Below are 57,671 nucleotides of genomic sequence, written 5' to 3' on the forward strand. Positions count from 1 at the left end.
ACCGTGCAGTACCGGTCGACCGTCGACCGCGACGGGATCCGGGTGCTGGAGATCTCCACCCGGTTCATCTGGGTCTACTCCTTCGACCTGCCCCGACCGCAGGCGTACCCGCCCGGCGCCGAACTCGTCACCCTTCGGGACGAGGTGGTCTGGCACGTACCGCATCCGGAGGACGTCCGGTCGACCTCGCGCGGGCTCTGGGTGGAGAGCGCCGACGTCACCGTGCTCAACGCCACCTGCCCGGCGCTCCGGAAAGGCCTGATCGACCTGGAGGTTGAGCCGGAACGACGCCTGCCGGCGGCGGCACCGACCGGGGACATCTACGGCCCGGGCTGGCGTCCCGGCGACGGCGAGGAATGCTGACCGGCGGGCCCGGCGACCCGGTCAGCGGACCGCGCCGACCACCGCCCAGCGGCCGTCGCGCATTCTGAGCAGCAGGGCGACCAGCCGGATCACCACGAACAGGGTGAGCCCGGCCCAGATGCCGCCCAGCCCGAGGTCGAGCCCGTACGCCAGCCAGATGGCCGGCAGGAAGCCGCCGAGCGCCGCCACGATGGTGAGGTTGCGCAGGTAACGCACGTCGCCGGCGCCGATCAGCACGCCGTCGAGCGCGAACACCACCCCGGCCAGCGGCTGCATGGCCACGAACCAGGGCCAGGCCACCATGGCCTGCTCGCGTACCCCCGGGTCGGAGCTGAACCACGACGGCACGACTCCTGCGCCGGCGGCGATGAGCAGCGCGAAGGCGACGCCGCAGACGCCGCCGAGCAGCGCGATCCGGCGGGCCAGCGCCCGGGCTCCCGCCTCGTCGCCGGCCCCAAGGGCGGCGCCCACCAGGGACTGCGCGGCGATGGCCAGCGCGTCGAGCACCAGCGCGGTGAAGAACCAGAGCTGCAGCGCGATCTGGTGGGCGCCGACGGCGGCGGCGCCGAAGCGGGCGGCGACGGCGGTGGCGGAGAGGAAGCTGGCCTGGAACGCCACGCCACGGATCAGCAGGTCCCGGCTGAGCACCAACTGCTGGCGGATCAGCCGGGGCTGGGGTCGCAGCGACACCCGCTCGGCGACCAGCGCCGCGGCGAAGAGCACCCCGGCGAGCGTCTGCGCGATCACGTTGGCCACCGCCGAACCCACCAGGCCGAGCCCACCGGGGTAGACCAGCAGCGGGCAGAGCAGAGCGGAGAGCAGGTTGGGGCCGAGCACGAAGACCAGCGGGCGGCGGGTGTCCTGGACTCCGCGCAGCCAGCCGTTGCCGGCGGCGGCGAGCAGCAGGCCGGGGGCGCCGAGCGCCGCGATCCGCAGCCACTGCGCGGCGGCGTCGGCCACCTCGCCGCCACCACCGGCGAGGGTACGGGCCAGCGCGCCCCCACCGAACTGCATGCCGATGGCGACCAGCAGCCCGACGCCGAACGCCAGCCAGGACGACTGGACACCCTCGGCCACCGCCGCCGCCCGGTCGCCAGCGCCGAAGCGGCGGGCCGATCGCCCGGTGGTGCCGTACGCGACCACGGTGCCGAGCCACGCGGTGAGTGTCATGACCGTGCCGCCGACGGCGAGCGCGGCGAGTGGCACCCGGCCGAGGTGACCGACCACGGCCGTGTCGACCAGCACGTAGAGCGGCTCGGCGGCCAGCACCACGAGGGCGGGCAGGGCGAGGCCGGCGATCCGGCGGGGGGACGCGGCAAGCGTGCTGGTGTCCATCGCCGGCGATCCTGTCACGAGCCAGGTAAGGATCGCAAGGTAGGCCAGCACTTACCGGCGAGGACCGGCGAGGCTACGCCGTCGTGCGTTGCGGGATCAGTGCGAGGCGTGGCCCGGGCGGACCGAGGTCAGACGGGCGGTGACGCCGTGGACGGAGGCCGTCGGCGGCGTCACCGCCGGACGGATCGGGTCACTGGCGGGTGTCCATCGACGTCTGCAACGCGCGGCGGGCCTGCTCGCGGGCGTCGTCGGTGGTCTCCGGCTTGGGCTTGTTCGGCATGGTGGCGCTCCTTCCAGGGTGCGAGCCACCGGCACGCGGCGGCCCTCACGGGCGGTCGTGCTGAGCGCCCCCACGGCGGTCCGGGGTTACCGGAGCAGCCGGCTGGGAAGCGTGAGCCCGGGTCGGTCCGACCCTGGAGGGAGGCAGCGCGAGGTGTGGCACCACCGCCCATGACCTGCACCGCAACGCGATGCCGACCGTCTCCCAAGCTATCGTTCAGGTCCACATACTGCTCACGGTTCCCGCCATCTGGACATCGCGGGGCCCGGCTCAGCGGGCCAGGAAGTGCCAGCCCAGCCACCACCAGAAGCCGAACAGACCGATCCGGCCCACCGGCACGGGGCCGACCTCGTAGCGCATCACGTACGCGCAGACCTCGCCCAGCGTGGGGATCCGGGAGCCCTCCCGGCGGGCCAACCACTCGACCACGGCGAAGAGCGCAAACGCGGTGATGAAACCGCCGATCGCGAGTGCCCGCATCATCGCCGCACCAACCCCCAGAACGCCCCCAGCCAGGCGAACCAGGCCGCCGAGCGGGTGAGATGGTCCTCCAGGAGGGGATCGGCCAGGCGGGAGAAGGTGGGGAAGTCGTCGCCCACCGCCATCACGAAGGTGACGCCCTCGAAGACCCCGAAGACCACCACCGGCAGCGCCCACCAGGCCGCGCCCACGCCCAGCCGGCGCGGCGCCGGGCGGCGGGGCACCCGGTTGCTCAGACCGAGCCAGATCAGCACGCCGCCGGTGCCGAGGGTGTACAGGTTGGCTTCGGTGGAGAACGAAGCGAACCGGCCACCGACGAGCGACAGGCAGAGGAGTACCGGTACGGAGACGGCGGGCCGGTCCCAGGTGCGGGGGGCCTCCAGGGTGAGGTCGTGCGGCTGCTCCATCCCGCAATTCTTCCCGGTCTCACGGAACGCGGAAAGACCAACACTCCCCGGAGTTGACCCTGATCTTCCTGCGGGGCGAACGCGCGGCGTCGAGGTCAGACGCCGGGACGGATCAACGCCGTGTCGAGCTGGCCCCGGATCGCCTCGACCACCTGATCGACCGTGCCCCGACCGGTGAACCCCGCCGCGAACCGATGGCCACCGCCGCCCAGGGCGATCGCCACCCGGCTGACGTCGACCGCACCCTTGCTGCGCATCGACACGGCCCACTCGCCGGGCGTGGTCTGCTTCAGCACGCAGCTCACGTCCGCCTCGGCGGTGCACCGCACCGAGTCGATCAACGCCTCCAGCACGTACGGCCGCTGGTCGTGCCGGGCCAGATCGTCCAGGGTGGCGAACGTCCACACCAACCCTCGACCGTCGGCCGCGGCCGGTTCCAGCCGAGCCCGGCCGAGCACCTCACCGAAGAGCCGGACCGCGCCGAAGGGCCGGGTGTCGAAGACCCGCCGGGAGATGTCACCGGGCGAGATGCCGGTGGCCAGCAGCCGGGCGGCCAACTGGTGCACCGCCGGGGTGGTCGCCTCGAACCGGAACGAGCCCGTGTCGGTGGTCAGCGCCACGTAGAGGCATTCGGCGATGGCCGGATCCAGCGCCACGCCGAGCCGGGCCAGCAACTGCTCCGCCACCACCGACGTCGCCGCAGCGGTCGGGTCGATCAGGTTGACCGTGCCGAAGCCGCCGTTGGAGGCGTGGTGGTCGAGCACCAGCGCCGAGCCGGCGGACGACAACCGCCCGGCCAACTCGCCGAGGCGCGACTCGCTCGCCGCGTCGAAGCAGATCACCAGGTCCGGGTCGGCGTCCGCGGCGCTCGCCGGGACCAGCAGATCCAGCCCGGGGAGCCCACGGAACGGCTCGGGCACCTCCGGCGGCCCGGGAAAGGTCGCCTGCAACCGGCGTACGCCGAACTGGCGCAGGCCCAGACCGAAGCCGAGCATGCTGCCCAGCGCGTCGCCGTCCGGGTTGACGTGGCAGATCAGCAGCACCCGGCCCGTCGGCGGGAGAGCACGTAGCAACGCCTCGGCCGCCGCCCAGTCCGCTTCGGTGGGGCCGGCGCCGACCGCCGTGGCGAATTGAGCGCCGGCGGTGCCGGTCACCGCGCTTCCCCACCCCGGGGGGTCTCGTCGACGTCGGTGGCCTGGTCGGCCTCGTCCGTCTCGTCGTCCTCCTCGTCGACCCGGTACGGCTGCGCCTCGCCCGCGTACTCCGCCTGGGCGGCGAGCCGCTGCACCTCGGCATCGGCGTTACGGGCCGCGGCGAGCAGGTCGTCGATGTGCTTGACCTGGTCCTGGACGTCGTCCAGGACGAAGGTGAGCGTCGGCGAGTGCCGCAACCCCAGCGCCTTGCCGACCGTGCTGCGCAGCATCCCCTTGGCGCTCTCCAGCGCCGCCGCCGTGTCCGACTGGGCCGCCACGTCACCGAGCACCGTGTAGAAAACCGTCGCGTCACGCAGGTCGGCGGTGATCCGGGCGTCGGTGATCGTGATCATGCCGAGCCGCGGGTCCTTGATCTGGCTCCGCACCACCGACGCAACCAGCTCACGCACCCGTTCCGCGTGCCGGCGTACCTTGGCCGGATCAGACATCTCGCCACCTCCACGGCGTCCTGCTCCCGGCCGACCCGGCGACCCGGGGGCCGCCGGCCGACCGGCCAACATCTCGAACATTACCTTCGCGGCCGGACCGGGTCGCCGGCACAGCCGGCACCCTGGTCAGTCGTCGTCCGCGCCGTACAGCCGGCGCCGGACCGACAGCAACTCGGCCTCGGGCCGAGCCGCCACCAGACGCTCGCAGGAGTCCAGCACCTCGCGGACGTGCGCCGCCTCGGCGGCCACCACGGCCACCGCTATCTGCGCTCGACCGTGCAGGTCGAGCGCTCCCACCTCGGCGACCGACACCTCGAAGCGGCGCAGCGCCGCCACGATCGGCCGTACATATGATCTCTTGGCTTTGAGCGACCGGGAGTCGCCCGGCAGCAGCAGGTCGAAGACCGCGGTTCCGGTAAACATCGCCCCGGACGATACCGGCAACCTGCCCTGCATGATCAAGGGGTTTACGCCGGTTCGGCGTAAACCCCTTGATCAGCGTGTCACTGCCGGATCAGGCGCGAACCTTCTCCCGCATCTCGAAGGTCTCGATGATGTCGCCGGCCTGGACGTTGTTGTAACCACCCAGGGTCAGACCACACTCGAAGCCCTCGCGGACCTCCGTGGCGTCGTCCTTGAACCGCTTCAGGGAGCTGATCGTGAGGTTGTCCGCCACGACCGTCCCGTCCCGCAGTAGGCGCGCCTTCGCGTTGCGCCGGATGACACCCGACCGGACGATACAACCGGAGATGTTGCCGATCTTGGACGAGCGGAAGACGTCGCGGATCTCCGCGCTGCCCAGCTCGACCTCCTCGTACTCCGGCTTGAGCAGGCCCTTGAGCGCAGCCTCGATCTCCTCGATGGCCTGGTAGATGACGGTGTAGTACCGGATCTCCACGCCCTCGCGGTCGGCCATCTCACGGACCTTGTTCGAGGCCCGCACGTTGAAGCCGATGATCGTGACCGGCTCGGACGAGGCGCTCGCGAGCATGACGTTGCTCTCGGTGATCGCGCCGACGCCCCGGTCGAGGACCTTGAGCTGGACCTCCTCGGGGATGTCGAGGTTGAACAGCGCGTCCTCGAGGGCCTCCACCGAACCGGAGCCATCGCCCTTGAGGATGAGGTTGAGCGACGTCTTCTCGCCCTCCTTGAGCTGCTCCATGAGCGTCTCGAGGGTGGCCCGACCACGGGAGTTGGCGAATGCCGCCGCCCGTCGCCGCGCCTGGCGCTGCTCGGCGATCTGCCGCACCGTACGGTCGTCCGCCGCGGCGAGGAACGTGTCACCCGCGCCGGGCGGCGCGGTCAGACCCAGGACCATGACCGGACGCGCCGGCCCGGCCTCGGCAACCTGGTTGCCGTTCTCGTCGAGCATGGCCCGAACCCGGCCGTGCGCCCCGCCGGCGACGATCGAGTCGCCCGCCCGCAGGGTGCCCTTCTGCACCAGCACCGTCGCCACCGCACCGCGACCCTTGTCCAGGTGCGCCTCGATGGCCACACCCTGCGCCGGCCCGTCGATCGGAGCGGTCAGCTCCAGCGACGCGTCGGCGGTCAGCAGGACAGCCTCGAGAAGCTCCTCGATGCCGATGCCCGGCTTGGCTGCCACGTTGACGAACATGGTCTCGCCGCCGTACTCCTCAGCGACCAGGCCGTACTCGGTCAGCTGCTGGCGGACCTTGTCCGGGTTGGCCTCCGGCTTGTCGACCTTGTTGACCGCGACCACGATCGGCACGTCGGCCGCCTTGGCGTGGTTCAACGCCTCGATGGTCTGCGGCATCACGCCGTCGTCGGCCGCGACCACCAGGATCACGATGTCCGTCACCTGCGCACCACGGGCACGCATGGCGGTGAACGCCTCGTGACCCGGCGTGTCGATGAAGGTCACCGCGCGGTCCACGCCATCGTGCGGGACGTGCACCTGGTAGGCACCGATGTGCTGGGTGATGCCACCCGCCTCGCCAGCCACGACGTTCGCCTTGCGGATCGCGTCGAGCAGCTTGGTCTTACCGTGGTCGACGTGACCCATGACGGTCACCACCGGCGCACGGCTGACCAGACGCTCCTCAGCCACCTCCGCGTCGAGGTCGATGTTGAACTGCGCGAGCAGCTCGCGATCCTCGTCCTCGGGGCTGACGATCTGGATGTCGAAGCCCAGGTGCTCACCCAGCAGCTGCAGGGTGTCGTCCGAGCAGGACTGGGTCGCCGTGACCATCTCGCCCAGGTTGAACATCTCCTGGACCAGCGAACCCGGGTTGGCGTTGATCTTGTCGGCGAAGTCCGACAGCGAGGCGCCACGGGAGAGCCGGACGACCTGACCCTGACCCCGGGGAGCACCCGAGCTCATGGTCGGAGCCGACAGGTTGTCGAACTCCTGTCTGCGCTGCTTCTTGGACTTGCGACCGCGCGTCGGCCGGCCACCCGGACGCCCGAAGGCACCCGCGGCGCCACCGCCACGGCCACGACCACCGGCACCCGGACGACCGCCGCCACCGGACGGAGCACCCGGACGGAAACCGCCACCGGGAGCACCGCCGCCGCCGCCGGGACCGCCACGGTAGCCACCGCCACCGCCGGCACCCGCGCCGCCACCGGGGCCACCGCGGTAACCACCGCCGCCACCGGCACCGCCGCCAGGACCACCGCGGAAGCCGCCGCCACCGCCACCGGGACGACCAGCGCCGCCACCGCCACCGGGGCGACCAGCGCCACCGGGACCGGGACGACCGGCAGCCGGACGCTGGCTCGGCATCGACGCCGGGCTGGGCCGCGGCGGCATGGAGTTCGGGCTCGGCCGCGGCGGCATACCCGCCGGGCCACTGGGCCGGGGACCACCCGCGCCAGCGGCCGGGGGCCGCTGCTGCTGGCCACCCTGGATACCGAACGGGTTGTTACCGGCGCCGCGCGCCGGCGGGCGACCGCCGGGCCGGGCACCCGGACCCGGAGCCGGCGTGCCCGGACGGGCGGCCGGTGAACCGGGACGGGGCGGCATCGCCGTGGGACCCGGCCGAGGGCCGGGGCCGGGACGGTTGCCGTCTGCCGGAGGCTCCCGGCGGACGTTGTCCCGCTGCTGCTGACGGGCGGCCTGCGCGGCCTTGACCGCGGCCTCCTGCTCAGCCTTCAGCGCGGCGGCACGCGCCTCCGCGGCCGCCACCTCGATGTCGTGGGCACTCGCCGGCTTGGCGACCGGAGCCGCCGGTTGCGGCGCACCGGGAACCGGGCCCTTGGGCTTCGGACCCGGGGCCGGGGCCGGGGCCGACGGCCGCCGGGGCGGCATCGGCTTGGCCGAGACCCGGGGCGCGCCCGGGGTCGGGGATGGCGTCGGGGTCGAAGCCGGCGCCGCAGTCGGCGCGGGCGCCGACGGGGCGGCCGGCGCCGAAGCACCGGCGGACGCGACGAATGCGTTACGCAGCCGCCGGGCGACTGGCGCCTCGACGGTGCTGGACGCGGACTTCACGAACTCGCCCATTTCCTTCAGCTTGGCGAGAACGGTCTTACTCTCGACCCCGAGCTCTTTTGCAAGCTCGTGTACGCGGGCCTTGCCTGCCACTGCACTCCTCACTCCGAGGTCGTGCGGGCAGCACCCGCAGCGACCTCACTCGTGCACTTGAAGCCTGGTCATTTCAGGGACTTCATCGTGTGCTCATGTCGGTCGTCCTACCTTGCTAGCGACCCTCGCCCGGTCGGGCTGACCGGACGTAGTGGTTGGCGCATCGACGTGCTCCGCCAGCGCACCGTGGTCGGGGACCCCGGTGATGCGCAGCGCACGCCCGAAGGCGCGGCGCCGCACTGCCAGCGCGAAGCAGGCCGGATCCGGGTGCATGTTCGCTCCCCGACCCGGCAGCCTGCGGAGCGGATCAGGCCGGAGGCTGTGACCAGCCTCGTCCCCGATCGCTACGACCCGCAGCAATTCGCTGGCCGGCGCACGTTGCCGGCAACCCACACAAGTGCGCTCCGGCTGCGCGCGTCGTACCACTGGAGGAAGTCTACCCCTAGCTGCCCGAGATCGCGCCGCCCGGCTCCCGGACGTGATCAGCCGCGCCCCGCGCGGCCGGGCTGGTCTGCTCCGCGTCGGAGCGGATGTCGATCCGCCAACCGGTCAACCGGGCCGCGAGGCGGGCATTCTGCCCCTCCCGCCCGATGGCAAGAGAGAGCTGGAAGTCCGGCACGGTCACCCGGGCGGTCCGGGTGGCCAGATCCACCACCTCGACCCGCAGGGCCTTGGCCGGCGACAACGCGTTGCCGACGAAGGTGGCCGGGTCGTCCGACCAGTCGATGATGTCGATCTTCTCACCGTGCAGCTCGCTCATCACGGCACGCACCCGCTGGCCCATCGGGCCGATACAGGCACCCTTGGCGTTCACGCCGGGGGTGGCGGAGCGTACGGCGATCTTGGTGCGGTGACCTGCCTCACGGGCGATCGCGCCGATCTCCACCGTGCCGTCGGCGATCTCCGGTACCTCCAGCGCGAACAGCTTCTTGACCAGCGCCGGGTGCGACCGGGACAGGGTGATCTGCGGACCACGCATGCCCTTGGCCACGTGGACCACCACGCAGCGGATCCGCTCGCCGTGCACGTACCGCTCGCCGGGCACCTGCTCGGACTGCGGCAGCACGCCCTCCAGCTTGCCCAGGTCGACGCTGACGATGCCCTTCTCGGACCGCGCCTCGTGCGCCTGCACCACGCCGGTGACCAGGTCACCGTCGCGACCCACGTACTCGCCGAAGTGCACCTCGTCGGTGGCCTCCCGCAGCCGCTGGAGGATCACCTGCTTGGCGGTCATGGCGGCGATCCGGCCGAAGTCGTGGGGAGTGTCGTCCCACTCCCGCACCAGACTGCCGTCCTCGTCCATCTCCTGCGCGTACACCAGGGCGGCGCCCGACTTGCGGTCGATCTCCACCCGGGCGTGCGGCTCGGCACCGTCGGTGTGCCGGTAGGCGGTCAGCAACGCGGTCTCGATCGCCGCGAGAATCGTGTCGAACGGGATCTCCCGCTCGCGCTCGAGTGCGCGCAGCGCCGCGAGGTCGATGTTCACCTCTCCTCGTCCTCCACATCATCTTCGTCGTCGATGTCGTCTGAATCGTCGATCTCGTCGGTATCGTCCGCGTCGTCCGCGTCGTCCGCGTCGTCGGTATCGTCCGTGTCGTCGAACTCGTCCGGCTCACCCAACTCGGCGAGCCTGGTGAACTCGACCTGCACCCGACCGGGGCCCAACTGGGCGTACGCCCAGGAGGCCCGGCCGTCGTCGGTCTCCAACTGCACGCCCTCGTCGTCGGCCCCGACCACCCGGCCGGTGACCTGGCGGTCCCCGGTGGGCTGCTCGCCGCGCTGATCGGGCAGCACGGCCGCGCCCCGGACGGTGACCTTGACCAGCCGACTGACGTTGCGCCGCCAGTGCCGGGGCAGGGTGAGCGGCCGGTCCACGCCCGGTGAGCTGACCTCCAACTGGTACTCCCCGGCGACGATGTCGCCGCCGGTCTCCTCGGCGGCGTCGAGCGCGGCCGAGACCGCGCGGGAGACGTCCGCGACGGCGTCCAGGTCGATCCCGCCGTCGGCGTCCACGATCACCCGCACCACGTGCCGGCGGCCGGCCCGGGAAACCGACAGGTCCTCCAGGTCGTAGCCCACGCCATTGACCACGGGCTCGATCACGGCCCGCAACCGGTTACGTCGCGCGGTGAGATCACCGCCGCGGGGACTCACACCACCACGGGGTCGATCCGTCGACCTGGTGGCACGGCCACGCTGCGTCATCTCCGCACCCTTTCCCTGGTCGACGGCGACGGTCGTCCCGCCATGCCGGCACGCCACCGGAGCGAACGCCCCGGTGGCTGCGCAGAGCGTAACGCGCCTGCCCGCTGGTGGACCGGGCGGCGCACCGACGCGGGTGGCCCCCGGACCGGGCCGGATGGTGTTGACTTGCCCGGTGGGGATCGGCAGAACGACACAGCGCGACCAAGCATCCGGACATTCCCGGCGAAAGCTCCTGCGCGCCGGAGCGCTGCTGGCGCTCGGCGGTGCCGCAGCACCGCTGACCGGCTGTGATCTTTTCGACCGCGATGGCCAGCCGGCGCCGCCGCCTGACCCGTTGCGGCCAATGGTGGACGAGTCGCTCGGGCTGGCCGCGGCACACCGGGCGAGCGCTGCGGCACACCCGGAGCTGGCCGACCGGCTCGGCCCGATCGCCGAGGCGCACACCGCGCACGCCACCGAACTGGCCCGGGTGATCGGCGTCGCGTTGCCGTCGACGCCCGCCGCCGCCCCGACCACCGCCCCGGCGGCCGAACCGGCCGGCGCGCTGGCCGCCCTGCGAGCGCTGGAGAAGACCGGCCAGCAGTCCGCGACCGCCGCCTGCGCTGCGGCACCGGCGGAACGGGCAGCGCTGCTCGGGTCGATCGCCGCCGCGCGGGCCACCCACCAGGAGGCACTGAAGTGAGGCAGCCATCCGCCGCGGAGGCGCTCGCCGCCGCCCTCTCCGCCGAGTACGCGGCCATCTACGCCTACGGGCGGATCGGCGTCCGGCTCACCGGGGCGGCGCGGGACGCCGCGCGCCAGGCGGAGGCCGCGCACCGCCGCCGGCGCGACGCGCTGGTGGTGCAGCTCAGCACCTCCGGTGGCGACGTGCCACCGGACCGGGCCGGGTACGCGCTGCCGTTCGCGGTCACCGATAAGGCGAGCGCGTTGCGGCTGGCGGTCGAGGTGGAGGAGCGCACCGCGGCGCACTGGCGGGCGGCGCTGGCGTCCACCACCGGCGCCGACCGGGACCAGGCGCTGGCCGCCCTCGTCGAGTACGCCGTGCGGGCCACCCGCTGGCGCAAGACCGCCGGGCTCACCCGGCAAACTGTCGCGTTTCCCGGCCGCCCCACCTGAACCGGTCCGCTCCGGTTGCGGAGCGCCATACCAGGTATGCATACTCCGTTCCCATGTCCATCCGTCACGGGTTGCTCGCCCTGCTCGAACGCGGCCAGATGTACGGCTACCAGCTGCGCGCCGCGTTCGAGGAGTCGACCGGCTCGACCTGGCCGCTGAACATCGGGCAGGTCTACACCACGCTCTCCCGGCTGGAGCGGGACGGTCTGGTGCGCCCGCTGCCGGAGAGCGAGGCCGGGCAACGCCCGTACGAGATCACCGACGCCGGCCGGGCGGATCTGGCGCTGTGGTTCGCCACCCCGATCAGCCGCACCGACCGCCCCCGCGACGAGCTGGCGATCAAGCTGGCGCTGGCGCTGACCACCCCCGGCGTGGACGTCCGCTCGGTGGTACAGGCCCAGCGCAGCGCGACGATGCGGGCGTTGCAGGAGTTGACCCGGTTGAAGTACGGCAGCAACCGGCCGGAGGACCTGCCCTGGCGGCTGGTGCTGGACTCGATGGTGTTCCAGGCCGAGGCGGAGGTGCGCTGGCTGGACCACTGCGAGACCAGCCTGGTCCGGCACCAGCCCGGCACCCCCGCGCCGCCCGTGCCGAGAGCCGGCGACGCCGACATGTCCGACGCGGCGCGGTGGGCCGACGAGGAGGCGCGACGGTGAGCGGAGCGGACGACGCGGTGCTGGAGCTTCGCGCCGTCCACCGCACCCACGGGGCCGGCCCGGCGGCGGTGCACGCGTTGCGCGGCGTCAGCCTGGTCGTCCGGCCGGGTGAGCTGGTCGCCGTGATGGGTCCGTCCGGCTCCGGCAAGTCGACACTGCTGGCCCTCGCCGGCGGCCTGGACCGCCCGACCCGCGGCGAGGTCCGGGTCGAGGGGCAGCCGTTGGGTGCGCTGGACCGCCGAGGGCTGGCCCAGCTGCGCCGCCGCCGGATCGGCTACATCTTCCAGCAGCTCAACCTGCTGGGCAGCCTGAGCGCGATGGAGAACGTCGCCCTCCCGCTGGAACTCGACGGCGCCGGCGGGCGCCGGGCCCGCGCGGCGGCCCTGGCCGCGCTGGCCGAGGTGGGCCTGCCGGCGCTGGGCGACCGCTTCCCCGACCAGCTCTCCGGCGGCCAGCAGCAGCGGGTCGCCATCGCCCGCGCGCTTGTCGGCGAGCGGCGGCTGGTGCTCGCCGACGAGCCGACCGGGGCGTTGGACTCGCAGACCGGCGAGGCGGTGCTGCACTTGCTGCGCCGCCGGGTCGACGCGGGCGCGGCCGGCGTACTGGTCACCCATGAGGCGCGACACGCCGGCTGGGCCGACCGGGTGGTGTTCCTGCGGGACGGCGTGCTGGTCGACACGACGGCACCGCTGGGCAGCGTCGAGCAACTGCTGTCCGGTAGCGACCGGTGACCGTCCGCCGGGCGCGGCGGGCCTCCGGCCGTGCCGACGTCCCGGCGGCACCGCCGGTCGCGCCGCCGGCACCCGCGAGCCGGCGTCGGTTGGCCGAGCTGACCGGCTCCTGGCGGGCGGCGCTGCGGATCGCCCGGCGGGAGTCGCGCCGGGCCCGCCGGCGAACCGCCCTGGTGCTCGCCATGATCGCCCTGCCGGTGCTGGTGCTGGCCTTCCTGGCCGTGAGCTACGACATGGCCGAGCTGACCCCGCATGAGCGCATCGACCGCCGACTCGGCGTCGCCGACGCGGAGCTGCGGTGGATCACCGACACCCCGATCGGGCAGGACGAGTGGGGCGAAGGCTGGTACACCCGGGAGGGCGACCACGGGACAAACGGTCGGGTGGCCACCGCCGCCGAGGTGTCCACGCTGCTCGGCCCCGGCAGCCGGGTCACCGAGGTGCGCGCTCTACTCCCGCTGACGGTGCGCGGCCCGGAGCGCGACGAGAACGTCGAAGGACGGGTACTGGACCTCAACGACCCGTTGGCCCGGGGGCTGGTGCGGTTCCGGGCCGGACGGGCGCCGCGGCAGCCCGGCGAGGTCGCCGTGAGCCCGGCGGCGCTACGCCGCCTGGACGTACGCCTCGGCGACGCCGTGGCCACCGCCGACGGCACCCGGGCGTACACCGTGGTCGGGGTGGTCGAGTTTCCCGACGATCTCGGCCCGGTGGTGGCGTTGCACCCGGGTGCCGTGCCACGAAGCGATCCGCTGCCGGACAGCAGCTGGCTGGTGGACGTGCCCGGCACCGTCGACGCCGCGCTGGTGTCCCGGCTCAACGACCATGGCGTGCTGGTCACCCCGCGCCACCCGACCATCCCGGCGGCGGGACAGTCGCGGCCGTGGCCGGGGTCCATCGGTCCGAGCAGCGCCACGGACCTGAGCACCGGCGTGCTGATCGCCGGCCTCGGGCTGCTGGAGGTGGTGCTGCTGGTCGGGCCGGCCTTCGCGGTCGGCGTCCGCCGCCGGCGGCGGGATCTGGCACTGGTCGCGGTTGCCGGTGGGGACGCCGCCCAACTGCGTCGGGTCGTGCTCGCCGACGGCGTGGTGCTGGGCGTGCTGGGCGCCGCCGCCGGCCTGATTCTCGGCGTCGGCGCGGCGTTCGCCGGTCGTCCGCTGGTGGAGCAGTACGTCTTCGGCGCCCGCTTCGGCGGGTACCGCTGCTGGCCGTCGGCGCTGATGCTGCTCGGGGGCGTCGCGGTGCTGGCCGGGGTGCTGGCCGCGCTGGCACCGGCCTGGACCGCCGCCCGGCAGGACGTCATCGCCGGGCTCGCCGGGCGACGCACCCCTCCGCCGAGCCGAGCCCGGTGGCTGACCATCGGGCTGGCACTGGTGGCCGGCGGGGCGGCGCTGGCGGCGTTCGGGGCCACCCGAACCTCACCGGCGGTGATCCTCACCGGCCTGATCCTCGGCGAACTGGGCCTGGTCTGCTGCACACCCACACTGATCGGCGCGCTCGCCCGCCTCGGCCGGGTGCTGCCCCTGGCACCCCGGATCGCGCTACGCGACGCCAGCCGCAACCGGGCCGTCGCGGCACCGGCGATCTGCGCCGTGATGGCGGCGGTGGCCGGCAGCGTCGCGCTCGGCGGGTACCTGGCCAGCGACGGGGCCCGCGACACGCGCGCCTACCAACCGATGCTGCCGACCGGGCACGTGCTGGTCAGTGCGACCGAGCCGACCCGGCTGCCCCGACCCACGCTGGCCGAGGTCACCACCGCGGCCCAGGCGCAGCTGGGCGCCGGCGCGGTGGCCGCGGTGCACACCGTGGCCTGCCCAGCGGGTGGCAACCCCGGCGACTACTGCTACGTCGCACCGAGGCTGCCTCCGGAGCGGGCCTGCCCCTGGCTGCCCGGGGACAACCTCTCCCCGGCGGAGCGCCGGCAGGCCCGGGCCGACCCGCGCTGCCAGCTCCGCGACGGGGACTACTACGGCGGCTACGTCGAGACGCTGGTGGACGACGGCAGCGCCCTGCCGATCCTCACCGGCGCGGACCCGGCGGCCACCGCTGCCGCCACCGCGGTGCTGCGCGCCGGGGGCGTCGTGGTGACCGACCCGCGCTACCTGCACGACGGCCTGGTGACCGTGCAGGTGAGCCGGGCGGAGGCCGGAACGGACGGGCCGAACGGTGCCAGCGATCTGCCCGGGTACGCGCTGCCCGCGGCGGTCGGGCAGCCCCGCCTGCTGCTGTCCCCGTCCGCGGTCCGACAGCTCGGCCTGAATTCGTCCGAGACCGGCTGGGTGATCGACACCCCGGCCCCGCCGGACGAGAACCGGCAGGAGCGGTTCACCGGTGCGCTGAGGTCCTTTGGGGCGTTCTCGCTGAGCGTGGAGCAGGGCGCCGCCCCCCGCGACGTGTCACCGCTGCTCCTGCTGCTCGCCGCGGCGGCCGGGCTGATCACGGTGGGCGCGGCCGGAATCGCCACTGCGCTCGCCGCCGCCGAGGGGCGCGCCGAGCTGTCCACACTCGCGGCCGTCGGCGCGGCCCCGGCGGTACGCCGGCTGCTGGCGATCTGCCAGGCCGGGGTCATCGCCGGCCTCGGCTCGGTACTCGGCATCGTGGCCGGGCTGGGCACCGCCGCGATCGTGCTGTTCTCCGTCAACCGGCAGTACGCCACCAGTTGGCCCGTGAGCGAGCCGTACCCGTTCCTGGTGCCGTGGCCGGCGCTCGGCGTCCTGGTGCTGGTGCCGATGGTGGCGATGCTCGGCGCCAGCCTGTTCACGCGTGCCCGCCTGCCCATCGAGCGGCGGTTGGACTGAGCGGGACGCTCCGGCGGGCTGCCGAAGCGGCGCAGGGGGCTGGCCACCGAGGCGCGGCAACCGGCAGACTGGGCGGCGTGTCAGTGCTGGGATCCCTCACCCGTCGAGTCGGCCACCACCGTTGGTTCGGCGCCGCCGCCCGCCTGCTGGTTCCCGCCGACCGGGTGGTCGGCCGGCTCACCCGGGGCCGGGTGGTCGCGCTCGGCCTGGTCTCGTCCCTGATCATCACCACCACCGGCCGCCGCTCCGGCAAACCGCGCAGCAATCCCCTGATCTACGTGCCCGACGGCGACGCGTACGTGGTGATCGGCTCCAACTGGGGGCAGACCCAGCAGCCCGGCTGGGCGCTGAACCTGCTCGCCGAGCCGGCCGCCGAGGTGGACGTGCGGGGTCGACGGGTTCCGGTGCGGGCCGACGTGGCCACCGGCGCCGAACGGGACCGGCTGTGGGCACTCCTGGTCACCGAGTGGCCGGCGTACCGCACGTACGTCCAGCGAGCCGGCGGCCGGGAGATCCGCATCTTCCGGCTGGTGCCGACCGGGCGCGGCGCGCCGGCTGGTCCGCGACCGGCTGGCTAGGCTGACGCTCAGTCGCCAGGCGGGGACGATCCGGTGAGCCCCGCGGTCGGGAACGAAGGGTGCCCCGTGAGCGCGAGGAGTGAGCCGGTCCTGCGATCCCCGCAGTCGGAAACGAAGGCGGCCCGGTGACCGCGAGGAGTGAGCCGGTCCTGCGAGCCCCGCAGTCGGGAACGAAGGCGGCCCCGTGAGCGCGAGCAACGAACAGGCCGATGTCGACCGGGGCTTCGACGATCGACGGTGGACGGTGGCGGAGCGGGTCGCCCAGGCGGCCCAGCGACGTTTCGCGGCCGACGTGCTCGCGGTCGCGGTGCACGGCCCGCTGGCGCACGGCGACGACGATGGCGGCGGGGACCGCGAGGTGGGGATGCTGGTGGTCACCTACCGACCCGGCACCGGCCCACCCCCGGCGACCCGGCGGGTGGACGGGGTGCTGGTCGACCTGACCGTGGCCGCCGCCGAGGACTACCTCGGGCAGGCCCGGGTGCTCTCCCCGCTCTGGCCGCTGACCGCGGACCGGTACGTCACCACCCGGGCGTTGTACGACCCGACCGGCTGGCTGCGGACGCTGCGCGACGAGCACCTGGGCCGGCTGGCTCGGGCACGGCCGGCGGAGTTCAGCACCGCGGCCCGGCAGGCCTGGTACCGGGGCAGCGCGGCGCACGCGCGGGCCGCCCGGCTGGCCGAGTGGTACGAGACCGACCAGGCGCTGCTGATGCTCGGCGAGGCGCGGCTGGCCGCGGCCACGGTGACCGGTCTGCTGAGCCGCACCTATTTCCGCGACCCGGGGGACGCGGTGCGCCGCACCGGCCTGGCCGGCGCGGACATGACCGAGGTGGGGCTGGTGCTGGGCCGGCAGGCCGAGGAGCTTGCCGCCCGTGGCCGGCCCGTGGACGGCACGGTCGACGAGTTGCTCAGCTGCTGACCGGCGTCACAGCGCGCCCTGTACGCCGATCAGAGCGCCGATCAGGTAGGTGGCGGCGGCCGCCGCGGCACCCATCAGTAGCTGGCGCAACCCGCTGGTCCACCAGGGCCGGTTGGTGAACCGGGCCACCGCCGCCCCGGCGGCGAACAGCCCGAGCCCGCCGACGGCGAGCGCCAGCCAGAGCTCGGTGGCGCCGAGCAGGTACGTGAGCAGCGGGATCAGCGCCCCCACCGAGAAGAACAGGAACGAGGAGATCGCCGCCGTCCACGGGCTCGGCTGGTCGTCGGGGTCGACGCCCAACTCCTCGCGGACGTGCACCCGCAGCGCCTCCTCCGGATCGCGCCGTACGGCTTCCGCGACCTGGGTTGCCAGGTCGCGGGGCAGGCCGCGCGCCACCCACGCGTCGGCCAGTTCGCGGGCCTCGGCTTCGGGATGCCGCTCCAACTCGCGGCGTTCCTTGGCCACCTCGGCGGCGACCTGCTCGTTGGCCGAGCGCACGCTGGTGTACTCGCCGAGCCCCATCGAGATCGCGCCGGCCACCAGACCGGCGGTGCCGGTCAGCACGATGCTGCGCGGCGAGACCCCGCCGCCGCCAACGCCGGCGATCAGGGCGATGTTGGTGACCAGCCCGTCCATCGCGCCGAAGACGGCCGGGCGCAGCCAGCCGCCGGAGACGTCCGCGTGGTGCGCCTCGCGCAGCGCCGCAGGGGTGTCGGTCACGGCAGGGTGAGAATCTCGTGACCGTCGTCGGTCACCACGATGGTGTGTTCGAACTGGGCGGTCCACTTCCGGTCCTTGGTGACCACGGTCCACCCGTCGTCCCACATGTCGTACTGGTAGGTGCCGAGCGTGATCATCGGCTCGATGGTGAAGGTCATCCCGGGCTCCATCAGGTCCGTGGGACGCGGGCTGTCGTAGTGCGGCACGTACAGCCCGCTGTGGAAGGTCTCTCCGATGCCGTGGCCGGTGAAGTCGCGGACGACGCCGTAGCCGAACCGCTTGGCGTACGACTCGATCACCCGACCCACGACGTTGATCTGGCGGCCCGGGGCGACCGCGCGGATGCCCCGCATCATCGCCTCGTGGGTCCGCTCGACCAGCAGCCGGGCCTCCTCGCTGACCTCGCCGACACAGAAGGTGGCGTCGGTGTCGCCGTGCACCCCGTCGATGTACGCGGTCACGTCGACGTTGATGATGTCGCCGTCCTGCAGCACGGTGGTGTCCGGGATGCCGTGGCAGATGACCTCGTTGAGGCTGGTGCAGCAGGACTTGGGGAAGCCCTTGTAGCCCAGCGTCGACGGGTACGCGCCGTGATCGCAGAGGAATTCGTGGACCACCCGGTCGATCTCGTCGGTGGTCACGCCGGGCTTGGAGTGCTCGCCGGCGAGCTGGGTCGCCTGGGCGGCCAGCCGGCTGGCGATCCGCATCTTCTCGATGGTCTCCGGCGTCTGCACGTGCGAGCCGCGCCACTCCTGGGGACGCTTCTTGCCCACGTACTCCGGGCGGGGAATGTGGGCCGGCACCGGTCGCATCGGGGAGAGCGTGCCTGGGGTCAGCGGCGGACGGACGGTCATGCCTCAAGCCTATCGCCGGCCCGGCTGGTGACCCGCGCCACGGCCGCTCCGGACCGGTTGTTGCCCTGCCAGGTCGGCTGTGCCATGGTGTCTGCGTGGATCAAGGAGGAGCACCACCCGTCTTCTCTGCCAGCGCGGAGATCGACGGCGATCACCTCCACGTGGTGGTGGCCGGTGAGGTCGACATGGCTACCGCCGACACCATGCTCCAGACGGCCCTGCGCGAGCCCGCCGAGCGGATCACCCTCGACCTGACCGCGGTCACCTTCTTCGACTCGGCCGCCATCCACGCGCTGGTCCGGCTCGCCCAGCAGTTTCCCGGCACCCTCACCGTGCTGCCGTCCCGGCAGGTCCGCCGCGTGCTGGACATCTCGGGCCTGGGCGAGCAGAGCTGGCTGAGCCCGGCCTGAGCCACCCGCGACCCGGCTGCTCTGTCGGGCGCACGCGCCGCGCCCGCCACCGTCGGGCGCGAGGTCAATCCTGCAGCTGCCGGCGCAGCGTCACCTCGGTGCCCTCGTCGGTACGCCGCACCGTCAGCTCACCCAGCGCCTTGATCAGGGTCAGCCCGCGCCCCCGGAACCCGGAACCGGCCGACTCCCGCCACCGTCCGCTGTCGCGCACCGTGACGGTCACTGTCCGGTTCTCGATGGCCACCTCAACGCTGATCACCGGCTCGGCGGGGTGGACCGGGTGCTCGATGGCGTTCGCGGCGGCCTCGGAGACCGCCACGGTCACGTCGAACAGGTCCGTCTCGCCGACCCCGTGCGCGACCAGGAAGTCCTCCAGGCGCTTGCGCAGCACGCTCAGCCGGGTCGGGTCCGCGGGCAGCCGCAACGCGAAGCGGTTCAGCTCGGCCGCCTCCAGGGCGAGCACGGCCACGTCGTCGCGGCGCGGTTGACCGGCGACCCGCTCGATCACCGCTTCGATCAGGTCCGTCACGTGCTCACCGGGGGTGGCCGCGTCGGTACACAGCTGGGCCAGCGCGGCGTCGATGCCGAGCTGCCGATCCTCGATCAGCCCGTCGGTGTAGAGCAGCAGCCGGCGGCCGGGAGGCAGCTCCCCCTCGACCGAGTGGTACGTCGCGTCGGGGATGGCGCCGACCGGTGGGCCGAGCGCACGGTCGTGCAGGAATGCCACGGCACCTCCCCTGATCAGCAGTGGGGTCGGGTGACCCGCGCTGGCGTACCGCAACCTCCCGGTGCGCGGGTTGAACAGCAGACAGACCACAGTGGCGAAGGAGCGGCGTTCGGTGGAACCGACCAGCCGGTTGACCCGGGTCAGCGACTCACCCGGGTCGAAGCCCTCCAGCAGGTACGCGCGCAGCGCGTTGCGGAGCTGCCCCATCGCCGCTGCGGCCTGGACGCCCTTGCCGACCACGTCGCCGATGACCAGCGCCAGCTCGTCACCCTCCAGCGCGATCACGTCGTACCAGTCGCCGCCGACCTCGACGTCGGCGCTGCCCGGCAAATAGCGGCTGGCCACCACCGCGCCCGGCAACTGGGGCAGCGACCGGGGCAGCAGGCTGTGCTGCAACGTGGTGGCGATGCGGTGTTCGGCCTCGTAGAGCTGGGCGTTCTCCAGCCGTACCCCGACCAGCCGGGCGAGCTGGGTCAGGGCGGCCTCGTCGGCCTGCGCGTCGTCGCCGGCCGACCGCCAGACCCGCAACTCGCCGAGCCGCTCACCGGTGGTGCCGGTCAGCTCGGCCACGAAGGACGGGTCCGCGGCGGTGGCGCCGCCGGCGTCCGCCTCGGATCGGGCCCCGGTCGCGGTGACCACCACCTTGGCGGCTTCGGCGAGGCTGAGCGCGTGCCGGGCGGCGACCTGGAGGACGTCGGCGGTCGATCGGGCGGTGTTCACCGCCACCGCCGCGTCGGCCAGCGCCCGCAGCCGGCGGATGATCTGCCCCCGCAGTTGGCCCAGCTCGACGTTGGCCCGGACCCGCGCCACCAGCTCCTGCCCGGAGAACGGCTTGGTCAGGTAGTCGTCGGCGCCGACGGAGAGGCCGGCGACCGCCTCTGCGGAGCCGGCCCGAGCGGAGAGCAGCACGATCGGCACGTGTCGGGTACGCGGGTCCGCGCGCAGCGCGCCGACCAGCCCGAACCCGTCCAGCCGGGGCATCATCACGTCGGTGAGCACCAGATCGAACCCGCCCTCGCGGGCCAGCGGCAGGGCCGCCAGACCGTCGCTGGCCGTGACCACCTCCCAGGTCGGGGACAGCAGCCGGGTGACGTGCTCGCGCAGGTCCGGGTTGTCGTCGACGACCAGGATCCGGCCGGCCGGGGTGACCGCCGCCGGCTGGCTGCCCAACTCCGGCGGCGGCTCGGCGCCGGTCCACAGCGCGGTCTCCGCGACGTAGAGCCGGGCCTGTTCCGGCTCGCCCGACGGCTGAGGGCCAAACGGCGCCACCCGGTCGGCGGGCAGGTGCGTGGATCCGAACGGGACGGTCACCGCGAAGGTGCTCCCCTCGTCGATCCGGCTGGTGACCCCCACCTCGCCGCCGTGCATCTCGACCAGCTCCCGGACCAGCGCCAGGCCGATCCCGGTGCCCTCGTGGGTGCGGGCGCGCACCCCGGACACCCGGTGGAACCGCTCGAAGACGTGCGGCAGCTCGGCCGGCACGATCCCCACGCCGGTGTCGGTCACCTCCAACCGGGCGGCGCCGCCAGAGGCACTGACCCGGACCCGGATCTCGCCGTCGAAGGTGAACTTGACCGCGTTCGACACGAGGTTGAGGACGACCTTCTCCCACATGTCCCGGTCCACGAAGATCGGCGCCGGCAGGGGTGGGCAGTCCACCACCAGTCGCAACCCGGCCCGGTCGGTGGCCGAGCGGAAGGTGCTGGCGAGCCGTGCGGTGTAGCCGGCCAGGTCGGTGGGCTGGTAGTGGGCGGCCAGCCGGCCGGACTCCAGCCGGGAGAAGTCCAGCACGGTGTTGACCAGCTTGAGCAGGCGCAGCGCGTTGCGGTGCATCATGGTGAGCCGGTCGGTGTAGGCGGCGGGCAGTGCCGGGTCGGCCAGCATGTCCTCCATCGGGCCGAGCACCAGGGTCAACGGGGTGCGGAACTCGTGGCTGACGTTGGCGAAGAAGTTGGTCTTCGCCTGGTCCAGCGCGGCCAGCTCCGCGGCGCGTGCCCGCTCCTGCTCGTACGCCCGCTGTTTGCCCACCGCGCGGGAGATCTGGGCGGCGACCAGGTCGAGGAAGTCGTGGTACTCGTCATTGAGCGCCAGCAGGCCGGCCATGCCGACGACCAGCGCGCCGACGGTCTCGTTGGTCGCCGTGATTGGCAGCACGAGGGCCTGGTCGGCTGCGTCGGCCGGCGGCGGGTCGAGCAGACTGGCCACCTCGACCGTGACGGGTGCGCCGTCGGCGGCCACCCGGGCGAGTACCTCGGGGGCGATGTCGACAGCGGCCTGGCCGGTGCCCTCGGAGCCGGCCAGGGTGAACCGGCCGGCCTCGTCGCCCAGGTAGATCAGCGCGAACGGCACGTCCGCCCGGTGCCGACCGAGCACCTCGGCGGCGGTCCGGCCGAGTTCGGCGGCGCTGACCACGTCGGCCAACTCGGCGCCCAGCTCGGCGAGTGCCCGCAGCCGGCGCTCACCGAGCACCCGCCCGGTGGTCTCGTTGACGATGCAGTAGACGCCGTGGACCGAACCGTCCGCGCCCCGGATCGGGTCGTACGAGACGTCGAAGTAGGTCTGCTCGACAAAGCCGTGCCGGTCCAGCAGGAAGGGGTGGTCCGCGCCCCGGTACGACTGTCCGGTGCGCTGAACCTCGTCCAGCAGCGGGCCGAGCACCGCCCAGGTCTCCGCCCAGTGCTGCCGGGCCGGTTGACCGAGCACGTCCGGGTGCTTGCTGCCGATGGTCGGCCGGTAGGCGTCGTTGTAGAAGGCGAGTTGGTCGTCGCCCCAGAACATCACGATCTGCGCGCTGGAGGCGAGCATCATGCCGACCGCGCTGGAGAGCGCCGTCGGCCAGCGACCCGGCGGGCCGAGCGGAGCGGTGGACCAGTCAAGGTTCCCCAGTCGCTCGCCCAGCTCACCGCCGGCCGCGAAGGCGGCCGTCAGCAGTGGGGGCACGTCGCTGGCGGCCGCGAGGGACTGCCCCGCGTCCGCGCCCCCCTGGGCCGAGCTCATAAAGCCTCCCGCTCCGGCTGCCCCCCAGCCGATGATCTTCGCCAGCCGTGTTCCGACTTGTACCCCGGCGGACGAGGAACGTAACGCATCGCGCCTGTTGGACGCTGATTGCCTACGCCGCTGTCAGTGACCGGACAGTGGCGGCGGGTGCGGCGTCGGCGTCGGCCGTGCCGGAGCGCGCCCGGCGGCTCAGAAGACCGGCAGCCCGTCGATACTCGCCGCGTTCTTGGTGGCCCGGTAGACCACCAGGTCGTCGGCGGTGCGGCGGGAGTGTGAGCTGAGCAACAGATCGCGTTCCGCGCGGTAGTCCATCAGTGGCACGGCATAGCCACACGAGTCGCTGACCCGGTCCACCTCGACGGTGATCACGGCCCGTACGGCGTGCACGTCCGGCGGCTCGGGAAACTCGGCGAGCCGGTCGGCGAAGGCGGCCTCGGTGACCGCGACGGTGCTGCCCCGGCCGTGCAGTCGGAGGATCTTCGGCGGCCCGTCGAAGGCGCAGAACATCAGCGTGATCCGGCCGTTGTCCCGCAGGTGGGCGATCGTCTCCGCGCCGCTGCCGTGGTAATCCAGGTAGGCCACCCGGTGCGGACCGAGAATCACGAACGTGCCCCGCATGCCCTTCGGCGAGACGTTGACGTGCCCCTCCGCGCCGGATGGCGCGGTGGCCACGAAGAAGACCGGCTGGGCTGCGATGAAGTCGCGCAGCCGACCGTCGATCGCCGGATACACCTTGCCCATGCGCTGATCCTCCCACCGGCCGCCGCTCCCGTCGGGGGCGACGTACGTCACACCCGCAGGTGGAACGCGCGTCACGGCGTTGGCGGCCTCGCGAGATCCACGCCACCGCCGCGGGCGGCGACCAGCGGGCCGGGCGGTCGCTGGCGGGCGGCCCGGACCAGCGCGGTGATCGGCCGCGGATCCGGCTCGTTCTCCGGATGCCACTGCACGCCCAGCACGAACGGCCGGCCCGGATCCTCGACCGCCTCGATCACCCCGTCCGCCGCCCAGCCGGTGACGGCGAGCCGCCCCGGGTCGGCAACCGCCTGGTGGTGGTACGAGTTGACCCGGCCCACCCCGGCCAGCACCGTCGCGGCCAGGCTGCCCGGCGCGAACCGCACCGGATGGGCACCGTAGACGCCGGGCGCCGGACGGTGTTCCTCGTGACCGACCACGTCCGGCAGGTGCTGGTGCAGGGTGCCGCCGTAGGCGACGGCGAGCAGTTGCATCCCCCGGCAGACACCCAGCACCGGCAGGTCGGCGGCGAGCGCGGCGGCCAGCAGGGTCAGCTCACCGGTGTCCCGGTCCGGCCGGTCCTCGGTGCGCGGGTCGGGCGGTTGGCCGTACCGCCCCGGGCCGACGTCGGCGCCGCCGGCCAGCAGCAGCCCGTCGAGGACCGCCAGCACGTCGCCGTCCTCGTCGTCCGGCGGCAACACCACCGCCCGCCCGCCGGCGGCGCGCACCGCCCGCACGTACGCCTCCGGCACCAGCACGGCTGGCACGCCGCGCCAGGTCGCCCAGTCAGCGGGCTCGACGTACGCACTGATCCCGATCAGTGGCCGCCGCGTCATAGCGGTGTGACGTACGCGCCGGTGATGCCGCCGTCCACCACGAACTGCGCGGCGGTCATGAAGGAGGCGTCGTCGCTGGCCAGGAACGCCACCGCGGCGGCGATCTCCTCGGGTTGCCCGAACCGGCCCATCGGCACGTGCACCAGCCGGCGGGCGGCCCGCTCCGGGTCGGCGGCGAAGAGTTCCAGCAACAGCGGGGTGGCCACCGGGCCGGGGCAGAGCGCGTTGACCCGAATGCCCTCGCGGGCGAACTGCACGCCCAACTCCCGGGTCATCGCCAGCACCCCGCCCTTGCTCGCCGTGTACGCGATCTGGGACGTCGCCGCGCCCATCAGCGCCACGAACGACGCGGTGTTGATGATCGAGCCCTTGCCCTGGCGGCGCATGTGCGGGATCGCGTACTTGCAGCAGAGGTAGACGCTCGTGGTGTTGACCCGCAGCACCCGCTCCCAGGCATCCAGGCCGGTGTCCAGAATGGAGTCGTCGTCCGGTGGCGAGATGCCGGCGTTGTTGAACGCGATGTCGACCCGCCCGTGCCGGTCGGCCACCCCGTCGAACAGGTCACGCACCGCCGACTCGTCGGCGACGTCGGTGGCCACGAACTCGCCGCCGCACTCCTCGGCTGCCCGCTCGCCGGCCGCCACGTCGATGTCCACGCAGACCACCCGGGCACCCTCGGCGGCGAACCGCCGGACGGTGGCCAACCCGATCCCGCTGCCCGCTCCGGTGACCACGGCCACCCGGTCCTGCAACCGACCCTGCACAGGCGTCACTCCTCTGTCGCAATGAACACGTTCTTGACGTCGGTGAAGGCGTGCAGCGCGTCCGGACCGAGCTCCCGGCCCAGCCCGGAGCGCTTCATCCCACCGAACGGGGTCCAGTAGCGCACTGAGGAGTGCGAGTTGACGCTGAGGTTGCCCGAGTCGACGGCGCGGGCCATCCGGAGCGCGCGACCCACGTCCCGGGTCCAGATCGAGCCGGAGAGGCCGTACTCGGTGTCGTTGGCGAGCCGGATCGCGTCGGCCTCGTCGTCGAACGGGAGCACCGAGACCACCGGGCCGAAGATCTCCTCCCGCCAGTGCCGGTCGGCTGCCGAGTCGGCCAGCAGCACGGTCGGGGCGTGCCAGAAGCCGGGGCCGTCGGGGCAGGAGCCGGTGAACGCGACCCGCGCCCCGGCCAGGTAGCCGGCGACCCGGTCCCGCTGGCCGGCGGAGATCATTGGGCCCATCTCGGCGGTGTCCTGGGCCGGGTGTTCCACCCGCACCGCCCGCACCGCCGGTTCGAGCAGTGCCAGGAAACGGTCGTACACCGGGCGTTGGACCAGGATCCGGGACCGGGCGCAGCAGTCCTGGCCGGCGTTGTCGAAGACCGCGCCGGGCGCGGTCGCGGCGGCGCGTTCCAGGTCGGCGTCGGCGAACACGATGTTCGCGCTCTTGCCGCCCAGCTCCAGGGTGAGCCGCTTCACCTGGCCGGCGCAGCCGGCCATGATCCGGGTGCCCACCTCGGTCGACCCGGTGAAGCAGATCTTGCGGACCGCGGGGTGGCTGACGAACCGCTCCCCCACCACCGCGCCCTCGCCTGGGACGACGATGAACACGTCGTCGGGCAGGCCGGCCTCGCGGGCCAGCTCGGCCAGGCGCAGCGCGGTGAGCGGGGTCAGCTCGGCGGGCTTGAGCACCACGGTGTTGCCGGCCGCGAGGGCCGGAACGAACCCCCAGGCGGCGATCGGCATCGGGAAGTTCCACGGCACGATCACCCCGACCACGCCGAGCGGCTCGTGGAAGGTGACGTCCAGCCCGCCGGGCACCGGAATCTGCCGCCCGGTCAGCCGCTCCGGCGCTCCGGCGTAGTAGTCCAGCACGTCCCGGACGTTGCCGGCCTCCCACCGGGCGTTGCCGATGGTGTGCCCGGAGTTGCGGACCTCCAGCGCGGCCAGCTCGTCGAGGTGCGCGTCGACCACGGCGGCGAACCGCCGCAGCAGCCGTGCCCGGTCTCCAGGCGCCACCGCCCGCCACGCCTCGAACGCGGTCGCGGCCCGCGAGATCGCCGTGTCAACCTCTGCCACCGAGGCCGCGGGCACGTCCCGAAACCCCTCCCCGGTAGCCGGATCCACCACCACAGTCACGCCGGCACCCCCATCCCTGCGTTGTCAGAGGCGTTCGAAGCCACGGGTCAACTCCCAGTCGGTGACGGCGGCGTCGAAGGCGGCGATCTCCACCCGGGCCTGGTTGGCGTAGTGGGCGACGACCTCGGCACCGAAGGCGTCGGCGGCCACGGTGGAGGACTCCCAGAGGGCCAGGGCGTCACGCAGGGTGCCGGGCACCCGCTCGGCCTCCGGATCGTCGTACGCGTTGCCGGTGCACTCCCGGCCCAGCTCCAGCTCCCCGTCGATGCCGTGCAGCGCGCCGGCGACCAGCCCGGCGATCGCCAGGTACGGGTTGACGTCGGCGCCGGGCACCCGGTTCTCCACCCGCATGCCCTGCCCGTGGCCGACCACCCGCAACGCGCAGGTGCGGTTGTCCACTCCCCAGCGCAGCGCGGTCGGGGCGAACGACCCCGGCTGGTAGCGCTTGTAGGAGTTGATGTTCGGGGCGAAGAGCAGGCTGAACTCCCGCATGGTGGCCAGCAGCCCGGCGAGCACCCGCTGCCCGGTCTCCGACAGGTGCGCCGGCCCGTCACCGAGCATCGCCGAAGCCCCGGCGGCGTCCCGCAGCGAGAAGTGGATGTGGCAGGAGTTGCCCTCCCGCGCGTTCGACTTGGCCATGAAGGTGATCGCCATGCCCTCCTGGGCGGCGATCTCCTTGGCTCCGTTCTTGTAGATCACGTGGTGGTCGGCGCAGGCCACCGCCTCGTCGTACCGGAACGCGATCTCGTGCTGGCCGAGGTTGCACTCACCCTTGGCGCTTTCCGGAGTCAGCCCGGCGCCGGCCATCTCGGTGCGGATCCGACGCAGCAGCGGCTCGACCCGGGCGGTGCCGAGCAGCGAGTAGTCCACGTTGTACTGGTTGGCCGGGGTGAGGTCGCGGTAGCCGCGGCGCCAGGCGTCCTCGTACGAGTCACGGAACAGCACGAACTCCAGCTCGGTGCCGGCGTACGCGGTCAGCCCGTGCTCGGCCAGCCGGTCCAACTGCCGGCGCAGGATCTGCCGGGGCGAGGCGATCACGTCACCGGAGCCGTCCAGCCAGGCCAGGTCGGCCAACAGCAGCGCGGAGCCGGGCTGCCAGGGCGTCCGGCGCAGCGTGCCGAAGTCCGGAACCATCGCGAAGTCGCCGTAGCCCCGCTCCCAGCTCGACATCGCGTACCCGTCGACGGTGTTCATGTCGACATCCACGGCGAGCAGGTAGTTGCAGCCCTCGCTGCCGTTGGCCACCACCTGGTCGAGGAAGTACGGAGCGTGGAACCGTTTGCCCTGCAACCGGCCCTGCATGTCGACCAGGGCCAGCACGACCGTGTCGATCTCACCCTCGGCGACGGCGACCCGCAGTTGTTCCAGCGTGAGCGGCGCTTTCCTCATTCGCGGGCCTCCATCACCAAGGTCTACCGGTCGAGCGGATCATCGTCAATGCCCGCTGCGGCCACCCCGGCAAACGGGATGGCTCGGGTGGATCGCCTGTGCACCGGCGGCAGGCTGGGGCCACGACCGCGTCCCGGTCCGCCTGTGCGGCGGACCGGGACGTCCGGGTCAGCCAGGCCCGTCGACCGGTGCCGGGTCGGGCGCCCGTGCCGGGTCCTCGACGGTACGCACGGGGCCGGTGAACCACTTCCGGGCCGAGGCGTACCACCAGACGGCGACCACCAGCAGCACCCCGCCCACGGCCAGCGGGGCGTAGTTCACGGCCGACCAGGTGAACCCGTCGTTGCCGGGCACCCCGGTGGGCACGATCGGCAGCACGAAGTAGACCGCGATGACCGCGATCTCGATCACCGCGATCCAACCGAACAGCTTGTACTTCCGCCCGAGCGTCCACGGCCCGGGGATGAACCGGTCGCCCATCCGCAGCCGCAGCGCGATCGGGATGAGGAAGGACAGGTAGAGCCCGAGCACCGCGACGGAGACGACCGCGTAGAAGGCGATCGGGATGCCGGCGGAGCTTTCGTAGAGCGCCGGTAGGGTGAGGACCATGCCGGCCAGGGTGGCGGCGATGATCGCGTTGGCCGGGGTGCCGTTGCGGTCCACCTTGGACCAGAGTCGCCAGCCGGGCACCGCCCGGTCGCGGCTGAACGCGTACGCCATCCGGCTCATCGAGGTCACGCAGCTCATCCCGCAGAAGAACTGCCCGATGGTGGAGATGATGATGACGATCTTGAAGAAGACCGGGGTCAGCGCGGACTCGAAGATCGCGCCGGAGAAGCCTTCGGCGGCGTTGACCGCCTCGACGTCGGTGGCCGCGAAGAGGAACGCCAGTAGCAGGATCCAGCCACCGACCGCCGAATAGAAGATCGACTGCCAGAGCCCGCGCGCGGCGGCCTGCGAGGCGCCCCGGGTCTCCTCGGAGACGTGGGCGCAGGCGTCAAAGCCGGTGATCGTGTACTGGGTGAGCAGGAAGCCCAGCGGCAACACGTAGAACCAGAAGATCAGCCCGCCACTGTCCCCGTTACCGAAGCCGGAGTTGTTGAACCGCTCGGTGAACACGAACTGGAAGCTCTGGTGGTTGTCCGGGACGAAGACCAGGATGGCCACCACGACGGCCGCGCCGGCCACGTGCCACCAGACCGAGACGTTCTGCAGGACGTCGATGATCCGGTGCCCGAAGATGTTGATCAGACCGTGCAGCGCCAGGATGATCACGAAGAGGATGAACGCCTGCCGCAGCGTGCCGGCCCAGCCGTCGAAGAGCGCCGACAGGGTGAGGTTGAGGAAGGTCGCGCAGCCGTAGTCGACCGAGGCGGTGACCGCGACCAGGCCGATCAGGTTCAACCAGCCGGTGAACCAGCCGTGCACCGGGCGGCCCATGGTCGCCGCCCACCAGTAGATCCCACCGGCGGTCGGGTACGCCGACACCAACTCGGCCATGCAGAAGCCGATGATCAGAATGAAGAGCGAGATCAGCGGCCAGCCCCAGGAGATGGCGACCGGCCCGCCGTTGTTCCATGCCTGGCCGAAGGTGGTGAAACAGCCGGCCAGGATCGAGATGATCGAAAACGAGATGGCGAAGTTGGAGAAGCCACTCCACTTGCGGCGCAGCTCCTGCTTGTAGCCGAGTTCGGCGAGCCGTCGGGCGTCGTCGTCCATTGGTTGCTCGGCGGTTGGCACGGGGGTCGTTGCCACTGCACACCTCCCTGAGGTGGTTCCGCGTGCGAGTGGGCAAAGTGTCGTCCCGGCGATCAAGGCGGTCAATACGCAGTCGGTGGGAATCTCACCGCCGTCACGGCTAATTGCGTTGCCGCCCGGCCGGCCCGGGCGCATCCTTGACCTCGTGACCAGGCCCGTTCGCGACGGGTCCACCTCCGGGCGCTCGGACCGCCCGGCACCGCGGCGGCGCGGGGCACCCACCTCTCTCTCACGTACGGCCTGCTCCGCCGTACCCGACGGGTGTCCCCCGCCGCCGCCCCACAACGAGCCCTCACGTCAAGCGGGCAGGTCGACCACCAGGCCCGGTCGAGCCGCGCCGACCGGACCGCAGTACGCCCGCCGTGCCGCGGCGACCGCCGCGTCGGGGTCCGTGCCCGGCCACAGGTGCGTCAGCAGGACCTCTCTGGTCCGTGCCGCACTGGCGTAGCGACCCACCTCGGCGGCGCTCGACAGGAATCCGACATGCCGGTCCGGGATCTCGTCGACGTACGTCGCCTCGGCGATCAGCAGGTCGGCGTCGCGGGCCAACTCGACCAACGTCGGGCTCGGCCCGGTGTCCCCGGTGTAGGCCAGCACCGTCCCGCCAGCGGAGAAGCGGGCCCCCGCGTTCGGCACCCAGTGCGGCAGCGACCAGGTCCGCACGGTGAACGGACCGACGTCGAAGCCGTCGCCGGGGGTGAACTCGTGCAGTCGGTACGCCGTGTCGATGAGCCCTGACTCGTCGATCGCGAGCAGCGGGTCGAGGCTGCCGGTGGGCGCGTACACCGGCAGGGCCGGGGCGGACCGGTCTGGCAACACCCTTGCCCGCAGCAATGGCTGCAGGTCGGCGCAGTGGTCGGGATGGCCGTGGCTGACGTAGACCGCGTCGACCGCCGAGGCGGTCAGCCGGGTCAGCAGCGGTTGCAGGGTCGCGTAGCCAGGATCGATCAGCAGCCGAAAGCCCTGGTGCTCGACCACGAAGCCAGCACACCCCTGGCAGGCGGAAGGCCAGGCACCAAGACCGCCCAGCACCACGATGCGCACGGAGCCGACCCTAGCCGGCGCGGGTCCGCCGCACGGCCCCGAGCTCGTCCGCCCGAGGGCCGCGGGTCACGTCAGTAGCAGGCCGGCCAGCCAGAGCGCGGCGATAACCAGGCCGGCGGCGAACTCGACCAGCATCGACAGACCAGCGGCCTTGACCGCCTGCTTGGTGGACGGCCAGGCCAGTCTGGAGTCACCGAGCCGCAGTCGCTCCGCCGCCCACACCCCGGCGACGAAGCCGAGCACCAGCCCCACGACCGGCACCACGAAGAACCCGACGATGCCGAGCACCCCACCGGCGAGAAGCGTGGACGTCGGCACACCGGTGCGTTTCAGGTTCCGCCCGGGCCACGCGTACTTGATCACGACTCCGGCCGCGGCGACCAACGTGGCGATGGCGAACACCGCCCAGCCACCCATGCCGGCGCCGCCGAAGATCGCCCAGACCAGCACCCCACCCCAGCACAGCGGCAGCGCCGGCAGGCCGGGCACCACCACGCCGGCCAGCCCGGCCACGATGGCGAGCGCGGCCACCACCGTCACCACCGTCTGCGAGTCCGTGAGGCTCACGCCGCCCTCTTCCGTTGCCACCGCCGGACGGGTCCCCGGCTCACGCCGCCGCCCCGCCGCCCAGCCGGGCGGTGATCGCCTCGGCCGGGGCCGGCGCGCCGAAGTACAGCCCCTGCCCGGTGTCACAGCGCAGTGCCCGCAGCCGTTCCGCCTGCACCCCGGTCTCCACCGCCTCGGCGGTGACCCACAGCTCCAGCGCGTGCGCCAGCCGGACCAGCGCGTCGACGATCCGCTCGTCGCGGTGGTCGGCCGCGATGTCCGTTCCGTCGGCGCGGATGCCCTCGACGAACGGCCCGGCCAGCTTCAGACAGTGGATCGGCAACCGTCGCAGGTACGCCAGGTTGGAGTACCCGGTGCCGAAATCGTCCACCGCCAGCCGGATGCCCAGCGCGGCGAGCCGGTGCAGGCTGCGCAGCGGTTCACCGGCGCTGCCCATCACGGCGCTCTCGGTCAGCTCCAACTGGAGCAACTCCGCCGGCAGCCCGCTGGTGCGCAGCACGTCGGCCACGGTCTCCACGATCGCCGGGTCGTCGGCCTGTCGGGCGGCCAGGTTGACGCTGACCACCAGCCGGGCGTCGGGGAACTCCCGCCGCCACCGCTCGGCGTCGCGGCACGCCCGCCGCAGCACCCACTCACCGAGCCGCACGATGAGGCCGGTCTCCTCGGCCAGGCCGATGAACCGGTCCGGCCCGATCAGACCCAGCTCCGGGTGCTGCCAGCGGACCAGCGCCTCCACCGCGAGCATGCTGCCCTCCAGCAGCGACACGATCGGCTGGTAGTGCAGCACGAACTCGCCCCGGTCCAGTGCCGCCGGCAGCCCGGCGACCAGCGCCGACCGGGCGAGGTCCCGGGCGCTGCGCTCCGGGTCGTAGACCGCCCACCGGCCCCGGCCCGCCGCCTTGGCCCAGTAGAGCGTGGTGTCCGCGGCCTTCATCAGCTCCGAGGCGGTGGTCTCCCCGGCCGGGCACTCCACGATGCCCACGCTGGCTGAGACGGCCAACTGCTGGTCGTCGACGTGCACGGGGGCGGCGACGGCGGCCAACGCGGCCTCCGCCACGGCCACCGCGTCGTCGATGTCGTCCCCGCCGTCGACCAGGATGACGAACTCGTCGCCGCCCATCCGGGCGACCAGGTGGCCGTGGTCGGCCACGCACTCGGCCAGCCGCCGGCCGATCATCACCAACAGCCGGTCACCGAAGTCGTGGCCGAGGCTGTCGTTGATCGCCTTGAAGCCGTCTAGGTCGAGGAAGCACACGCCGATACGCTGCCCGGGCCGGGCGGTGTCGAGGAACCTGCCCAACGTCTCGAAGAACAGCGTCCGGTTGGGCAACCCGGTCAGTGGGTCGTGCAACGCCTGGAAGCGCAGTCGCTGCTGGAGCTCGTACCGCTGGGTGATGTCCTCGATCATCGCGACGGTGAACCGGGGCCGGCCGTCGTCGTACCGGATCAGCGAGACGGCCAGATCCGTCCAGACCACGCTGCCGTCCTTGCGGTGGTAGCGCTTCTCCACCCGCACCGAGTCCTGCTTGCCCTCGATCAGCTCCTGGTACAGCTCCCACATCCCGACGGCGTCGTCCGCGTGGAACAGCCCCGCCACGTTGATCTCGCGTAGCTCCTCGGCCGAATAGCCGAGCATGTCGGCGAACGCCTGGTTGACGTCGATGATCTGGCCGTCCACGTCGGCGATGCCGATCCCGATCGCGGCGCCGGTGAAGACCGCCCGGAACCGCGCCTCGCTGTCGCGCAGCGCCTGCTCCACCTCGTCACGCGCCTGCCAGGCCGACCGGGCGATCCGCTCCTGCTGGGTGAAGGTGCGGTCGCGCAGCGCCCGGGCGAACCCGGCGGCCAGCCCGCCCTGCATCGCCGCGATCCGTTCGGTCAGATCCGCCGGCCGGTCGTCGGCGGCCAGCACACGGCGGGGAAAGTCGTCACCGAGGGCGCGCAACGACCACTCGAGGGCGCCAGGCTCGGTGAGGTGTGCCTCCACCAGTGCCCGCCCGATCTCCTCGGCGGGCCGGGCGGAGAACGGCTCGGCCAGCACCGCCTGGGCCATCCGAACCGTGTGCACCAGCAGCAGCCGCTCGGTCTCGGCCGCGCTGAGCGGCACGAAACCGAGGCGGCGTACCGCGCGGGCCCAGTCGGCGGCGTAGCCCTGGGCATCGGCACGGCCGACGTCGACCCCGACGGGATCCGGGACGGCGGCCACCGGATCAGCCGGCGGGCTGGTCGTACCGGGCGACCGCCCCGAAGGCGCCGAACCGCTCCGGGTGCTCGTCCACATCCGACGGTGAGTCGGGGCGCCACAGCGGCATGTGCACCACGCCCGGTTCGAGGACCGTCCAGTCGCCGAAGAAGCCGGTGACCTGCGCGCGGGACCGCAACGTGATCTCGGTGTCCGTCCGCGCGGAGAGCCGCTGGGCGTCCAGCATCTCCTGCGGTTGGTCCTCGAAGGTGGAGTGCGAGATGACCAGGAAGCTGCCGGGCGCCGCGGCGGCCCGCAGGGTGGCCAGGATGTCCTCGGGCCGGTCGGCGTCCGGGATGAAGTGCACCACCCCGGCCAGCAGGATGCCCATCGGTCGACTGAAGTCGATCAGCCCGAGATGCCGGGTCTCGGCGAGGATCCGCTCCGGCTCCCGCAGGTCGGAGTGGATCACCCCGGTCAGCTCGTTGCCGGCGAGCAGTTCCCGGCTGTGCGCGACGGCCACCGGGTCGATGTCGACGTAGACCACGCGGGCCTTGGGGTTCGCCCCCTGGGCCACCTCGTGCACGTTGCCCACGGTGGGAATTCCGGAGCCGATGTCGAGGAACTGGTCGATGCCGGCATCGAGCAACGCCCGGACGGCACGGCGCAGGAACTCCCGGCCGGAGCGCATGGTGGCGGCGAGGTTCGGGGTCATGCTGGCGATCTGCTCGGCCAACTGCCGATCGATCTCGAAGTTGTGCGCCCCGCCCAGGAAATAGTCGTACACCCGGGCCGCGCTCGGCCTGGTCAGATCGATCTCGGTCGGCAGTCCGTCCGGCATCAGCGTGCTCCCCAGTTCATCGCCGCGGCGCGGGACGGCACCGGCGTCGGCGTGCCCGCGCCCCCCGGCCGACCCACGGGTCGTGTGGTGTGGACCACTCTAGGCCGCTGACTCCCGCGTTCGGGAGATCCCTTCACGCTCTTTCCGCGCTCAGGCGGCCGACTCCAGCAGCAGCGAGATGCCCTGCCCGACCCCGATGCACATGGTGGCCAGTGCCCGGCGGCCGCCGCGACGGCGCAACTCCAGCGCGGCGGTCAACGCCAGCCGGGCCCCGCTGGCACCCAACGGGTGCCCCAGCGCGATGGCGCCGCCGTTCGGGTTGACGTGCTCGGCGTCCACCGGCAGCCCCAGCTCGCGCAGCACCGCCACCGACTGCGCGGCGAACGCCTCGTTCAGCTCGATCACATCCACCGCGCCCAGCTCGACGCCGACCCGGTCGAGCAGCTTGCGGGTGGCCGGCACCGGCCCGATCCCCATGATCCGGGGCCGCACGCCGGCCGCCGCCGCACCACCGATGCGGGCCAGCGGGGTGAGGCCGTAGCGGGCCACCGCGGCCTCACTGGCCACCAGCAGCGCGACCGCGCCGTCGTTGACGCCCGACGAGTTACCGGCGGTCACCGTGCCGCCCTCCCGGAACGGGGTGGGCAGCGCGGCCAGCTTCTCCAGCGAGGTCTCGCGGGGGTGCTCATCGACCTCGACCAGCCGGGTCTCCCGCCGGCCGGCCGGCACGGAGACCGGCACGATCTCCTCGGCGAACCGGCCGTCGGCCTGCGCCTTGGCGGCACGCTGCTGCGAGCGGTACGCGAACGCGTCCTGCTCGGCCCGGCCGACGCCGTACTCGGCGGCCACGTTCTCCGCGGTCTCCGGCATCGAGTCGACCCCCCAGCCGTCCCGCATCAGCGGGTTGACCAGCCGCCAGCCCAGGGTGGTGTCGTACACCTCCGCCGAGCGGGAGTACGCCGAGGTCGCCTTCGGCATGACGAACGGCGCCCGGCTCATGCTCTCCACCCCGCCCGCGACCACCAGTTCCGCCTCCCCGGCCACGATGGACCGGGCGGCGGTGGCGAGGGCGTCCAGCCCGGAGCCGCAGAGCCGGTTGACCGTGCTGCCCGGTACCTGCTCGGGCAGGCCGGCCAGCAGCGCCGCCATCCGGGCCACGTTGCGGTTGTCCTCGCCGGCCTGGTTGGCGCAGCCGAGCACGACGTCGTCCACCCGGGCCCAGTCCACCGACGGGTGGCGGGCGACCAACTCGCGGATCACGTGCGCGGCCAGGTCGTCGGGACGGACGCCGGCCAGCGCGCCGGCGTACCGGCCGATCGGGGTACGGACACCGGCCACCAGGTATGCCACGGTCATCGCGAGTCCTTCGGGGGTGGAGACGGCGGGGGTGGAGGCACCCGCCGGGGTCTTGCGGGCTACCGAGCGCCAGGATATCCGCGCCGACACCGGATAGGTTGACGGCATGGCCCGGGCCCAGTTCAGCGCAGAGACCAGCGGCGGTGGCGCGTTCGTCCGTCAACCCAACCGGTTCACTGGCCGGGTCACCCCGGACTCGACCTCCCCGCCCGGCGGCGGCCCCGACGAGCAGGACCGCTGGCCGCTGGAGGCTGGCCGCTACCGGCTGATCTGGTGCCGCGCCTGCCCGTGGGCGCACCGCGCCCGGATCGTGCGCGGTCTGCTCGGGCTGGACGACGCGATCTCGCTGGGCACCGTCGACCCGATCCGGGACGAGCGGGGCTGGGCGTTCGCCCTCGACCCGGACGGCTTCGACCCGGTCCTCGGCGTCAGCTTCCTCTCCGAGGCGTATCTGGCCACCGACCCGGACTACACCGGCCGGGTGACCGTGCCGGCGCTGGTCGACACGCTGACCGGCCGGGTGGTCACCAACGACTACCCGCAGCTCACCCTGGACTTCTCCACCGAGTGGCGGCGGTTGCACGCCCCGGACGCGCCGGACCTGTACCCGATCGAGCTGCGCCCCGAGATGAACGCGCTGATGGCCGAGATCCACACCGACGTCAACAACGGTGTGTACCGGTGCGGGTTCGCCACCTCCCAGGAGGCGTACGACGAGGCGTTCCGGGCGCTGTTCGCCCGGCTGGACGCGCTCTCCGAGCGGCTGGCCGGGCAGCGCTACCTGATGGGCGACGCGATCACCGAGGCCGATGTGCGGCTGTTCACCACGCTGGTCCGCTTCGACACCGCGTACCACGGACACTTCAAGTGCAACCGGCACAAGTTGACCGAAATGCCGGTGCTCTGGGCGTACGCCCGGGACTTGTTCCAGACCCCGGGCTTCGGCGAGACGGTGGACTTCGACCACATCAAGCGGCACTACTACGGCACCCACCGGGAGATCAACCCGAGCGCCATCGTGCCGCTCGGGCCCGACCAGTCCGGCTGGACCACGCCGCACGGGCGTGGCTGAGCCGGGTCGGCCCGGCACCACGACCGCGCCCGCCGTCCACGCGGACGTCGCGCGCCGGGTCGCCGCGTCGGCCGCCGCCGGCTGCGCGCTGGCCGGCGCGGTCGCGGTGACGGTCGCCGTGGTCGCCGGTCCCGGTCCGGGGCTCACCGGGTACGTCAGCGAGGCGGGCATCGCCGGCAGCGGCCACGCCGCGACGTACCGGATCGGGGTCCTCGCACTGGCCGGCGCGCTCCTGCTGCTCGCCGCCGCGCTGCCTCCCGAGGTGCGGGCCGCGCCAGCACTGCCCCCCTGGGTGCGGGCGGCGCCGGCGCTCCTCGCCGGGGCGCGGGCGGCACCGGCACTGCTCGCCGTCAGTGCCGTGTGCACCGCCGTGTCCGGGGCGGTGACCTGCTCCGCCGGCTGTCCGCTGCCGCCGTTCGAGCGAGCCACGGTGGCGGACCTGGTGCATGGCGGAGCGAGCATCGCGGCGACCGCGGCGGTGGTCCTCGCGATGGTCGCGCTCGCCCTGGCCGGCCCGGCCGGCCGGGCGGTACGTTGGCTGGCCGGCGGGGCGGCCGCGCTGGCCCTGCCGCTCTGCGCCACGGTGGGGCTGGCCATGCTCCTCGTCGGTCGGGGCGAGGTGGTGGGCGTGCTGGAACGGCTGATCCTGGCGCTCGCGGTGCTGTGGGGCCTGGCCACCGCCACCGTGCTGGCCCTGGCCCGCCGCTGAGCACGCATCGGCGGCGACTGTAAGGAGCCTCACGATCAACGGTCCTTCCACCCAGGAGAAGGACCGGCGTAACGTTGGTCGGCGATGACCAATGTCTGGGGCCTCACCGTCCGCCTGTACGTCGATCTCCGACTGCAGGCCAGCGGCGTCTGTCCGGCGTAGCCGCACTCTCCCGCCTACCCCGCCCGGACCAGACAATTGGACAGACCCACATGCCTTTCGGCCTGCGCAAAATTCCCTTCTCCGTGCAGATCCTGCTCGGCCTCGTGCTCGGCGTGGCGCTCGGCTTCCTGGCCCGCACCAACGACCTGAGCTGGCTGACCAGCACCCTGCACACCGTCGGCGGCCTCTTCATCCAGCTGCTCAAGCTGGCCGTGCCGCCCCTGGTCTTCACCGCCATCGTGGTCAGCGTGGTCAGCCTGCGCGGCGTGGCCAATGCCGCCCGGCTCGCGTTGAAGACCCTGCTGTGGTTCGGCATCACCGCGCTGATCGCGGTGGGCATCGGCATCGGCCTCGGCCTGCTCACCAACCCGGGCAAGGGCGTGACCCTCGACCTGGGTGGCGCGGCACCGCCGAAGAACACCGGCTCCTGGACCGACTTCCTCACCGGCATCGTGCCCACCAACCCGGTCGGCGCGTTCGTCGAGGGCAACGTCCTCCAGATCGTCTTCCTCGCCCTCGTGGTCGGTGCGGCGGCGCTGCTGGTCGGCGAGGCCGCCGAGCCGTTCGTGGCGCTGAACCGCTCGCTGTTGGAGATCGTCCAGAAGGCGCTCTGGTGGGTCATCCGACTCGCCCCGATCGGCACCCTCGGCCTGATCGGCAACGCCGTCGCCTCGTACGGCTGGGACCTGCTGGCCCCGCTGGCCAAGTTCACCACCGCCGTCTACGTCGGCTGCGCCATCGTGCTCTTCGTGGTCTACCCGCTGGTGCTGATCCTCGCCGGCCGGCTCAACCCGCTGCGCTTCTTCGCCGGCGCCTGGCCGGCGATCGAGCTGGCCTTCGTGTCCCGCTCCTCGGTGGGCACCATGCCGGTGACCCAGCGTTCCGTCGAGCGGCTCGGCGTGCCCCGTGAGTACGCCTCGTTCGCGGTGCCGTTCGGCGCCACCACGAAGATGGACGGCTGCGCCGCGATCTACCCGGCACTCGCCGCGATCTTCGTGGCCCAGGTGTTCGGCGTGGACCTCGGCATCACCGACTACCTGCTGATCGCCTTCGTCTCGGTGGTCGGCTCGGCGGCCACCGCCGGCCTGACCGGCGCGATCGTGATGCTTACCCTCACCCTGAGCACGCTGGGCCTACCGCTGGCCGGCGCCGGCCTGCTGCTGGCCATCGACCCGATCCTCGACATGATCCGGACCGCCACCAACGTGGCCGGGCAGGCCCTGGTGCCGACCATCGTCGCTGCCCGCGAGGGCACCCTCGACCGGGCCGCGTACGAATCCGCCGGCCGGCGGGACCTGACCGACCCGGAGCCGGTCGCGGACACCCGGCCCGACCGGCAGGACGAGCTCAGCCCCGTCCCCGCCTGACCAGTTCGCACCACCAGCGACGGGCCTCTCATCCGAGGGGCCCGTCGTCGGTTCTTGAGAGGATGACGAGATGAGCTCCCTGTTCACGCCGCTGACCCTGCGCGCGGTGACGCTGCCCAACCGGATCGCCATGGCGCCGATGTGCCAGTACTCCGCCGGCCCGGACGGTCTGCCCACCGACTGGCACCTGATCCACCTCGGCACGCGCGCGGTCGGCGGGGTCGGGCTGGTGCTGACCGAAGCGACCGCCGTGCTGCCCGAGGGCCGGATCAGCCCGCAGGACACCGGGCTGTGGTCCGACGCGCATGTCGACGCGTGGCGGCCGGTGACCGCGTTCGTCGCCGGCCAGGGCGCGGTGCCCGCCGTGCAGCTCGCGCACGCCGGCTTCAAGGCCTCCACCTACCGACCGTGGGCCCAGACCCGCGGCGGCGTGCCGGACGCCGAGGGCGGCTGGACGCCGGTCGGTCCCGGGGCGGAGCCGTTCGTCGCCAACTACCGGGTGCCGACCGCCCTCGACGCGGCCGGGATCGCCGGCGTGGTCGAGGCCTTCGCCACCGCCGCCGGGCGGGCGCTGGACGCCGGCTTCGCCGCCGTGGAGATCCACGCCGCGCACGGCTACCTGCTTCACGAGTTCCTCTCGCCGCTGACCAACCACCGCACCGACTCCTACGGTGGTGACCGGTCCGGCCGCATGCGGCTCACCCTGGAGGTAGCCCGCGCGGTACGCGCGACGGTCGGCGAGACCGTCCCGGTGCTCACCCGGATCTCCGCCACCGACTGGGTCGAGGGCGGCTGGACGGCCGAGGACAGCGTCGTGCTCGCCGCCGAGCTGGCCGGCGCCGGCGTGGACCTCGTCGACGCCTCCTCCGGCGGCGCACACCCGGACGCGCGCGTCCCGCTGGGCCCCGGCTACCAGGTGCCGCTGGCCGCCCGGATCCGCCGCGAGGCCGGCGTACCGACCGGTGCCGTCGGCCTGATCGTCGAGCCGGAGCACGCCGAGCAGATCGTCGCCGGTGGCGAGGCCGACCTGGTGCTGCTCGGCCGGGAGCTGCTGCGCGACCCGTACTGGCCGCGCCGCGCCGCCGCCAAGCTCGGCGTCACGTACACCGGGCCCGCCCAGTACGCCCGCGCCGCCTGACCCCTGCCGGTGGGGCGGCTGCCGCACCCGCTGACCTCCGCCGGTGGGACGGCTGCCGCACCCGCTGACCTCCGTCGGTGGGGCGGCTGCCGTGCCGGGCGGCCGCCCCACCGTCAGCCGGCCAGGTGCGACCAGTCGCCCTCCAGGTCCCGCCAGGTCCCCTGGGCCGCCACCGTGCCGCCGAGCAGCACCACCACGTGATCGGCGCGGACCAACGCGGCGCGCTTCGCGGTCGAGCCGACCACGGTCACCCCGTGCGCGCGCAGCGCCTGCCACAGCGCCAGCTCGGTGGTGACGTCCAGCGCCGACGACACGTCGTCGGCGACCAGCAGCTCGGTACGCGGCGCCAGCGCCCGGGCCAGCGCCAGCCGTTGCAGCTGGCCGCCGGAGAGCCGGGTGCCCTTGTGCCCGATGAGCAGGCCCAGCCCACCGCCGGCAGCGGCCAGGTCGTGGTCGAGCTGGGCGGTGGTGACCGCCCCGGCCGCGTCCACCTGGTGGCCGAGCGCGATGTTGTCGGCCACCGTGCCGGAGAGCACCCGGGGCAACTGGCCGACGTAGCCGACCTGGTTGGGGCGCAGGAACAACTCCGGCTCGGTGACCGGGTCGCCGTTCCAGGACAGCTCACCGGTGTGGTGCACGATCCCGGCCAACGCCCGCAACAGCGACGACTTGCCCGAGCCGACCGGCCCGACGACCAGCACCAGCTGCCCGCGCTGCACGGTCAGGTCCACATCCCGGACGGCGACCGTGCCGTCGGAGTGCACCACCCCGAAGCCGCGCAGCTCCAGCCGGCGCAGCGGATGCCGGGGCGGCATACTCGGCGCGGGCGCCGTCCCGGCGGCCAGATCGACCGCCGGCACCCCCGCGGAGTACGCGTTCACCCCGGTCATCGCCACCGTGCGTCGGGTCCAGACCCGCGCAGAGGGCAGCTGGGAGATCAACGACGCCGTCGTCCAGGCGAACCAGCGGGCCGCGCCCAGGGTGGAGACGGCCACCAGCACCGCCCCGGCGGAGAGTCCGCCGTTCAGGTAGAGCGCCCACGCGCCGATCGGCAACAGCCCGCTGGCGACCGACGGCGTGGAGCGCGACCACACCTGCACCGAGATCTCCCGCCGCTGCCGGTCGCTGCGCACCACATCCAGGTCCGCAAGGTGACGTAGCACCGCCGCGGTCGCGCCGGCGAGCTTCACCGTCCGCGCCGCGGAGAGCGTGGAGACCAGCGCGGTGGCGAAGGCAGCCCGCGCCGCCACCGTCGCCCGGGCGGCACGCTCGAGCTTCGGCCCGAACAGCGTCGCGGCCAGCCCGGAGACGACCATCGTGCCGAGGAAGAACAGCCCCGGTACGACGCTGCCGGTGACCGCCGTCATGGCGACCACCAGGACCAGCGCGACGGCCTGGTCCAGCACGTTGTCGGCGAGCTGGACCACCCGCTCGGTGTCGCCGCCCTGCGCCACCACCTCGGCCGGGGTGTGCGAGCTGACCCGGCGCGGCCCGGTCTGGCCGTGCACCAGGCGCAGGCCGATCCGCAACATCTGCCGCACCCACCACTGGGGGAACCAGACGTGGGTGTAGTACGGCAGCGGCAGGGTGACCAGCAGCCCGGCCGCGATCCCCACCGCCGGCAGGTACGGGTTGCCGGTCCCGTCGACCACGTCGGCCCAGAGCCAGGGCAGCACCGGGCCGTCCAGCCCCAGCAGGCTGAGCCCGAGGAACAGCCCGATCGCGGCCAGCCCGTACCGGGGATCGTTGGTACAGAGTCGGAAGATCTCCCGCAGCGTCCGAGCCGGCGGTACGGGCGGCAGTGGCGGCGGGTCGGCACGGGTCGGCCCGACCGGCCCAGTCGGCTCGACCAGCCCAGTCGGCTCGACCAGCCCAATCGGCGCGCTCGTTCCGACCGGCCCAACCGGCCCGGCCGGCGTGCTCGTTCCAACCGGTCCGACCGGCCCGGCCGGCGTGCTCGTTCCAACCGGCCCGACCGGCGTGCTCGTTCCGACCGGCTCGGCCGGTGCGCTCGCCGGCTCGCTCGGCCAAGCGTTGGCCGGGTCGGGGCCGACCAGCAGGTCGGTGCCGGCGCCGGCGCGGCCGGCCGGCGCCGCTGCGGCGTACGCGGCGGCGTGACTGGTCGCCAGCAGCTCGGCGAAGCGTGTCGACGTCTCCAGCGGGCCGGCCTCGACCACCGCGCCGTCGGCCAGCACCACGACCTCGTCGCAACGGCGCACCGAGGAGAGTCGGTGGGCGATGACGATCCCGATCCGGTCGAGCAGCAGTCGTTCGGTGGCCCGCTGCACCCGCGCCTCGGTGACTGGGTCCAGCCGCGCGGTGGCCTCGTCGAGGATCACCACATGCGGGTCACGGACCAGGATCCGGGCGAACGCCACCAACTGCTCCTGACCGGCGGAGAGCACGTGCCCGCCCTCCCCCAGCCGGGTCGCCAACCCGTCCGGAAGTTCGGCGATCCAGCCGGCCAGGCCCAGCTCGTTCAGCGCCCGGGCTGCGGCGTCGAGCAGCTCCGGGTCGAAGAGTGCGACGTTCTCGGCGAGCGTGCCGGCCAGGATCTCGGTGCGCTGCGGCACCAGTGCCACCCAGCGGCGCAACTGCTCGACGTCGAGGTCGCACAGGTCGGTGCCGCCGAGGAAGACCGTTCCCGGCGGCACGTCGACGGCCCTGGTGAGCACCTTCGCCAGAGTCGACTTGCCCGAACCGGTCCGCCCGATCAGCGCGTACGAGCGCCCGCGCGCGAAGGTGAGACTGAGCCCGCGCAGCGCCGCCCCCCGGCCGCTCTCCGGGCCGCTCACCTGGTACCCGAACGTCAGCTCGCGGATACGCAGGTCACCCTCGGTCGGGCTGGCCCCGCCGACGGGCTCCTGTCGGGCCTTCTGGAGCAACTGCACCCGGGCCCACGCGCCGAGAGCCTCCTGGATCTCCGGCACCATCCGGCTGACGTGTTCCGCGGTGGCCCCGAAGGCCAGGGCGAGCAGCCAGATGGCGGTGAGCCGGGCAGCGTCGACCCGGTCGGTGGTCAACGCCCAGGCCCCGCCGAGCACCACCACGCCGATGCCAGCCCGGATCGTCGCGGTGGCGGCCGTGGCCACCCGCGCGGACAACACCCAGACCAGGTGGCCCCGGGACAGCACGGCAGCGGCCCGGCGGGCGTACAGCCGCAGTACGTACGGCCGGGCCAGGCTGGTCCGTACGTCGTCCTGGCCGTGCACCGCCTCCTCCATCACGGCGGCCAGGTCGGACCACGCCTCCTCCTCGGCCATCCGGGCCGGACCGATCCGCGCCGTGGGCCGTCGCAGTCCGACCGCGAGCACCACCGTGAGCAGCAGCATCGCGATCCCGGCCGGCCACCACACGAGCAGCGCGACGACCATCGACAACAGGCCGACGCAAAGGCCCTGGGCGAGCCGGGTGCCCTGGTTACGGACCGCCGACGCGACCTGGTAGACGTCCCCGTCGATGCGGTCGAGCAGCTCGCCCACCGGGGTGGTCTCCAGGGTGGGCAGGTCCTGCCCGAGGGCGACGCGGCAGAGCCGGCGGCGCACGTCGGCGGACCAGTCGGCGGTCAGGCCGGCCATCAGCAGGCTCACCGCGAGGTCGCTGAGCACCACGGCGACCAGCGCCGCGGCCAGCACGGCGAAGAAGCCGGCCGAGCGGTGCACCAGCACCGCGCCGGCCAGCGCTGACGCGCCCGCCTGACCGGCGGCGCCGAGCACGATCAGGACGGCCACGATCGTCATCCGACGTGTCGAGGTGCCCCACAGATCACGGAGCAGGCGCATTGGTGTCCCTCCGGACGTGGGTGGCGGCGAACCCAGCGTGCCGGTACGGAACCGGTCAACTCAACCGATTTACCGTCTCTGAGCAGGGCTTCCGGTCAGGTCAACCGGTCCGAACTCGCGATCTGTGGAAGCTGTGATCCCGATCATCATCGAACATCCACGCCGTCCGGTTTCCGTGCTCGGCCGGTGCGGGACTGACCGGGGTGGGCGGGCTTCCGGGCCACGTCCGTGCGGGATGCGGTGGGACGTGGGACTGCCGTGGTACGCGCGCCGCCGCCGCTTCTCGCGCTCGACCCAGGCGATCCCGGCTCCGGGGGGTCAGGCTTGACCCCCGCGCCGGGCAGGGCGGGCCCCAGACCTGTCGGCGGTCACCGTCGCGTCGATGGTCGCCGTCTGTCCCGATCGCCCTGAACGCAGCCCCAGCCCTCAGCCCCAGCCCTCGTCTCCCGGTCGGTCGCTGTTGTTGGCGTGATACCTGTGAGGCATAAATATGCCTGTGAGGTATCACCGGTGTTGTCGACCCCGGGCCGGGTCGCGAGGTTTCGGGGTGATCGACTCGGTGTCGGCGATGTCGCGGTATCCCGACGCGGTGATGCCCCCATCTCGGCGATCTGGAGTTGACCATGGCCAGCCGGCCCGGTCTGACGCCGGGACGGTGGCCGGGCGCGCGTCGAATGTCCGGCTGACGCCGGGAGCGGTGGGCGCTCCGGGCGTCGAATGTCCGTTATCCGGGGTCTTTGCGAGTGACCGGCTGCACCCGTCGGCCGGAATGGGGGCCGGCCCGGGGTCGTTACATACCCTGACGATCGCAGTACCACCGGCCCGCCGCCCCACCCCCCGGGGTTGGAATGCCAGGCCAAGCCCGGTCGTTACAGATCCCCGAACGACCGCACCAGGCACCCGCTCGACCCGGTGCCAATGCCGGAATGACCTCGGCCCGCCGGTCGTTGCAGATCCCCTGAACGACCGCCCTAGCGCCCCGCTCGACCGGGTGCCGGCGGATGGGCCAGGCCGGAATGATGTCGGCCCGGTGGTCGTTACACATGGACCCGGTGCCACGAGCCCCCTGCTTGTAGGCCGCCGAAAAGACTTTGTTGTTAGCGCCGGACGAGGTGCTCGCACCCTGCAATGCCGATCCCCCGGTCGGTTGGGTGTTTACCCCCGTGAAGGAGCTACCCCCATGAACACGATCATGCGTAAGAGTGTGCTGTCTGTTGCTGGTCTGGCCTTCGCCGGTGGTGTGTTCGCCGGTCCGATCGCCGCCCACGCCGCCACCCCCGTCGACACCAAGCCCGCCGCGATGCAGTCGGTCTCGCCGCAGGGTGAGCAGTCGCGCATCGATTTGAACGGTGAGCAGACCGCCAACGTCAAGGCGATCATCGCCGCCACGAAGAAGGCTGGTCTGCCGGAGCGGGCCGCGGTCATCTCGATCGCGACGAGCCTGCAGGAGTCGAAGCTGGAGAACCTCGGCCACCTCGGCGACATGAACGACCACGACTCGCTGGGCCTGTTCCAGCAGCGGCCGAGCTCGGGTTGGGGCACGCCGGAGCAGATCACCGATCCTGAGTACTCGACCACCGCGTTCCTCAAGGGTTTGAAGCAGGTCGACGGGTGGCAGGACATGCCGCTGACCGACGCCGCGCAGACCGTGCAGGTGTCGGCCTACCCGGACGCCTACGCCCAGTGGGAGAAGCAGGCCACCGACCTGGTCGGCCAGTACTGGAACAGCTGACCCACACCAGCATCACCGCATGAACCGACCGCTGGCCGGCACCCCCAACCCGGGGTGCCGGCCAGCGGCATCTCCACGCCACGACGAATCTTGGACAGTTTCCGTTACGCGTGAACGGAAACTGTCCAAGATCTGCCGGGCCGGGCCGGGCCGGGCCGGGCCGAGGGCAGGCCGGGGGCGGAGTCGGGCCAGGCAGGCCGAGCCGGGCGGGACGGGGGGAGCCGAACCAGGCCAGGCCAGGCCGAACCAGGCCAGGCCGAGCCGAACCGGGCCAGGCCAGGCCGGCCCGGACCGCGCCAGGCCGGACCGGACCGCGCCACGCCGGACCGGACCGCGCCACGCCGGACCGCGCCACGCCGGACCGGACCGAGCCACGCCGGACCGGACCGAGCCACGCCGGACCGGACCGAGCCACGCCGGACCGGACCGAGCCACGCCGGACCGGACCGAGCCAGGCCGGACCGAGCCAGGCCGGACCGGGTTGGGTCGGGTCGGGTCGAAAGGCAACCTGCACACGAAAGTTGGCCCGCCTACGAAATGGAAGTGGCGGGTCAGAAGAGGACCGTGGCGAGGGTGCCGATCGGCTGGAAGCCGCAACGCTCGTAGACCCGGCGCGCTGGCAGGTTGAAGTCGTTGACGTACAGGCTGACGGTCGGGGCGACCCGCAGCAGGGCGTCGCGTACGACGGCGGCCATCGCGGCGGTTGCCATCCCCCGGCCCCGCCACTCCGGAGCCACCCAGACGCCCTGGACCTGCGCGGTCCGCTTGGTAACCACGGCCAACTCGGCCTTGAACACGACCTTGCCGTCGACGAACCGGGCGTACGCCCGACCGGCGCGGACCAGGTCGTTGACGCGTCGGCGGTAGCTGCGTCCGGCGTCCTCGGCCAGCGGGGAGACGCCGACCTCCTCGGTGTACATCGCCACCGATGCCGGAAAGAGCCGGTCGACCTCACCGGCGCGAACCTGGCGTACCTCCGGGTCGGCCGGTACGGACGGCAGCGTGTCGGTGGCCAGCAGCGGCTGGTTGGGGCGGACGTCCCGGGCCGGGCCCCAGGCGTCGGAGAGGCGGTCCCAGAGGCCGAGGACGGCGTCCGCCCGGCCGACGATGGAGGAGCAGAGCCTCTCTTCGCCGGCGAGGAGGTCGGCGAAGGCGGAGATGGCTGGTTCGGTGGCGAGTACGGGGGTCAGGTTGCCGCCGAGCCAGCAGAGTGATTCGAGGTTGCGCCGTGCGCCGTACCCCAGGATTCTGCCCTCGGCCCGCCACCAGGAGAGCCCGCGCGCGGCGATGCGCTCGGCGACCTGCGCGCCCGCGAAGGGGTCCAAGTCGAGCAGCCGCTCGACCGCGCGGCGCTCCGATTCTCCCAGTTGCCGTACCGGCACCGTCAGCACGTGTACCAGCCTGCCAGATCGGAACCCCGCCCCGCCGGCCGAGTGACGAGCCCGGCCTCAGACGGGCACGGGCTCGGCAGGAAGGCTGGTCGGTCGGGTGCGGCCGGCCCACCGGACGACCGGGGGCACCAGGGCACCAAGTAGGAGGAACAGCCCGCCGAGCAGCAGCCAGCCCGGTACGCCCCAGCCGAGCGCGAGGCTGGTCACGACGACCGGGGCGAGCATCTTGCCCAGTTCGTACCCCATGCCGTATGCCCCCTGGTACTGCCCCTGCGCGTTGGCCGGCGCCAGCCCGAAGGAGATCCCCCATCCGGCGGCGGAATGCCACAGCTCCCCGATCACGTGCGCCAGCGACCCGCAGCAGAGGAGAGCGACGGCGGCCGCCGTGGGCAGCGAGCCGCTGGCGGCGAAGAGTACGCAGGCCAGCGCGATGGCCACCCCCGCCCGACGGGAGGCGCGGGCGGCTCCCGGCAGGGTGACGGCGCTGCGCGCGGCGCGTACCTGGAGGAGCACCACCAGCACAGTGTTGACCAGCGTCAACCCGGAGATCATCCAGGCCGGCGCCCGAGTGTGCCCGGCGATCCACAGCGGCAGGGCGATGGTGAGCAGGCTGAAATGCATGGACATCAGCCCGTCGAGCAGGGTGAACGCGAGGAACGGGCGGTCACGCAGGGCGATCAGCCGGGGTCCGTGGGTCGGGGCGGCGACCGGCGCGACGGTGGGCAGCCGGAGGAAGACCACCGCCGCGGCCAGCGACGCGGCCGCTGCGGTCAGGATCAGCGCGACGTACCCGGCGCGGGTGTCGGCGGCGATGGCGAAGCCGCCGAGGACGGCGCCGACGGAGATGCCGACGTTGGTGGTGGCCCTCAGGTAGGCGCGGGTGTGCACCCGCTGGTCGGCGGGGATCACGCCGGCGATCAGCGCGCCCCGGGCGCCGCGCTCGACCGCGTCGGCGAGTGCCGTGGCGGCGCCCACCACCAGGAAGGCGACGAACGACCGGACGGTGATCAGGCCGGCGGTCAGGGTGCCGGCGGCGATCAGCCCTCCGACCTGTGCGCCACGCGGCCCGATGCGGTCGGCGAGGTAGCCGCTCGGCGCGCTGGCGAGTACGCCGACCAGGGCCGAGATGGTCAGCCCGACGCCCACCTGGGTCGGCGAGAGGCCGACCGACCGGGTGAGGAAGAGCGCGCTGGCGACCAGCCAGAGGCCCCGCCCGACGGTCTTGACCAGGGTGCCGAGGGTGAGGGTCCGGGCCGGGCCCGGTGGGGGAAGCAGGCGCATGCCCGACACCCTAACAAGACGTACGTACGGTTTGTAACCCGGTACTTGTCAGCGATGCGTTGCCGATATATCGTTGATGCATCAGCGACAGTCCAAGGAAGGAACGGACATGAGATTCCATCGAGATCAGCACCCGATGCACGAGGCTCGGAGGCGCGGCTTCGGCTTCCCGCCGGTCCCGCCCGGCCCGCACGGCCATGGCCACGGCGGACCCGGCGGCCCCTGGGGTGGGCGCGGCCGGGGACGGGGTCGGGGCCGACGCCCGAACGTCCGGGGCGCGGTGCTGGCACTGCTCACCGAGCGGCCGATGCACGGCTACGAGATGATCCAGGAGATCGACTCCCGCACCGGCGGGGCCTGGCGGCCGAGCCCTGGCTCGATCTACCCCACCCTCCAACTGCTGGAGGACGAGGGGGTGATCGTCGCCAGCACGGAGGAGTCCGGCGGCGGACGGAAGCGGTTCGCGGTCACCGAGGCCGGTCAGGCCGAGGCCACCGAGGCCGCGCAGACCCCACCGTGGGCGGAGTTCGCCGAGGACACGGTGAACAGCTGGCACGACATCCGTGACGCCGGTACGCAGGCGATGAGCGCGCTGCGCCAGGTGATGATGAACGGCACCGACGACCAGCGGGAGCGGGCCGCCAAGGTGCTCGACGAGACCCGGCGCAAGCTGTACGCGATCCTCGCCGAATCCGAGTGACGCGAGGCAGCACCACCCGGAACACCAAAAGAGCGGCCGTTTCCCGCAGGGGAGACGGCCGCTCTTTTCGGTACGCGTCGTCGGCGCGAGAGAGCGCCGCCGGACGGATCAGTGCACGGTGACGGTCGGGCCGGTGACCAGCCCGCGCAACTCCTCGGGCAGTTCGGCGCCCATCTCGTCGGCGATCCGGAGCGCCTCCTCGATGAGCGTCTCCACGATCTGCGCCTCGGGCACCGTCTTGACGACCTGCCCCTTGACGAAGATCTGGCCCTTGCCGTTGCCGGAGGCGACGCCGAGGTCGGCCTCGCGGGCCTCGCCCGGACCGTTGACGACGCAGCCCATCACGGCCACCCGCAGCGGCACCGGCAGCCCTTCCAGACCGGCGGTGACCTCCTCGGCGAGCTTGTAGACGTCCACCTGGGCCCGCCCACAGGACGGGCAGGAGACGATCTCCAGGCCCCGCTCGCGCAACCCCAGCGACTCCAGGATCTGGTTGCCGACCTTGATCTCCTCGACCGGCGGGGCGGAGAGTGACACCCGGATGGTGTCGCCGATCCCCTCGGCGAGCAGGGCGCCGAAGGCGACCGCCGACTTGATGGTGCCCTGGAAGGCCGGGCCGGCCTCGGTGACGCCCAGGTGCAGCGGGTAGTCGCACTGCTCGGCCAACTGCCGGTACGCCCGGATCATCACGACCGGGTCGTTGTGCTTGACCGAGATCTTGATGTCCCGGAAGCCGTGCTCCTCGAACAGCGAGCACTCCCACAGCGCCGACTCGACCAGCGCCTCGGCGGTGGCCTTGCCGTACTTGCTGAGCAGCCGCTTGTCCAGGGAGCCGGCGTTGACGCCGATCCGGATCGGCACGCCGGCATCGCCGGCGGCCTTGGCGATCTCCCGGACCTTGTCGTCGAACTGGCGGATGTTGCCCGGGTTGACCCGGACCGCCGCGCAGCCCGCGTCGATCGCCGCGAAGACGTACTTGGGCTGGAAGTGGATGTCGGCGATCACCGGGAGCTGCGACTTCTTGGCGATCGCCGGCAGCGCCTCGACGTCGTCCTGGGACGGCACCGCCACCCGGACGATCTGGCAGCCGGACGCGGTCAGCTCGGCGATCTGCTGGAGGGTCGCGTTGACGTCGGAGGTGAGGGTGGTGGTCATCGACTGCACGGACACCGGCGCACCGCCACCGACCGGGACCGAGCCGACCATGATCTGGCGGCTGGCCCGGCGTGGTGCGAGCGGCGGGGGCGGCACGGCGGGCATACCGAGACTGATTGCGGTCACTTCAGGCACTCACCTTGAGAAGAGCGTGATCGGGTTGACGACGTCCGCGGCGATGGTGAGCAGGGTGAACGCACCACCAATCAGGATCACCACGTACGTGAAGGGCATCAGTTTGAGGTAGTCGACCCGGCCGGGGTCGGCCCGGCCGATCCGCGCGTAGATCCAGGAGCGGGCCCGTTCGAACCAGGCGATGGCGATGTGGCCGCCGTCCACCGGGAGCAGCGGCAGCAGGTTGAACACACCGATGAAGAAGTTCAGCGACACGAAGAGCATGAAGAAGACCAGCCAGGCGTTGTTCTCCACGGCCTCGCCGCCGAGCCGGCTGGCGCCGACCACGCTGATCGGGGTGTCCACGTCCCGCTCGCCGCCGGTGAGGGCGGTCCACAGGGCGGGGACCTTCTGCGGGAGCCGCTGCAGCGCTTGGGCCGTACCGACGGCCAGGTCGCCGGTGAAGGAGGCGGTCGCGCCAAAGGCGCCGACCGGCCCGTACGTCACCCGGGTGGGGGTGCTGGGGACGAGGCCGACGCCGAGGGCGGCCACCGGCCCTGCGGCGCCCTTCGGGTCGTCCAGGGGCGGACGCTGGGTCTGCGCGAGCACGGTGCTGGTGCTGCCCGACTGCCCGTCACGGACGTACTCGATCCGCGCGGTCTCCCCCGGCTTGAGATTGCGCAGCGTGGTGAGCAGGTCGCCGTAGTTGCCGATCGGGGTGCCGTTGACCGAGGTGATCCGGTCACCGTCGCGCAGTTGCGCCTGCGCGGCAGGGCTGGCCGCGTCGGCGGGCGTGCACGCCCGCAGCGCGTTCTCCGGCACCACGCACGGGCTGAGCTGGATGACCGCCGGCTCATTGCGGGCCTGCGCGTCGGTGGTCGGGAAGTCCGGGTTGGGCAGGCCGGCGGAGACGGCGAGGATCCAGATGGTGATCAGGGCGAGCGCGAAGTGGGTGATCGAACCCGCGGCCATCACGATCGTCCGTTTCCAGACCGGGTAGCGCCACATCGCCCGCGGCTCGTCGGCCGGGTCCACGTCGTCGTCCTGCGGGGTCATCCCGACGATCTTGCAGAAACCGCCGAGCGGGATGCCCTTGACGCCGTACTCGGTCTCGCCCCGCTTGAACGACCAGAGGGTGGGGCCGAATCCGACGAAGTACTTGGTGACCTTCATCCCGAACGCCTTGGCGGTGAGCAGGTGCCCCGCCTCGTGCAGACTCACCGAGATGAGAATGGCCAGGGCGAAGAGGACCACCCCGAGCAGGTACGACATCAAGCTCCTTCCACCGAACCCGCGATGATCTCCTGCGCGTGCGCGCGTGCCCACGACTCGGCCGCGAGCACGTCCTCGACGGTACCTGGTTCGGCGAAGTCGGGAGCGTCCTCCAACACGCGCTCCAGCGTGTCGACGATGCCGAGGAACGGCAGCCGGCCCGCCACGAACGCCTCGACGCACTCCTCGTTCGCCGCGTTGTAGATCGCCGGGCGGCAGCGCCCGGCCTCCCCGGCGGCCTTGGCCAGCGCCACCGCCGGGAACGCGGCGTCGTCCAGCGGGGCGAACTCCCAGGTGTGCGCGCTCGTCCAGTCGACCGCGGCGGCGGCCCCGGGCACCCGGTCCGGCCAGCCGATCCCCAGCGCGATGGGCAGCCGCATGTCCGGTGGGCTGGCCTGGGCGATCGTGGATCCGTCGGTGAACTCGACCATGGAGTGGATCACCGACTGCGGGTGCACCATCACGGTGATGTCGGCGTAGGGCACGTCGAACAGCTCGTGCGCCTCGATCACCTCAAGCGCCTTGTTGACCATCGTGGCCGAGTTGATCGTGACGACCGGCCCCATGTTCCAGGTCGGGTGTGCCAGCGCCTGCTCGGGTGTGACCTGCGTCAACTCGTCGCGGCCCCGGCCCCGGAACGGGCCGCCGCTGGCGGTGACGATCAGCCGGCGCACCTCACCGCGTGACCCGGAACGCAGGCACTGGGCCAGCGCCGAGTGCTCCGAGTCGACCGGGACGATCTGCCCCGGCCGCGTCACCGCGGCCTTGACCAGCGGGCCGCCGGCCACGAGGGACTCCTTGTTGGCCAGGGCGAGGGTACGACCACCGCGCAGCGCGGCCAGCGTAGGAGCGAGGCCCAGCGAGCCGACCACCCCGTTGAGCACGATGTCGCACGGCCACTGGGCCAGCTCGGTCATCGCGTCCGGCCCGGCCACGATCTTGGGAAGCTTGAAGTCGCCGGTGGCCCACCCGCGCCTGCTCGCCTCCGCGTAGAACGCGAGCTGGAGGTCCTGCGCGGCGGATGCCTTGGCCACCCCGACCGCGTCGACGCCGAGCTCCAGGGCCTGCGCGGCGAGCAGCGCGACGTTGCCGCCACCGGCGCCGAGCGCCACCACCCGGAACCGGTCCGGGTTGCGCCGGACGATGTCGATGGCCTGCGTGCCGATCGAGCCGGTGGACCCGAGCAGGACAAGGTCGCGGGGGGAAGTCACGGGGCCATTGTTCCCCAGAGGCGCTGAGCGCCCGCTGGGAGCCCGGCGATGATCGACTCCAGATCGCCGATGTCGGGGTATCCCAGACACCCGGATACCCCGACATCGCCGAACCCGTGTCGATCAAGCCGCCGGCCGGCGACCGAGGGCCGCCGCAGCGGCCCTCGGTCGGGACTAGGGCGTGTCCTGCCGATCTTGTAGTGGTTGATCGTTGACGATGTGCCGGTGGTGCGTCGTGGTGAGTTGACCGATGAAGCGTGGGCGGTGATCGCGCCGCTGCTGCCGGAGCCGGGCGGTGCGCGGGGGCGGTGGCGCGATCACCGTCAGGTCGTTAACGGGATCTTGTGGAAGCTGCGGACCGGTGCGCCGTGGCGTGACCTGCCCGAACGGTATGGGCCGTGGAAGACCTGCCATGAGCGGCTGCGGCGCTGGACGGCCGACGGGACGTGGGATCGGATCCTCGCGGCGGCACAGGTGCATGACGACGGGACACCGGTGCAGTGGACGATCAGCGTGGACTCGTCGATCGTGCGGGCGCACCAGCATGCCGCTGGCGCCCGCAAAAAGGGGGCTCCCCAACAAGTCCGGCGACGCCTGGTACGCAAGATGGCGAGGCCATCGGCCGATCCCGCGGAGGACTGAGCACGAAGATTCACCTCGCCGTCGACGGACGCGGCAGGCCGCTGTCGATCCTGCTCACTCCCGGCCAGGCCGGCGACAACCCTCAACTGTTGGCGTTGCTGGACGCGATCTGCGTCAACGAGCCCGGACCGGGTCGACCCCGCAAACGTCCCGAGGTGCTGATCGCGGACAAGGGCTACGCGCACGACTCGACCCGCCGAGCGTTGCGTCACCGCGGGATCCGGCACGTCATCCCCGAACGATCCGACCAGGTCGCCCGCCGCGCCGCCAAGGGCAGCAACGGAGGGCGGCCACCAGCCTTCGACAAGGCGATCTACCGCAAGCGCAACGTCGTGGAACGCTGCTTCAACCGGTTCAAGCAATGGCGTGACCTGGCCACCCGCTACGCCAAACGCGCATCTCTCTACCGCGCCAGCCTCGTCCTCATCGCCGCCATCATCTGGCTTCCATGATCGGCAGGACACGCCCTAGCCGCCGTTGATCACGAACTGCGATCCTGGCTGGATCACGATGTTGCCGTCGGCCGAGTTGGTGATGGTCACGTTGGTCAGCGTGGCGTTGCCCCGGGCCCCGCTCATCGCGAGGATGCCGGCGCCGTTGTTGGACTTGTCGATCCGCACGTTGGTGATCGCGACGTTCGGCATGTTGCCGCCGCCGTTCTTGAACTGGATGCCGTCGTACGTCGAGTCGTAGATGTCGGTGTCCCGGATCGTGACCCCGACGATGTCCCTGGTGGCGGGGAAGAGGGTGATGGCACCGAACTCCTGGTCCTCGTTCCAGAAGGCACCGCCGGTCCGGTAGAGCCCGTTGTTGGCGATCAGCGTCGTCCCGGAGAAGGGCAGCGGGTCGTGGTCGGTCGCCAGCATGATGCCCGGGTAGTTCGCGGTGTCGTAGATCAGGTTGTTCTCGATCGAGTTGTCGTAGCCGCCGTAGATGGCGATGCCGTTCGCGCGCCAGGGCAACTGGATGGTGTTGTTGACGAAGTGGTTGTCGTGGGCGATGTCCACGTTCCGGTCCTTGACGTACGGGTTGGCCCAGACGGCCAGCGCGTCGTCGCCGGTGGTACGGAAGGACGAGTTGAACACCCGCGAGTTCCGCGTGCCGTTGCTGAAGTTGATGCCGTCGGCATAGGTGTTGCGGATCCGCATACCGGTGAACTGCAAGCCGTCGGCCGGGCCCCAGAGGTCGGGGATGTTGTCGTAGTCGCGTCCCACCCAGACACCCACGTTGGCGTGCTCGATCCAGACGTTACTGATCCGGGTGCCTGTCCCGAACCGACCGTTCAGACCCACCCCGCCCTCGGCGTTGCCGTCACCGCCACGGATCCGGCCCGAGCCGAAGATGGCGATGTCGGAGATCTGGGTGTTCTTGTCGATGTCGAAGCCGAAGTTGCCCTCGTGCGGGTGGTTGATGCCGCCCACCACGTTCTGCGGCTCGGTCAGCGTGTAGAGCTGTGAGTGCCACATGCCGGCGCCCCGGATCGTGACGTTGCTGATGCCGACCTGGTTGTGCGTACCCCGGTTCAGCGGGTCGTCGGTCAGGATCTTCTGCTCCTGCCGCCACTGCCCGGCCGGAATCCAGACGCAGCCGATGACCCCGTTCTGGTCGTCGGTCACGGCCCGTTGGATGGCCGCGGTGTCGTCGAGCCCGTCGTTGGGGACCGCGCCGTACGACGTGATCGAGGTGCACTCGGTCGGCTGGCTCGCGGCCGGCGCCACCTGCTCCAGGTCGATCATGTCGATGACGTAGAACGAGGCGGAGTCGCCGGCATCGCGCTGCAACTTGAACCGGGTGCCCGCCGGGTACGACTGCGACAGCAGCGCGTTCGACTCGTCGAACAGCCGCCGGGCGTCGGCCTGCGGGGTGTTGGTCAGCGCCTCCGGCCCGTCCGTGTTGCCGTAGAGCCAGCTGTGCCGCGACGACAGGGTCAGCTTCCGGGAGAAGACGTCGTTGACGTAGAGGCTGATCGTCGCCTCGATGCCACCCCCGCCGGGCGCGTCCGGGATGGAGTTGCGCACCACGATGGAGTTGGCGGGGTTGGTCGAGGTGAACTCGACGAACTGACCGGTGCTGTTCAGTCGTACCGACTTGCGGCCCGAGGACTCGGTGGCGAAGTTGGTGTGGCCGAAGGTGCGCAGCGGGTCGGCCTCCAACAGCGCGCCCTGGTACCGGCCGGCCTCGGCTTCGTAGGAGACGTACGGGACCGCCGCCCCACGCCCGACCACGATCGACTGGGTGAACGCGTTGTTGGTCTCGTTGGTCTCGGCGACGGTGTTGGTCGCGTCGGCGGTGGCCGTGATGGTGGCTCCGCCGCTGGTGGCGGTCCAGCTCCCGGCGACCGCGACGGTGACCGTCGCGCCGGCGGCGATCGACGCGGTGTTGGTGTTGAGCGTGGTGCCGCCCACCACCAACCGGGTGACCGTGGTCGTGCCGGTCGCGGTGGTGCCGCGGTTGCGTACCGCCACGGTGAACGTGACAGACGCCCCGACGGCCGGGTTCGGTGGGTTGGAGCTGATGCTGAGGACCTGCAGGTCAGGCCCCGGAGCCTGCGCGACCACCAACGGCGACGGTGCGGTGAAGCTGTTGTTGCCGTTGTTCTGCTCGACGATCGTGTTCGTCGGGTCGACCACCGCCGAGACGCTGTAGCTGCCCATCGGCCGGGTCCCGGCGTTGAACGAGACAGTGGTCGAGCCGCCCGCGCTGAGCGCACCCACCGAGGCGCTACCGGCAACCGTGCCGGCCAGGCTGAAGTTCACCGTGGTGGGTCCGGCCGCAGCCGAGCCCACGTTCTGGACCACGGCCGAGAGAGTGACCGGGGTGACCTCGCTGGGCGACGCGGGAGACCAGGTAGTCGAGCTGATGACCAGGTCAGGGTTGGGCGCCGACGTGCCGCACACCTCAAGCTCGGCCACCTGGCCCGACGGCGCACCGGTGTTGGCGGTGAACCGCAGTTGCACGTCGGCAGTGGTCGCGGTGACCGGGATGGTCACCACGTTGTTGCCCTGGACGAACTGGTAGTTCGCCGCCGACACCAGACTGGTGTACGTGGACGAGGCCTGGTCGCGGCCGAGGATCTGGATGTTCTGGGTACGGGTGCCCCAGGCCGGGTCCGGGTTCAGCTTGACGGCGACGGCCGTGATCGAGTGGTTCGCGCCCAACGCCACGGTCAGGGTCTGCGGGTAGCTCGCCGCGCCCTCCCAGTACGTCGTGACCTGCCCGTCGTTCGCCTTCTCCGGCGTGAAGGTGAAGGTGGAGCCGCTCGCCGTCATGGTCTTGCCCTGCGCCACGTTGGTGCAGGCGGGGGGCGGGGTGCCGGTCCGGGTGACGGTGTTGCTGTTTCCGGACAGGTTGCCCGCGCCGTCGCGGGCGCGGACGTAGTAGGACACGGTCGCCGTCGACGGCTGGTTGTCCTGGTAGGTGAGGACGGTGCCCAGCGTCGCGATCAGGCTGCCGCCGCGGTAGACGTTGTAGCCGGCCAGCCCGCTGCCACCGGAGTCGGTGGAGGCGCCCCAGTTGAGCGTGATCGTGTTGCCCGACGTGCTGTGCGACAGCGTCCCCGGGACGCTCGGCGCGGTGGTGTCACCGCTGCCGGTACGGGTCACCGTGTTGCTGTTTCCCGAGAGGTTTCCCGCGACGTCGCGGGCCCGGACGTGGTACGACACGGTCGCCGTGGCCGGTTGCGTGTCGTTGAAGGTGGTCACGTTCCCGATGGACTGCAGGAGCGTGCCGTTGCGGTAGATGTCGTAGCCGGCGATGCCGCTGCCGCCCGGGTTGTCGGTCGACGCGACCCAGTTGAGGGTGATCGTGGTGCCCGACTGGGTGTACGAGAGGTTGCCCGGCACGCTCGGCGCGGTCGTGTCCGGACCGCCACCGCCGCTGCCGTAGACCTCAAGCTCGGACAGCTGCCCGGCCGGCCACCCGCTGTTTGCCGTGATGTCGATACGCACGTAGCGGGTCGAGGCCTGGCTGAAGTTGATCGTGACCGTGCTGCCGTTCGCCGGGTTGAACGTGTAGGTCTGCGACGGCACCAGGTTGCTGAATGGCGATCCATTGGTACTGCCCTGCACGCTCAGGGTCTGCGTGCGGGTCGCCCAGCCGGAGGTCGGCACCTTCAGCACGACCTGATTCACGGCCTGCGACGAGCCAAGGTCGACCTGCACCCACTCGGGGAACGAGTTGTTGGTGCTCTCCCAGTAGCTGCCCGGGTTGCCGTCGACGACCTTCGACGAGTCGTAGACGTCGGCGTGGCCACTCTCCTGGGTCGGGCGGCCCTGGGCGAGGTTGGTGGCCGCCGGGGCGAAGGCGGTGCTCGCCGCGGCTGTCGTGCCGGCGGAGCGGGGGTTCTCCG

Annotated in this window: 47 protein-coding genes (2 of these 47 only partly in view); 16 read left to right on the plus strand and 31 right to left on the minus strand. The window is 72.4% G+C overall.

Annotated elements, in window-relative coordinates:
• Positions 1–363: the final stretch of a hypothetical protein gene (locus OG990_RS22050; RefSeq protein ID WP_406077012.1), read on the plus strand. It extends 660 nt beyond the left edge of the window; only the last 363 of its 1,023 coding nucleotides appear in the window; its start codon lies off the left edge, out of view; the stop codon is at positions 361–363.
• A 21-nt stretch (positions 364–384) separates the two neighbouring features.
• On the opposite strand, the gene OG990_RS22055 is transcribed toward OG990_RS22050, so the two are convergent.
• The 10 genes from OG990_RS22055 to rimP form a co-directional block, all read right to left on the minus strand.
• Positions 385–1,698, minus strand: coding sequence for an MATE family efflux transporter (locus OG990_RS22055; RefSeq protein ID WP_386989660.1), 1,314 nt, complete (start codon positions 1,696–1,698; stop codon positions 385–387).
• A 550-nt stretch (positions 1,699–2,248) separates the two neighbouring features.
• The gene (locus OG990_RS22060) at positions 2,249–2,458 is read right to left on the minus strand and encodes a DUF6186 family protein (protein WP_328426356.1); all 210 of its coding nucleotides are present in this window, start codon (positions 2,456–2,458) and stop codon (positions 2,249–2,251) included.
• A complete protein-coding gene (locus OG990_RS22065; protein WP_328424655.1) occupies positions 2,458–2,865 on the minus strand; it encodes a hypothetical protein in 408 nt (135 codons plus the stop codon). Before OG990_RS22065 ends, OG990_RS22060 begins: the two co-directional genes overlap by 1 nt.
• 95 nt (positions 2,866–2,960) lie before the next feature.
• On the minus strand, positions 2,961–4,019 hold the full coding sequence (locus OG990_RS22070; protein WP_328424654.1) for a bifunctional oligoribonuclease/PAP phosphatase NrnA: 1,059 nt from the start codon (positions 4,017–4,019) through the stop codon (positions 2,961–2,963).
• Entirely contained in the window at positions 4,016–4,507 is a 492-nt protein-coding gene (gene rbfA / locus OG990_RS22075) for a 30S ribosome-binding factor RbfA (RefSeq protein ID WP_328424653.1), read from the minus strand. Before rbfA ends, OG990_RS22070 begins: the two co-directional genes overlap by 4 nt.
• 126 nt (positions 4,508–4,633) lie before the next feature.
• Positions 4,634–4,930, minus strand: coding sequence for a DUF503 domain-containing protein (locus tag OG990_RS22080; RefSeq protein WP_328424652.1), 297 nt, complete (start codon positions 4,928–4,930; stop codon positions 4,634–4,636).
• A gap of 91 nt (positions 4,931–5,021) precedes the next feature.
• Positions 5,022–8,051, minus strand: a complete 3,030-nt coding sequence (gene infB, locus OG990_RS22085; RefSeq protein ID WP_386989669.1) for a translation initiation factor IF-2 — start codon at positions 8,049–8,051, stop codon at positions 5,022–5,024.
• A gap of 93 nt (positions 8,052–8,144) precedes the next feature.
• Positions 8,145–8,477, minus strand: coding sequence for a YlxR family protein (locus OG990_RS22090; protein WP_328424648.1), 333 nt, complete (start codon positions 8,475–8,477; stop codon positions 8,145–8,147).
• A gap of 16 nt (positions 8,478–8,493) precedes the next feature.
• Positions 8,494–9,537, minus strand: coding sequence for a transcription termination factor NusA (gene nusA / locus OG990_RS22095; RefSeq protein WP_328424646.1), 1,044 nt, complete (start codon positions 9,535–9,537; stop codon positions 8,494–8,496).
• Entirely contained in the window at positions 9,534–10,256 is a 723-nt protein-coding gene (rimP, locus tag OG990_RS22100) for a ribosome maturation factor RimP (protein WP_406077013.1), read from the minus strand. Before rimP ends, nusA begins: the two co-directional genes overlap by 4 nt.
• Before the next feature lie 154 nt (positions 10,257–10,410).
• Between rimP and OG990_RS22105 the strand changes: the two genes are divergently transcribed.
• The 7 genes from OG990_RS22105 to OG990_RS22135 all read left to right on the plus strand — a co-directional run bounded on the left by OG990_RS22105 (position 10,411) and on the right by OG990_RS22135 (position 17,054).
• Positions 10,411–10,938, plus strand: coding sequence for a hypothetical protein (locus tag OG990_RS22105; protein WP_355610993.1), 528 nt, complete (start codon positions 10,411–10,413; stop codon positions 10,936–10,938).
• Entirely contained in the window at positions 10,935–11,372 is a 438-nt protein-coding gene (locus OG990_RS22110; RefSeq protein ID WP_406077014.1) for a ferritin-like domain-containing protein, read from the plus strand. The genes OG990_RS22105 and OG990_RS22110 overlap by 4 nt, the downstream gene beginning before the upstream one ends.
• A 53-nt stretch (positions 11,373–11,425) precedes the next feature.
• Positions 11,426–12,028, plus strand: a complete 603-nt coding sequence (locus OG990_RS22115; protein ID WP_386989677.1) for a PadR family transcriptional regulator — start codon at positions 11,426–11,428, stop codon at positions 12,026–12,028.
• Positions 12,025–12,759, plus strand: coding sequence for an ABC transporter ATP-binding protein (locus tag OG990_RS22120; protein WP_406077015.1), 735 nt, complete (start codon positions 12,025–12,027; stop codon positions 12,757–12,759). Before OG990_RS22115 ends, OG990_RS22120 begins: the two co-directional genes overlap by 4 nt.
• The gene (locus OG990_RS22125; protein WP_406077016.1) at positions 12,756–15,554 is read left to right on the plus strand and encodes an FtsX-like permease family protein; all 2,799 of its coding nucleotides are present in this window, start codon (positions 12,756–12,758) and stop codon (positions 15,552–15,554) included. The genes OG990_RS22120 and OG990_RS22125 overlap by 4 nt, the downstream gene beginning before the upstream one ends.
• A 77-nt stretch (positions 15,555–15,631) precedes the next feature.
• Positions 15,632–16,132, plus strand: coding sequence for a nitroreductase family deazaflavin-dependent oxidoreductase (locus tag OG990_RS22130; protein ID WP_328424635.1), 501 nt, complete (start codon positions 15,632–15,634; stop codon positions 16,130–16,132).
• 184 nt (positions 16,133–16,316) lie between these two features.
• Positions 16,317–17,054, plus strand: a complete 738-nt coding sequence (locus OG990_RS22135) for a nucleotidyltransferase domain-containing protein (protein WP_406077017.1) — start codon at positions 16,317–16,319, stop codon at positions 17,052–17,054.
• A 6-nt stretch (positions 17,055–17,060) separates the two neighbouring features.
• Here the strand turns inward: OG990_RS22135 and OG990_RS22140 are convergent, their stop codons facing one another.
• Both OG990_RS22140 and map read right to left on the minus strand, forming a co-directional pair.
• On the minus strand, positions 17,061–17,774 hold the full coding sequence (locus OG990_RS22140; RefSeq protein ID WP_386989687.1) for a VIT1/CCC1 transporter family protein: 714 nt from the start codon (positions 17,772–17,774) through the stop codon (positions 17,061–17,063).
• On the minus strand, positions 17,771–18,628 hold the full coding sequence (gene map, locus OG990_RS22145; protein ID WP_328424629.1) for a type I methionyl aminopeptidase: 858 nt from the start codon (positions 18,626–18,628) through the stop codon (positions 17,771–17,773). Before map ends, OG990_RS22140 begins: the two co-directional genes overlap by 4 nt.
• A gap of 95 nt (positions 18,629–18,723) precedes the next feature.
• Here map and OG990_RS22150 point away from each other — a divergent pair, with 95 nt between their 5' ends.
• Complete coding sequence (locus OG990_RS22150) at positions 18,724–19,038, plus strand: STAS domain-containing protein (RefSeq protein WP_355611010.1); 315 nt, start codon at positions 18,724–18,726, stop codon at positions 19,036–19,038.
• 64 nt (positions 19,039–19,102) lie between these two features.
• On the opposite strand, the gene OG990_RS22155 is transcribed toward OG990_RS22150, so the two are convergent.
• From OG990_RS22155 to pcaF, 12 genes are all read right to left on the minus strand, one after another.
• Positions 19,103–22,762, minus strand: a complete 3,660-nt coding sequence (locus tag OG990_RS22155; RefSeq protein WP_406077018.1) for a SpoIIE family protein phosphatase — start codon at positions 22,760–22,762, stop codon at positions 19,103–19,105.
• A gap of 189 nt (positions 22,763–22,951) precedes the next feature.
• Positions 22,952–23,503 carry a pyridoxamine 5'-phosphate oxidase family protein gene (locus OG990_RS22160; protein ID WP_328424623.1) on the minus strand — a complete coding sequence of 184 codons (552 nt, stop codon included), beginning with the start codon at positions 23,501–23,503 and terminating at the stop codon, positions 22,952–22,954.
• A 71-nt stretch (positions 23,504–23,574) separates the two neighbouring features.
• Positions 23,575–24,333: a gamma-glutamyl-gamma-aminobutyrate hydrolase family protein gene (locus tag OG990_RS22165; RefSeq protein WP_406077019.1), complete on the minus strand. Its 759-nt coding sequence runs from the start codon at positions 24,331–24,333 to the stop codon at positions 23,575–23,577.
• Positions 24,330–25,097 carry a 3-oxoacyl-ACP reductase gene (locus tag OG990_RS22170; RefSeq protein ID WP_328424619.1) on the minus strand — a complete coding sequence of 256 codons (768 nt, stop codon included), beginning with the start codon at positions 25,095–25,097 and terminating at the stop codon, positions 24,330–24,332. Before OG990_RS22170 ends, OG990_RS22165 begins: the two co-directional genes overlap by 4 nt.
• Before the next feature lie 5 nt (positions 25,098–25,102).
• The gene (locus OG990_RS22175; protein ID WP_406077020.1) at positions 25,103–26,458 is read right to left on the minus strand and encodes an aldehyde dehydrogenase family protein; all 1,356 of its coding nucleotides are present in this window, start codon (positions 26,456–26,458) and stop codon (positions 25,103–25,105) included.
• 24 nt (positions 26,459–26,482) lie between these two features.
• Entirely contained in the window at positions 26,483–27,847 is a 1,365-nt protein-coding gene (locus tag OG990_RS22180; RefSeq protein WP_406077021.1) for a glutamine synthetase family protein, read from the minus strand.
• 168 nt (positions 27,848–28,015) lie between these two features.
• The gene (locus tag OG990_RS22185) at positions 28,016–29,602 is read right to left on the minus strand and encodes an amino acid permease (protein ID WP_406077022.1); all 1,587 of its coding nucleotides are present in this window, start codon (positions 29,600–29,602) and stop codon (positions 28,016–28,018) included.
• Between the two features lie 300 nt (positions 29,603–29,902).
• Positions 29,903–30,649, minus strand: coding sequence for an MBL fold metallo-hydrolase (locus tag OG990_RS22190; protein ID WP_406077023.1), 747 nt, complete (start codon positions 30,647–30,649; stop codon positions 29,903–29,905).
• Positions 30,650–30,715: 66 nt separating this feature from the next.
• Complete coding sequence (locus OG990_RS22195) at positions 30,716–31,216, minus strand: DUF456 domain-containing protein (RefSeq protein ID WP_355611033.1); 501 nt, start codon at positions 31,214–31,216, stop codon at positions 30,716–30,718.
• A gap of 40 nt (positions 31,217–31,256) precedes the next feature.
• The gene (locus OG990_RS22200; protein WP_406077024.1) at positions 31,257–33,422 is read right to left on the minus strand and encodes a putative bifunctional diguanylate cyclase/phosphodiesterase; all 2,166 of its coding nucleotides are present in this window, start codon (positions 33,420–33,422) and stop codon (positions 31,257–31,259) included.
• A 4-nt stretch (positions 33,423–33,426) separates the two neighbouring features.
• Positions 33,427–34,239: an SAM-dependent methyltransferase gene (locus OG990_RS22205; protein ID WP_406077025.1), complete on the minus strand. Its 813-nt coding sequence runs from the start codon at positions 34,237–34,239 to the stop codon at positions 33,427–33,429.
• 150 nt (positions 34,240–34,389) lie between these two features.
• Positions 34,390–35,595: a 3-oxoadipyl-CoA thiolase gene (gene pcaF, locus OG990_RS22210; protein ID WP_406077026.1), complete on the minus strand. Its 1,206-nt coding sequence runs from the start codon at positions 35,593–35,595 to the stop codon at positions 34,390–34,392.
• Between the two features lie 106 nt (positions 35,596–35,701).
• On the opposite strand from pcaF, the gene OG990_RS22215 reads away from it, so the two are divergent.
• From OG990_RS22215 to OG990_RS22230, 4 genes are all read left to right on the plus strand, one after another.
• Positions 35,702–36,667, plus strand: coding sequence for a glutathione S-transferase family protein (locus OG990_RS22215; RefSeq protein ID WP_406077027.1), 966 nt, complete (start codon positions 35,702–35,704; stop codon positions 36,665–36,667).
• Positions 36,660–37,376 (plus strand): DUF998 domain-containing protein, encoded by a 717-nt coding sequence (locus tag OG990_RS22220; RefSeq protein ID WP_406077028.1) that lies wholly within the window; start codon positions 36,660–36,662, stop codon positions 37,374–37,376. Before OG990_RS22215 ends, OG990_RS22220 begins: the two co-directional genes overlap by 8 nt.
• A gap of 224 nt (positions 37,377–37,600) precedes the next feature.
• The gene (locus OG990_RS22225; RefSeq protein WP_406081844.1) at positions 37,601–38,905 is read left to right on the plus strand and encodes a dicarboxylate/amino acid:cation symporter; all 1,305 of its coding nucleotides are present in this window, start codon (positions 37,601–37,603) and stop codon (positions 38,903–38,905) included.
• A 70-nt stretch (positions 38,906–38,975) separates the two neighbouring features.
• Entirely contained in the window at positions 38,976–40,043 is a 1,068-nt protein-coding gene (locus OG990_RS22230; protein WP_406077029.1) for an NADH:flavin oxidoreductase/NADH oxidase, read from the plus strand.
• A gap of 113 nt (positions 40,044–40,156) precedes the next feature.
• Here the strand turns inward: OG990_RS22230 and OG990_RS22235 are convergent, their stop codons facing one another.
• Positions 40,157–43,825: an ATP-binding cassette domain-containing protein gene (locus OG990_RS22235; protein WP_406077030.1), complete on the minus strand. Its 3,669-nt coding sequence runs from the start codon at positions 43,823–43,825 to the stop codon at positions 40,157–40,159.
• Positions 43,826–45,005: 1,180 nt separating this feature from the next.
• Between OG990_RS22235 and OG990_RS22240 the strand changes: the two genes are divergently transcribed.
• A complete protein-coding gene (locus tag OG990_RS22240; RefSeq protein WP_406077031.1) occupies positions 45,006–45,557 on the plus strand; it encodes a hypothetical protein in 552 nt (183 codons plus the stop codon).
• Between the two features lie 551 nt (positions 45,558–46,108).
• Here OG990_RS22240 and OG990_RS22245 read toward each other — a convergent pair.
• Both OG990_RS22245 and OG990_RS22250 read right to left on the minus strand, forming a co-directional pair.
• Positions 46,109–46,948: a GNAT family N-acetyltransferase gene (locus OG990_RS22245; RefSeq protein ID WP_406077032.1), complete on the minus strand. Its 840-nt coding sequence runs from the start codon at positions 46,946–46,948 to the stop codon at positions 46,109–46,111.
• A 57-nt stretch (positions 46,949–47,005) separates the two neighbouring features.
• Positions 47,006–48,229 (minus strand): MFS transporter, encoded by a 1,224-nt coding sequence (locus OG990_RS22250; RefSeq protein WP_355614636.1) that lies wholly within the window; start codon positions 48,227–48,229, stop codon positions 47,006–47,008.
• Positions 48,230–48,338: 109 nt separating this feature from the next.
• Between OG990_RS22250 and OG990_RS22255 the strand changes: the two genes are divergently transcribed.
• The gene (locus OG990_RS22255) at positions 48,339–48,929 is read left to right on the plus strand and encodes a PadR family transcriptional regulator (protein ID WP_386989726.1); all 591 of its coding nucleotides are present in this window, start codon (positions 48,339–48,341) and stop codon (positions 48,927–48,929) included.
• Positions 48,930–49,037: 108 nt separating this feature from the next.
• Here OG990_RS22255 and ispG read toward each other — a convergent pair whose 3' ends face one another.
• Genes ispG through dxr form a run of 3 tightly spaced genes read right to left on the minus strand, consistent with a single transcriptional unit; the run spans position 49,038 to position 52,681 of the window.
• Complete coding sequence (gene ispG, locus OG990_RS22260) at positions 49,038–50,210, minus strand: flavodoxin-dependent (E)-4-hydroxy-3-methylbut-2-enyl-diphosphate synthase (RefSeq protein ID WP_328424594.1); 1,173 nt, start codon at positions 50,208–50,210, stop codon at positions 49,038–49,040.
• Between the two features lie 9 nt (positions 50,211–50,219).
• Complete coding sequence (locus OG990_RS22265) at positions 50,220–51,470, minus strand: site-2 protease family protein (RefSeq protein WP_328424593.1); 1,251 nt, start codon at positions 51,468–51,470, stop codon at positions 50,220–50,222.
• The gene (gene dxr, locus OG990_RS22270) at positions 51,470–52,681 is read right to left on the minus strand and encodes a 1-deoxy-D-xylulose-5-phosphate reductoisomerase (RefSeq protein WP_328424592.1); all 1,212 of its coding nucleotides are present in this window, start codon (positions 52,679–52,681) and stop codon (positions 51,470–51,472) included. The genes OG990_RS22265 and dxr overlap by 1 nt, the downstream gene beginning before the upstream one ends.
• A gap of 228 nt (positions 52,682–52,909) precedes the next feature.
• On the opposite strand from dxr, the gene OG990_RS22275 reads away from it, so the two are divergent.
• Positions 52,910–53,775 (plus strand): IS5 family transposase gene (locus OG990_RS22275; protein WP_406081845.1). Its coding sequence is split into 2 segments (ribosomal slippage): positions 52,910–53,243 and positions 53,243–53,775, totalling 867 coding nucleotides; the frame shifts between segments, so codons are not numbered across the junction.
• Between the two features lie 15 nt (positions 53,776–53,790).
• Here OG990_RS22275 and OG990_RS22280 read toward each other — a convergent pair.
• On the minus strand, positions 53,791–57,671 hold the 3' portion of the coding sequence (locus OG990_RS22280) for a CARDB domain-containing protein (protein ID WP_406077033.1). Its footprint extends 67 nt past the window's final position; only the last 3,881 of its 3,948 coding nucleotides appear in the window; its start codon lies off the right edge, out of view — the gene reads right to left on this strand; the stop codon is at positions 53,791–53,793.

It is taken from the genome of Micromonospora sp. NBC_00858 (assembly GCF_045207365.1).
Taxonomy (GTDB): Bacteria; Actinomycetota; Actinomycetes; order Mycobacteriales; family Micromonosporaceae; genus Micromonospora.

Bases quoted from the DNA above. Each gene is read 5' to 3' on its own strand.
- OG990_RS22235 (WP_406077030.1), bottom strand. From the start codon at position 43,825: ATGCGCCTGCTCCGTGATCTGTGGGGCACCTCGACACGTCGGATGACG.
- OG990_RS22205 (WP_406077025.1), bottom strand. From the start codon at position 34,239: ATGCCGGACGGACTGCCGACCGAGATCGATCTGACCAGGCCGAGCGCG.
- OG990_RS22155 (WP_406077018.1), bottom strand. From the start codon at position 22,762: ATGAGCTCGGCCCAGGGGGGCGCGGACGCGGGGCAGTCCCTCGCGGCC.
- OG990_RS22060 (WP_328426356.1), bottom strand. From the start codon at position 2,458: ATGCGGGCACTCGCGATCGGCGGTTTCATCACCGCGTTTGCGCTCTTC.
- rimP (WP_406077013.1), bottom strand. From the start codon at position 10,256: ATGACGCAGCGTGGCCGTGCCACCAGGTCGACGGATCGACCCCGTGGT.
- OG990_RS22215 (WP_406077027.1), top strand. From the start codon at position 35,702: ATGGCCCGGGCCCAGTTCAGCGCAGAGACCAGCGGCGGTGGCGCGTTC.
- OG990_RS22080 (WP_328424652.1), bottom strand. From the start codon at position 4,930: ATGTTTACCGGAACCGCGGTCTTCGACCTGCTGCTGCCGGGCGACTCC.
- OG990_RS22055 (WP_386989660.1), bottom strand. From the start codon at position 1,698: ATGGACACCAGCACGCTTGCCGCGTCCCCCCGCCGGATCGCCGGCCTC.
- OG990_RS22180 (WP_406077021.1), bottom strand. From the start codon at position 27,847: ATGAGGAAAGCGCCGCTCACGCTGGAACAACTGCGGGTCGCCGTCGCC.
- OG990_RS22265 (WP_328424593.1), bottom strand. From the start codon at position 51,470: ATGTCGTACCTGCTCGGGGTGGTCCTCTTCGCCCTGGCCATTCTCATC.
- OG990_RS22105 (WP_355610993.1), top strand. From the start codon at position 10,411: ATGGTGTTGACTTGCCCGGTGGGGATCGGCAGAACGACACAGCGCGAC.
- OG990_RS22160 (WP_328424623.1), bottom strand. From the start codon at position 23,503: ATGGGCAAGGTGTATCCGGCGATCGACGGTCGGCTGCGCGACTTCATC.
- map (WP_328424629.1), bottom strand. From the start codon at position 18,628: ATGACCGTCCGTCCGCCGCTGACCCCAGGCACGCTCTCCCCGATGCGA.
- OG990_RS22255 (WP_386989726.1), top strand. From the start codon at position 48,339: ATGAGATTCCATCGAGATCAGCACCCGATGCACGAGGCTCGGAGGCGC.
- OG990_RS22165 (WP_406077019.1), bottom strand. From the start codon at position 24,333: ATGACGCGGCGGCCACTGATCGGGATCAGTGCGTACGTCGAGCCCGCT.
- OG990_RS22065 (WP_328424655.1), bottom strand. From the start codon at position 2,865: ATGGAGCAGCCGCACGACCTCACCCTGGAGGCCCCCCGCACCTGGGAC.
- OG990_RS22250 (WP_355614636.1), bottom strand. From the start codon at position 48,229: ATGCGCCTGCTTCCCCCACCGGGCCCGGCCCGGACCCTCACCCTCGGC.
- OG990_RS22240 (WP_406077031.1), top strand. From the start codon at position 45,006: ATGAACACGATCATGCGTAAGAGTGTGCTGTCTGTTGCTGGTCTGGCC.
- pcaF (WP_406077026.1), bottom strand. From the start codon at position 35,595: ATGACCGTGGCATACCTGGTGGCCGGTGTCCGTACCCCGATCGGCCGG.
- OG990_RS22230 (WP_406077029.1), top strand. From the start codon at position 38,976: ATGAGCTCCCTGTTCACGCCGCTGACCCTGCGCGCGGTGACGCTGCCC.
- rbfA (WP_328424653.1), bottom strand. From the start codon at position 4,507: ATGTCTGATCCGGCCAAGGTACGCCGGCACGCGGAACGGGTGCGTGAG.
- OG990_RS22115 (WP_386989677.1), top strand. From the start codon at position 11,426: ATGTCCATCCGTCACGGGTTGCTCGCCCTGCTCGAACGCGGCCAGATG.